This window comes from Rhodopseudomonas pentothenatexigens (genome assembly GCF_900218015.1).
GTDB lineage: Bacteria > Pseudomonadota > Alphaproteobacteria > Rhizobiales > Xanthobacteraceae > Rhodopseudomonas > Rhodopseudomonas pentothenatexigens.
Map to the genome: position 1 here is coordinate 1 of NZ_UFQQ01000035.1, position 43,698 is coordinate 43,698.

General features: G+C 66.5%; 38 protein-coding genes, 1 tRNA gene and 2 pseudogenes. 25 read left to right on the forward strand and 16 right to left on the reverse strand.

What is annotated here, in order from left to right; translation table 11 throughout:
• Nucleotides 1-328 precede the first annotated feature (328 nt).
• Together DWA33_RS22305 and DWA33_RS22310 are read right to left on the reverse strand one after the other, a co-directional pair.
• A complete protein-coding gene (locus tag DWA33_RS22305) occupies nt 329-949 on the reverse strand; it encodes a CinA family protein (protein WP_114360704.1) in 621 nt (206 codons plus the stop codon).
• 2 nt (nt 950-951) lie between these two features.
• Nucleotides 952-2,148 carry a bifunctional 2-C-methyl-D-erythritol 4-phosphate cytidylyltransferase/2-C-methyl-D-erythritol 2,4-cyclodiphosphate synthase gene (locus DWA33_RS22310; RefSeq protein ID WP_114360705.1) on the reverse strand — a complete coding sequence of 399 codons (1,197 nt, stop codon included), beginning with the start codon at nt 2,146-2,148 and terminating at the stop codon, nt 952-954.
• A 274-nt stretch (nt 2,149-2,422) separates the two neighbouring features.
• Here DWA33_RS22310 and dusB point away from each other — a divergent pair, with 274 nt between their 5' ends.
• From dusB to gyrA, 9 genes are all read left to right on the forward strand, one after another.
• Entirely contained in the window at nt 2,423-3,424 is a 1,002-nt protein-coding gene (dusB, locus tag DWA33_RS22315; protein ID WP_114360706.1) for a tRNA dihydrouridine synthase DusB, read from the forward strand.
• Nucleotides 3,421-4,593 (forward strand): two-component system sensor histidine kinase NtrB, encoded by a 1,173-nt coding sequence (locus DWA33_RS22320; protein WP_114360707.1) that lies wholly within the window; start codon nt 3,421-3,423, stop codon nt 4,591-4,593. The genes dusB and DWA33_RS22320 overlap by 4 nt, the downstream gene beginning before the upstream one ends.
• Nucleotides 4,594-4,602: 9 nt before the next feature.
• Complete coding sequence (ntrC, locus tag DWA33_RS22325; RefSeq protein WP_107344569.1) at nt 4,603-6,045, forward strand: nitrogen regulation protein NR(I); 1,443 nt, start codon at nt 4,603-4,605, stop codon at nt 6,043-6,045.
• Between the two features lie 159 nt (nt 6,046-6,204).
• Nucleotides 6,205-8,496, forward strand: a complete 2,292-nt coding sequence (locus DWA33_RS22330) for a sensor histidine kinase NtrY-like (RefSeq protein WP_114360708.1) — start codon at nt 6,205-6,207, stop codon at nt 8,494-8,496.
• 16 nt (nt 8,497-8,512) lie between these two features.
• Complete coding sequence (gene ntrX / locus DWA33_RS22335; protein WP_114360709.1) at nt 8,513-9,880, forward strand: nitrogen assimilation response regulator NtrX; 1,368 nt, start codon at nt 8,513-8,515, stop codon at nt 9,878-9,880.
• A 39-nt stretch (nt 9,881-9,919) separates the two neighbouring features.
• Nucleotides 9,920-10,777: a D-amino-acid transaminase gene (locus DWA33_RS22340; protein ID WP_114360710.1), complete on the forward strand. Its 858-nt coding sequence runs from the start codon at nt 9,920-9,922 to the stop codon at nt 10,775-10,777.
• A 181-nt stretch (nt 10,778-10,958) separates the two neighbouring features.
• On the forward strand, nt 10,959-11,207 hold the full coding sequence (gene hfq / locus DWA33_RS22345; protein WP_011158147.1) for an RNA chaperone Hfq: 249 nt from the start codon (nt 10,959-10,961) through the stop codon (nt 11,205-11,207).
• An 11-nt stretch (nt 11,208-11,218) separates the two neighbouring features.
• Nucleotides 11,219-12,589 (forward strand): GTPase HflX, encoded by a 1,371-nt coding sequence (gene hflX, locus DWA33_RS22350; protein WP_114360711.1) that lies wholly within the window; start codon nt 11,219-11,221, stop codon nt 12,587-12,589.
• Nucleotides 12,590-12,791: 202 nt separating this feature from the next.
• Complete coding sequence (gene gyrA / locus DWA33_RS22355) at nt 12,792-15,533, forward strand: DNA gyrase subunit A (RefSeq protein ID WP_114360712.1); 2,742 nt, start codon at nt 12,792-12,794, stop codon at nt 15,531-15,533.
• 18 nt (nt 15,534-15,551) lie between these two features.
• Here the strand turns inward: gyrA and DWA33_RS22360 are convergent, their stop codons facing one another.
• Nucleotides 15,552-16,418 carry an alpha/beta fold hydrolase gene (locus DWA33_RS22360; protein WP_114360713.1) on the reverse strand — a complete coding sequence of 289 codons (867 nt, stop codon included), beginning with the start codon at nt 16,416-16,418 and terminating at the stop codon, nt 15,552-15,554.
• A 164-nt stretch (nt 16,419-16,582) separates the two neighbouring features.
• A complete protein-coding gene (locus DWA33_RS22365; RefSeq protein WP_114360714.1) occupies nt 16,583-16,840 on the reverse strand; it encodes a hypothetical protein in 258 nt (85 codons plus the stop codon).
• On the opposite strand from DWA33_RS22365, the gene DWA33_RS22370 reads away from it, so the two are divergent.
• The 7 genes from DWA33_RS22370 to tgt all read left to right on the forward strand — a co-directional run bounded on the left by DWA33_RS22370 (nt 16,839) and on the right by tgt (nt 21,543).
• Nucleotides 16,839-17,018: a hypothetical protein gene (locus DWA33_RS22370; protein ID WP_114360715.1), complete on the forward strand. Its 180-nt coding sequence runs from the start codon at nt 16,839-16,841 to the stop codon at nt 17,016-17,018. The genes DWA33_RS22365 and DWA33_RS22370 overlap by 2 nt on opposite strands.
• A 160-nt stretch (nt 17,019-17,178) precedes the next feature.
• Entirely contained in the window at nt 17,179-17,688 is a 510-nt protein-coding gene (gene coaD, locus DWA33_RS22375) for a pantetheine-phosphate adenylyltransferase (protein ID WP_114360716.1), read from the forward strand.
• A gap of 16 nt (nt 17,689-17,704) precedes the next feature.
• Nucleotides 17,705-18,268, forward strand: coding sequence for a peptidylprolyl isomerase (locus DWA33_RS22380; RefSeq protein WP_011158152.1), 564 nt, complete (start codon nt 17,705-17,707; stop codon nt 18,266-18,268).
• 9 nt (nt 18,269-18,277) lie between these two features.
• Entirely contained in the window at nt 18,278-18,721 is a 444-nt protein-coding gene (locus DWA33_RS22385) for an energy transducer TonB (protein ID WP_114360717.1), read from the forward strand.
• Nucleotides 18,697-19,161 carry a peptidylprolyl isomerase gene (locus tag DWA33_RS22390; RefSeq protein ID WP_114360731.1) on the forward strand — a complete coding sequence of 155 codons (465 nt, stop codon included), beginning with the start codon at nt 18,697-18,699 and terminating at the stop codon, nt 19,159-19,161. Before DWA33_RS22385 ends, DWA33_RS22390 begins: the two co-directional genes overlap by 25 nt.
• A 169-nt stretch (nt 19,162-19,330) precedes the next feature.
• On the forward strand, nt 19,331-20,413 hold the full coding sequence (gene queA, locus DWA33_RS22395) for a tRNA preQ1(34) S-adenosylmethionine ribosyltransferase-isomerase QueA (RefSeq protein ID WP_114360732.1): 1,083 nt from the start codon (nt 19,331-19,333) through the stop codon (nt 20,411-20,413).
• Nucleotides 20,410-21,543 (forward strand): tRNA guanosine(34) transglycosylase Tgt, encoded by a 1,134-nt coding sequence (tgt, locus tag DWA33_RS22400; RefSeq protein ID WP_114360718.1) that lies wholly within the window; start codon nt 20,410-20,412, stop codon nt 21,541-21,543. The genes queA and tgt overlap by 4 nt, the downstream gene beginning before the upstream one ends.
• Nucleotides 21,544-21,609: 66 nt before the next feature.
• Here the strand turns inward: tgt and DWA33_RS22405 are convergent, their stop codons facing one another.
• On the reverse strand, nt 21,610-21,825 hold the full coding sequence (locus DWA33_RS22405; RefSeq protein ID WP_013502561.1) for a hypothetical protein: 216 nt from the start codon (nt 21,823-21,825) through the stop codon (nt 21,610-21,612).
• A 462-nt stretch (nt 21,826-22,287) separates the two neighbouring features.
• Between DWA33_RS22405 and DWA33_RS22410 the strand changes: the two genes are divergently transcribed.
• On the forward strand, nt 22,288-22,530 hold the full coding sequence (locus tag DWA33_RS22410; protein ID WP_114360733.1) for a BrnA antitoxin family protein: 243 nt from the start codon (nt 22,288-22,290) through the stop codon (nt 22,528-22,530).
• On the opposite strand, the gene DWA33_RS22415 is transcribed toward DWA33_RS22410, so the two are convergent.
• Nucleotides 22,527-23,414 (reverse strand): DMT family transporter, encoded by an 888-nt coding sequence (locus DWA33_RS22415; RefSeq protein WP_114360734.1) that lies wholly within the window; start codon nt 23,412-23,414, stop codon nt 22,527-22,529. The two genes, DWA33_RS22410 and DWA33_RS22415, sit on opposite strands and share 4 nt — an antisense overlap.
• Before the next feature lie 251 nt (nt 23,415-23,665).
• Here DWA33_RS22415 and DWA33_RS22420 point away from each other — a divergent pair, with 251 nt between their 5' ends.
• Both DWA33_RS22420 and DWA33_RS22425 read left to right on the forward strand, forming a co-directional pair.
• Nucleotides 23,666-24,067, forward strand: a complete 402-nt coding sequence (locus DWA33_RS22420) for a RidA family protein (RefSeq protein ID WP_114360719.1) — start codon at nt 23,666-23,668, stop codon at nt 24,065-24,067.
• Nucleotides 24,068-24,167: 100 nt separating this feature from the next.
• On the forward strand, nt 24,168-24,371 hold the full coding sequence (locus DWA33_RS22425) for a hypothetical protein (protein WP_114360720.1): 204 nt from the start codon (nt 24,168-24,170) through the stop codon (nt 24,369-24,371).
• A gap of 139 nt (nt 24,372-24,510) precedes the next feature.
• Here DWA33_RS22425 and DWA33_RS22430 read toward each other — a convergent pair whose 3' ends face one another.
• The 5 genes from DWA33_RS22430 to DWA33_RS22450 all read right to left on the reverse strand — a co-directional run bounded on the left by DWA33_RS22430 (nt 24,511) and on the right by DWA33_RS22450 (nt 28,972).
• On the reverse strand, nt 24,511-24,690 hold the full coding sequence (locus DWA33_RS22430) for a light-harvesting protein (protein ID WP_114360721.1): 180 nt from the start codon (nt 24,688-24,690) through the stop codon (nt 24,511-24,513).
• A 25-nt stretch (nt 24,691-24,715) separates the two neighbouring features.
• Nucleotides 24,716-24,859, reverse strand: a complete 144-nt coding sequence (gene pufB, locus DWA33_RS22435; protein WP_011158204.1) for a light-harvesting antenna LH1, beta subunit — start codon at nt 24,857-24,859, stop codon at nt 24,716-24,718.
• A gap of 280 nt (nt 24,860-25,139) precedes the next feature.
• A tRNA-Lys gene (locus DWA33_RS22440) sits at nt 25,140-25,215 on the reverse strand.
• Nucleotides 25,216-25,370: 155 nt separating this feature from the next.
• Entirely contained in the window at nt 25,371-28,205 is a 2,835-nt protein-coding gene (locus tag DWA33_RS22445) for a glycosyltransferase (RefSeq protein ID WP_114360722.1), read from the reverse strand.
• A 185-nt stretch (nt 28,206-28,390) separates the two neighbouring features.
• Complete coding sequence (locus DWA33_RS22450; protein ID WP_114360735.1) at nt 28,391-28,972, reverse strand: beta-1-3, beta-1-6-glucan biosynthesis protein; 582 nt, start codon at nt 28,970-28,972, stop codon at nt 28,391-28,393.
• Nucleotides 28,973-29,259: 287 nt separating this feature from the next.
• On the opposite strand from DWA33_RS22450, the gene DWA33_RS22455 reads away from it, so the two are divergent.
• Nucleotides 29,260-30,870 carry a glycoside hydrolase family 17 protein gene (locus DWA33_RS22455; RefSeq protein ID WP_114360723.1) on the forward strand — a complete coding sequence of 537 codons (1,611 nt, stop codon included), beginning with the start codon at nt 29,260-29,262 and terminating at the stop codon, nt 30,868-30,870.
• Here the strand turns inward: DWA33_RS22455 and DWA33_RS22460 are convergent.
• A complete protein-coding gene (locus tag DWA33_RS22460; RefSeq protein ID WP_114360724.1) occupies nt 30,830-31,210 on the reverse strand; it encodes a hypothetical protein in 381 nt (126 codons plus the stop codon). The genes DWA33_RS22455 and DWA33_RS22460 overlap by 41 nt on opposite strands.
• A gap of 68 nt (nt 31,211-31,278) precedes the next feature.
• The gene (locus DWA33_RS22465; RefSeq protein WP_114360725.1) at nt 31,279-32,661 is read right to left on the reverse strand and encodes an SPOR domain-containing protein; all 1,383 of its coding nucleotides are present in this window, start codon (nt 32,659-32,661) and stop codon (nt 31,279-31,281) included.
• Nucleotides 32,662-32,827: 166 nt separating this feature from the next.
• On the opposite strand from DWA33_RS22465, the gene glmU reads away from it, so the two are divergent.
• From glmU to DWA33_RS22480, 3 genes are all read left to right on the forward strand, one after another.
• The gene (gene glmU, locus DWA33_RS22470; protein WP_114360726.1) at nt 32,828-34,186 is read left to right on the forward strand and encodes a bifunctional UDP-N-acetylglucosamine diphosphorylase/glucosamine-1-phosphate N-acetyltransferase GlmU; all 1,359 of its coding nucleotides are present in this window, start codon (nt 32,828-32,830) and stop codon (nt 34,184-34,186) included.
• Nucleotides 34,187-34,307: 121 nt separating this feature from the next.
• On the forward strand, nt 34,308-36,134 hold the full coding sequence (gene glmS / locus DWA33_RS22475) for a glutamine--fructose-6-phosphate transaminase (isomerizing) (RefSeq protein WP_114360736.1): 1,827 nt from the start codon (nt 34,308-34,310) through the stop codon (nt 36,132-36,134).
• A 209-nt stretch (nt 36,135-36,343) separates the two neighbouring features.
• On the forward strand, nt 36,344-37,147 hold the full coding sequence (locus tag DWA33_RS22480) for a DUF502 domain-containing protein (protein ID WP_114360727.1): 804 nt from the start codon (nt 36,344-36,346) through the stop codon (nt 37,145-37,147).
• A gap of 150 nt (nt 37,148-37,297) precedes the next feature.
• Here DWA33_RS22480 and recG read toward each other — a convergent pair whose 3' ends face one another.
• Nucleotides 37,298-39,400 carry an ATP-dependent DNA helicase RecG gene (gene recG, locus DWA33_RS22485; protein ID WP_114360728.1) on the reverse strand — a complete coding sequence of 701 codons (2,103 nt, stop codon included), beginning with the start codon at nt 39,398-39,400 and terminating at the stop codon, nt 37,298-37,300.
• Between the two features lie 154 nt (nt 39,401-39,554).
• Between recG and DWA33_RS22490 the strand changes: the two genes are divergently transcribed.
• Nucleotides 39,555-39,845 (forward strand): FAD assembly factor SdhE, encoded by a 291-nt coding sequence (locus tag DWA33_RS22490; RefSeq protein ID WP_110784290.1) that lies wholly within the window; start codon nt 39,555-39,557, stop codon nt 39,843-39,845.
• Nucleotides 39,842-43,360 (forward strand): transcription-repair coupling factor, encoded by a 3,519-nt coding sequence (mfd, locus tag DWA33_RS22495; RefSeq protein ID WP_114360729.1) that lies wholly within the window; start codon nt 39,842-39,844, stop codon nt 43,358-43,360. The genes DWA33_RS22490 and mfd overlap by 4 nt, the downstream gene beginning before the upstream one ends.
• 12 nt (nt 43,361-43,372) lie before the next feature.
• Here the strand turns inward: mfd and DWA33_RS22500 are convergent.
• Nucleotides 43,373-43,609, reverse strand: a pseudogene (locus tag DWA33_RS22500) (integrase core domain-containing protein); the annotation flags it as partial.
• Nucleotides 43,597-43,698, reverse strand: a pseudogene (locus DWA33_RS25790) (integrase core domain-containing protein); the annotation flags it as partial. The pseudogenes DWA33_RS22500 and DWA33_RS25790, both read right to left, overlap by 13 nt.

Sequence of the window (43,698 nt, forward strand, 5' to 3'; positions counted from 1 at the left end):
TCGTACTCGGCCATCAGAAACCGCCATTTCTGGATGTAATTCCGCTCGATCGTCCGGTCGAAACTGTTGTCGCGCATCGAAGCCTCCCTGATGGGTGGATTCGATCACCGAATTATTGAACTTGCACAGCAATGACGGAGAGGTTGAATATTTGAATATCCCCACACTCCGCGGTCATCGCCCGGCTTGTCCGGGCGACCCAGTATCCCAGAGCGCTTCCTAAGACTACGAGCGCTCTGGGATACTGGGCCCTCCGCTTTCGCGGAGGGTGACGGCGGTGGTGGGGCGATGCCGTGCGCCTCAAGTCGCCCGATCAGCTGCTTCGTCGTTAAGTCTTCTTCGGCTTGACCGGACGCTTCGGCTGCGGGCGTTTGGTGGCGACGCGGCGGGGGGAGCGGGCGACGCGCTTGTGGACGCCGGCGGCGGGAGCAGGCTTGACCTTGGCGGGAGGCTTCGGGCCGCGCGCCAATTCGACCAGCATGCGCAGCGCTTCCACCACCGAACGCTGGCGGACGTTGCTGCGGCCGATCGCGCCGAAACGCTGCTCGCGATGCGAGATCCGCCCGTCGCGCGCCGCCACCGCGAAATGAACCAGGCCGACCGGCTTGCCGGGCGTGGCTCCGCCCGGTCCGGCGATCCCGGTGATCGAGACGGCGAGATCGACGTCAGCGTTCTCCAGCGCGCCGACCGCCATCGCGATCGCAGTTTCCTTGCTGACGGCGCCGAAGTTGTTGAGCGTGGCGTTCTCGACGCCGAGCAGGTCGTGCTTGGCGGCGTTGGAATAGGTGACGAAGCCGCGGTCGATGACGTCGGACGAGCCGGGGATATCGGTCAGCGCGCCGGCGACCAGACCGCCGGTACACGACTCGGCGGTCGCAATCATCAGCTTGCGCGAGCGGCAGAGGTCGAGCAACGAGCGGGCGAGGGCGCGGGCATCGTTGCCGCTCATCGTCAGCCGGCCAGTCCGTCGGCGCCCCAGGGCAGCCGGATGGTGGCGGACGCGGTCGCCGCGATGCCTTCCTCACGGCCGGTGAAGCCGAGCTTCTCGCTGGTGGTGGCCTTCACCGCGACGCGCGACACCGGCACGCCGGTGATCTCGGCGATGCGCTGACGCATCGCGTCGCGCAGCGGGCCGATCTTCGGCCGCTCGCAGATCATCGTCACTTCGAGATTGGCGATGCGGCCGCCGCGCGCGGTGACGCGGTCGATCGCGTATCTGAGGAACTTGTCGGAGGCCGCGCCCTTCCACTGCGGATCGGTCGGCGGGAAGTGCGAGCCGATGTCGCCGTCCGCCAGCGCGCCGAGAATCGCGTCGACCAGCGCATGCAGGCCGACGTCGCCGTCGGAATGCGCCAGGAAGCCGCGGGTGTGCGGGACCTTCAGGCCGCACAGCCAGACGTGATCGCCGTCGCCGAAGGCGTGGACATCGTAGCCGGTGCCGGTGCGGATGTCGCCGAGCGCGGCCATCAGCCGGCTTTCCTCGCGCGCGAAATCTTCCGGGGTGGTCATCTTCATGTTGTTAGCATCGCCTTCGAAGGTCGACACCGTCAATCCCGCCCATTCGGCGATTGCGGCATCGTCGGTGAATTCGTCGCGGCCGTCCTGGGCAGCGCGGCGGTGGGCATCGAGGATGACGTCGAAGCGGAACGCCTGCGGGGTCTGGGCGATTCGCAAGGTCGCGCGGTCCGGCGTCGCGTCGACCGCGCCCTCGGCGTCGACCTGCTTGATGGTGTCGGTCACCGCAACCACCGGCAGCGCCGCGCCGGTGGCGCCGGCGGCGGTAATCGCGCGCGAGATCAGCTCCGGGGTGACGAAGCAGCGCGCGGCGTCGTGGATCAGCACGATGTCCGGCTTCAGCTCGGCCAGCGCCTCCAGCCCGGCGCGCACCGAACCCTGCCGGGTCGCACCTCCCCCTACCGCCGGCCGGAACTTCAGGCCGGCGACAGCCGCGTTGAACATCTCGGTGTCGTCCGGATTGGTCACCGGCTGCACCGCCATCACCCCCGGATGGGTGCAGAACGGTTCCATCGCGCGGGCGATCACCGGCCGTCCGGCGAGAGTGCGGTATTGCTTGGGGCCGCCCGCGCCGGCGCGCAGGCCGCGACCGGCGGCGACGATGATGGCAGCAGTACGGGGCGAGTTCGGCATCGGATCAATTGATACGGATTCGGAATGTCCGACGCTGGTCGCGCCGGTGCACAGCCCTTACCATGCCGAGCCGGGAAAGCAGCATGATTCCATCGCCGCAGGCGCAGGCGTCCAGGGGACAAATGCTGCAACGCACTTGCATGTCTGATATGATTGGCTAAACTGTAGGCAATGATCTACAATGCTCAAACATTGAGCGAAGCCGAGTGTGCAACCGCGCTGACTACAGAATGAGCAACCCGTGACTGGATCCACTGTAACAGGTTCGCCGCCTTTGAGGATCGGCAATATTGCGGTGGCCTGTCCGGTAGTTCTGGCGCCGATGACAGGCATTACTGACGCGCCGTTCCGCCGCCAGGTGGCGGAGTTCGGGGCTGGTCTGGTGGTGTCGGAAATGACCGCCAGCGAGGATCTGGTGGCCGGCCGCCGGATGTCGGTGCGTCGCTGCGACAAGGTCGGGCAGGGGCCGCACGTCGTGCAGCTCGCCGGTTGCGAGGCGCGCTGGATGGCGGAGGGCGCCCGGATTGCGGAAGCCGGCGGTGCCGATGTCATCGACATCAACATGGGCTGCCCGGCTCGGCACGTCACCGGCGGACTGTCCGGTTCGGCCTTGATGCGCGATCTCGACCATGCGCTGACGCTGATCGAAGCAACGATCAGCGCGGTACGGGTGCCGGTGACGCTGAAGATGCGGCTCGGTTGGGACGATCGCTCGCGCAACGCGCCGGAGCTGGCGCGGCGTGCGCAGGACGCAGGGGTGCAGCTCGTCACGGTGCATGGCCGCACGCGGCAGCAGTTCTACAAGGGCGAAGCCGATTGGGACGCGGTGCGTGCCGTGAGAGACGCGATCTCGATCCCGCTGGTGGTCAATGGCGACATCACCTGCCACGGCAGCGCGATCGAGGCGCTGAAACGATCTGGCGCCGACGCGGTGATGATCGGGCGCGGCGCCCAGGGGCGGCCGTGGCTGCCCGGGCAGGTCGGCCGCCAGCTCACCACCGGGAAGGCCGAGGCCGAGCCTCCGCTCGCCGCGCAGCGCGATGACTTGCGCCGGCTCTACGACGACATTCTGGCGCTGTACGGCGTCAAGATCGGGCTTCGCCATGCGCGCAAGCATCTCGGCTGGTCGCTCGAGGTGGCGGCCGCCGGCGCCGGCGCGCCCGCGGCGGTCCTGAAGCACTGGCGCGCCGCGATTCTGACCGAGGAGAGCCCGGCCCGCGTCCAACGCGCGCTCGCCGACGCCTACGATGATTTCGCCTGGAGGGCCGCCGCATGAACGCCATCGTCGAACCGCGCCGGGCTCAGCCGACCGACAGCGACGCGATCCTCAACGCATTGCCCAATCCGGTGCTGCTGATCGGCCCCGACGGCAAGATCGCCGATGCCAATATGGCGGCGGAATCGTTCTTCGAGATCTCCGCGCAATTGCTGCGGCGGCAGTCGCTGACCGATCTGGTGCCGTTCGGCAGCCCGCTGCTGGCGCTGATCGAGCAGGTCCGGGTCGGGCATTCGCCGGTCAACGAATACAAGGTCGATCTCGGCACGCCGCGGATCGGCGCCGACCGCCAGGTCGATCTGCACGTCGCGCCGCTCAACGAACGGCCCGGCCATATCGTGGTGATGCTGCAGGAACGCACCATCGCCGACAAGATGGACCGCCAGCTCACGCATCGCAGCGCGGCGCGCTCGGTGATCGCGCTCGCCGCCATGCTGGCGCACGAGATCAAGAACCCGCTGTCCGGCATTCGCGGCGCCGCGCAACTGCTGGAGCAGCAGGCTTCCGCAGAGGACCGGATGCTGACTCGGCTGATCTGCGACGAAGCCGACCGCATCGTCACGCTGGTCGACCGCATGGAAGTGTTCGGCGACGATCGCCCGGTGGCGCGCGGGCCGGTCAACATTCATTCGGTGCTCGATCACGTCAAGCGGCTGGCGCAGTCCGGCTTCGCGCGCAACATCAAGTTCATCGAGGACTACGACCCGTCGCTGCCGCCGGTGCTCGCCAATCAGGATCAACTGATTCAGGTGTTCCTCAATCTGGTGAAGAACGCCGCCGAGGCCGTGGTCGATCTCGGCTCCGACGGCGAGATCCAACTCACCACGGCGTTCCGCCCTGGCGTCCGGCTGTCGGTGCCGGGCAAGAAGACGCGGGTGTCGCTGCCGCTGGAGTTCTGCGTGCGGGACAATGGGCCCGGCGTCCCCGAAGATCTGCTGCCGAACCTGTTCGATCCGTTCGTCACCACCAAGCCGTCGGGCTCCGGCCTCGGTCTGGCGCTGGTCGCCAAGATCGTCGGCGATCACGGCGGCATCATCGAATGTGAATCGCAGCCGCGCAAAACCACCTTCCGGGTGCTGATGCCGATGTTCAACACCGCCAAGGCCCTTCAATCCCCGAACGGCGAGGACGCGCCGGCGTCGTCCGATGCCTCGCAGACTTCAAGATGAGGACACCCAATGCCTGCAGGTAGTATTCTCGTCGCGGACGACGACACCGCGATCCGCACGGTGCTCAACCAAGCGCTGTCGCGCGCCGGCTACGAAGTGCGGCTGACCGGCAACGCGGCGACGCTGTGGCGTTGGGTGAGCCAGGGCGAGGGCGATCTGGTGATCACCGACGTGGTGATGCCGGACGAGAACGCGTTCGATCTGCTGCCGCGGATCAAGAAGCTGCGGCCGAACCTGCCGGTCATCGTGATGAGCGCGCAGAACACCTTCATGACCGCGATCCGTGCGTCGGAGAAGGGCGCCTACGAATATCTGCCGAAGCCGTTCGATCTCAAGGAACTGATCGCGATCGTCGGCCGCGCGCTGGCGGAGCCGAAGGAGCGCATCTCCAGCGCCAACGACGAGGGCGAATTCGACTCGATCCCGCTGGTCGGCCGCTCGCCGGCGATGCAAGAAATCTACCGGGTGCTGGCGCGGCTGATGCAGACCGACCTCACGGTGATGATCACTGGCGAGTCCGGCACCGGCAAGGAACTGGTGTCGCGGGCGCTGCACGACTACGGCAAGCGCCGCAACGGTCCGTTCGTCGCCGTCAACATGGCGGCGATCCCGCGCGATCTGATCGAGTCCGAACTGTTCGGTCACGAGCGCGGCGCCTTCACCGGCGCCAACACCCGCGCCTCCGGCCGGTTCGAGCAGGCCGAAGGCGGCACGCTGTTTCTCGATGAAATCGGCGACATGCCGATGGAGGCCCAGACCCGGCTGCTGCGGGTGCTGCAGCAGGGCGAATACACCACGGTCGGCGGCCGTACCCCGATCAAGACCGACGTCCGGATCGTTGCGGCGTCGAACAAGGACCTGCGGGTCCTGATCCAGCAGGGGCTGTTCCGCGAAGATCTGTTCTTCCGCCTCAACGTGGTCCCGCTGCGGCTGCCGCCGCTGCGCGAGCACATCGAGGATCTGCCGGATCTGGTCCGGCACTTCTTCGCGCTGGCCGAAAAAGACGGCCTTCCCGCCAAGAAGCTCGATGCCGCGGCGCTCGAGCGAATGAAACAGCATCGCTGGCCGGGCAACGTTCGCGAATTGGAAAATCTCGCCCGGCGCCTGGCGGCGCTGTATCCGCAGGAGGTGATCACCGCCTCGGTGATCGACGGCGAACTGGCGCCGCCGCCGGTCGTGGCGGGCGGCAACGCTCCCCACACCGTCGACAATCTCGGCGGCGCGGTGGAGATGTATTTGTCGTCGCACTTTTCGGGCTTCCCGAACGGCGTGCCGCCGCCCGGCCTCTACCACCGGGTGCTGCGCGAGATCGAAGTGCCGCTGCTCACCGCCGCGCTGGCGGCGACCCGCGGCAACCAGATCCGGGCCGCCGACCTGCTCGGCCTCAACCGCAACACCCTGCGGAAGAAGATCCGCGACCTCGACATTCAGGTTTACCGCACCGGCGGCTGAGACGCCGGAGCAAGGTTTTCGGCTGTGGACTGCGTGCTCGCCCGAGGTGGCTCGGGCGAAGCGCCGCGATATTGTCGCAATTGAGCAACATTGTTGTACGAATGCATCACACGGCTCGCCGGCGGCGCGGGCCGAACGCATTCAATGATTATTGCCGGAATGACCAGCGCAGAGACGTCGGCCCAACCCGTTGACGACCCCTCGATTGCCGAGCCGCGGCTGCGCACCTGGCGCAAGCTGCTGGCGCCGATGGCAGTCGGCGTCGCGCTGTTTTCGGCGTTTCTGACCTTCATCGTCCTGACCGGCCTGACCCCGATCTCGCCGAGCCGGGAGGTCGTCGTCAGCTTCCTGCTGATCAACGGCGCGACCATCCTGCTGTTGGTCGCGATCATCGCCCGCGAAGTCTGGAAGGTGGTCCAGGCCCGCCGGCGCGGGCGGGCGGCGTCACGGCTGCACATCCAGATCGTCAGCCTGTTTTCGGTGATCGCGGTGCTGCCGGCGGTGCTGGTGTCGATCGTCGCCAACGTCACGCTCGACCGCGGTCTCGACCGGCTGTTCTCCGGGCCGACCCGGGCGGTGATCGAGAATTCGCTGATCGTCGCCAATGCCTACCTGCACGAGCATGGCCAGTTGATCCGCGGCGACATTCTCGGCATGGCCAACGACATCTCGCACGCCCGGGCGCTGTTCGATCTCGACCGAAAATCCTTCCGCGAATTCCTGACCAACGACGCCGCCACCCGCAACCTGCCGGGCGCGATGCTGATCGACAAGGATCGCAACATCCTGGAGGCGGCGCAGAACGGCATCCGCCGCGACTTCGACGTGCCGGCGCCGGAGTTTCTGAAGAACGTCGACGACACCGAACCGCAGATCGCGGTGTTCATCGAAGCCAATTACGTCGCCGCGGTGATCCGGCTGAAGGGGTTCGAGGACACCTTCCTCTACGTCGCGCGTTTCCTGGACCCGCGCGTGGTCGCGCAGCTTCGCCAGACTCAGGCCAGCGTCGCCGAATACTCCGAACTCGAGGCACGGCGGCTCGGCGTTCAGGTCGCCTTCGCGCTGATGTTCACGGTGATCGCGCTCACGGTGCTGATGTCGGCGGTGCTGCTCGGCCTCAACTTCGCCAACTGGCTGGTGGCGCCGATCCGGCGGCTGATGGGGGCGGCGCAGCTGGTGTCGACCGGCGATCTGCACGTCCAGGTGCCGGTGTCGAAATCGGAAGGCGACCTGTCGCAGCTCGGCATGACCTTCAACAAGATGACGCAGGAATTGCGCACCCAGCGCGACGAGTTGGTCAACGCCAGCGAACTGATCGACAGCCGTCGCCGGTTCATCGAGGCGGTGCTGTCGTCGGCCAGCGCCGGCATCATCGGCGTCGACGGCTCGCTCAGCATCGGCATCCTCAACCGCTCCGCTGAAAAGCTGATCGGCCACTCCGAAGCCGAAGCGCTCGGCCATCCGCTGTCCGAGGTCATTCCCGAGCTCGACGAGATGATGGCGAGCGCGCGCGAAGGCGCGCAGCGGCTGGTGCAAGGCCAGATCACCATCACCCGCGACGGCCGCGAGCGCATCCTCAACGTTCGTGTCACCGCCGAACAGACCGGTCACACCAGCGACAGCTACATCATCACCCTCGACGACATCACCGAACTGGTGTCGGCGCAGCGCACCTCGGCGTGGGGCGACGTGGCCCGTCGCATCGCGCACGAGATCAAGAACCCGCTGACGCCGATTCAACTCTCGGCGGAACGGATCAAGCGCAAGTTCGGCAAGGTGATCGTCGACGACAAGAACATCTTCGAGCAGTGCACCGACACCATCGTCCGCCAGGTCGACGACATCCGGCGCATGGTCGACGAATTCTCGCGCTTCGCGCGGATGCCGAAGCCGGTGATCGAAGGCGAGGACGTCGGCGACACCGTGCGGCAGGTGGTGTTCTTGATGCGGGTCGGCCATCCCGACGTCGAAATCGAGGCGGAGATCAAGGATGAACCGTTGCACGCAAGGTTCGACCGCAGGCTGATCTCGCAGGCGTTGACCAACATCATCAAGAACGCCACCGAAGCGATCGAAGTGGTACCCGAACAGGAGCTCGGCAAGGGCAAGATCGAAGTCGTGGCGGCGCGCGACGGCGACGATGTCGTCATCGACGTGATCGACAACGGCATCGGGCTGCCCAAAGAAAGCCGTTCGCGGCTGCTCGAACCCTACGTCACCACCCGTGAGAAAGGCACCGGCCTCGGTCTTGCGATCGTCGGTCGCGTGCTGGTCGATCACGGCGGCGGTATCGAACTCAACGACGCATCCCACGTTCGTCCTGGCCAGCGCGGTGCATGGATGCGCCTTCGATTCGCGATGTCCGGTCAACCGGCGTCACCTCCCGGATCGGGTGAACCAAAACAGCAGGCCGAGAACGAACCAAGGATAGCGGCTGCCGGCGGCAGCTAAAGCGACAGGCGCGACCATGGCGAATGACATTCTGATCGTCGACGACGAAGCGGATATCCGCGATCTCGTCGCCGGTATTCTCGAGGACGAAGGCTTTTCCACCCGGACGGCGCGGGACAGCGATTCGGCGCTGGCCGAGATCGCCAACCGGCGGCCCAATCTGATCTTCCTCGACATCTGGCTGCAGGGCAGCAAGCTCGATGGTCTGCAACTCCTGGAGCAGATCAAGAAGGATCATGCCGACATGCCGGTGGTGATGATCTCCGGCCACGGCAACATCGAAACCGCGGTCGCGGCGATCAAGCGCGGCGCCTACGACTTCATCGAGAAGCCGTTCAAATCCGATCGGCTGATCCTGGTGGCGACGCGCGCGCTGGAAACGTCGCGGCTGAAGCGCGAGGTGCGCGAGCTGAAGCAGCTCGCGCCGTCCGCCTCGTCGCTGGTCGGGCGCTCCGCCTGCATCAACCAGTTGCGCCAGACCATCGAACGCGCCGCCAAGGCCAACAGCCGCATTCTGATCGTCGGCCCGTCGGGGTCCGGCAAGGAACTTGCGGCCCGAACGCTGCACAATTCGTCCTCGCGGGCCGAGGGGCCGTTCGTGGTGATCAACGCCGCGGCGATCACGCCCGAGAAGATGGAGACCGAGCTGTTCGGCATCGAGGCCAATGGCGAGCACGCGCGAAAGTCCGGCGCGTTGGAAGAAGCGCACGGCGGCACGCTGTTCATCGACGAGATCGCCGATATGCCGCGCGAGACCCAGAACAAGATCCTGCGCGTTCTGGTCGAGCAGACGTTCCAGCGCTGCGGCGGCACCACCAAGGTCAATGTCGACGTCCGCATCATCTCCTCGACCGCGCGCAACCTCGAAGAGGAGATCGCGGGCGGGCGGTTCCGAGAGGATCTGTATCACCGGCTGTCGGTGGTGCCGATCCGGGTGCCGCCGCTGTCGGAGCGTCGCGACGACATTCCGGAATTGATCGAATACTTCATGGAGCAGATCTCGGCCACGACCGGTCTGCCGCGTCGGCAGATCGGCCAGGATGCGATGGCGGTGCTGCAGTCGCACGTCTGGCCCGGCAACGTCCGCCAGCTCCGCAACAACGTCGAGCGGCTGATGATCCTCGCCGGCGGCGGGCCGGATGCGGTGATCACCGCCGATATGCTGCCGCAGGACGTCGGCTCGATGGTGCCGACGATGCCGACCGGCAACAACGGCGAGCACATCATGGGCTTGCCGCTGCGCGAGGCGCGTGAAGCGTTCGAGCGCGACTACCTGATCGCGCAGATCAGCCGGTTCTCCGGCAACATCTCGCGCACTGCCGAGTTCGTCGGCATGGAGCGCTCGGCGCTGCATCGCAAGCTCAAGGCGCTCGGCGTCGGCTGACTTTTCCTTCAACTCTCACCTCTGATCCGGATCTCCTCGATGTCGCGCATCGCCTATGTCAACGGCCGCTATCTCGACATGCGCCATGCCAGCGTGAACATCGAGGATCGCGGTTATCAGTTCGCCGATGGCGTCTATGAGGTCTGCGAAGTGCGCGGCGGCAGGCTGGTCGACATGCCGCGGCATTTGGCGCGGCTGCAGCGTTCGCTCGGTGAGTTGCGGATCAAGGAGCCGATGCCGCTGGCGGCGTTGTCGGTCGTGATGCACGAAGTGGTGCGGCGCAACCGGGTGAACGACGGCATCGTCTATCTGCAGGTCAGCCGCGGCGTGGCGCGGCGCGATCACGGCTTTCCGGCCGAGTCGGTGAAGCCGGCCGTGGTGGTGACGGCGCGCAGCATCGATCCCGCCAAGGGGCAGGCCAACGCGGCGCGTGGCATCAAGGTGATCACGCTGCCGGAGAACCGCTGGCCGAGGGTCGACATCAAATCGACGGCGCTGCTGCCGAACGTGCTCGCCAAGCAGGCGGCGCGCGAGGCCGGCGCCTATGAGGCGTGGTACGTCGACCGCGACGGCTACGTCACCGAAGGCTCCTCCAGCAACGCCTGGATCGTCACCAAAGAGGGCCGGGTGGTGACCCGTTCGGCCGACGCCGGCATCCTCGCCGGCGTCACCCGTGCGGTGCTGATCGATGCCTGCGAAGCGCTGCAGGTGCGGGTCGAGGAGCGGCCGTTCACGCCGGCCGAGGCGGCGAGCGCCGCCGAAGCGTTCGTCACGGCTTCGAGCCAGCTCGTGATGCCGGTGGTGTCGATCGACGGCCAGCCGATCGGCGACGGCAAGCCGGGCGCATTGGCCAAACGTCTAAGAGAGCAGTTTCACCGATTTGCGGTGTTTTCTTAAGCTTTGCGGCGCGGGGAGCATCCGCTCGGGGTTTTAGTTGCTTGCTTAAAAGCCATGCCTACCCTCTAATCGGACCGTCGGCTTCCGGAGGGGGATCTCGGAGGAGTCGGCAACCGGGGTGAAGCTCCGACAGAGAGACGCGCACCGGCAAGAAAAGACAAAACCAATTGCGGGATAAAAAATGGCGGCAGACCGCGCACAAAACCTTCAAGACACTTTCCTCAACCACGTACGCAAGACGAAGACTCCTCTGACGATCTTCCTGGTCAACGGGGTGAAGTTGCAGGGCATTGTGACTTGGTTCGATAATTTCTGCCTTTTGTTGCGGCGCGACGGTCATTCGCAGCTCGTCTACAAGCACGCGATCTCCACCATCATGCCGGGGGCGCCGATCCAGCTGTTCGAAAGCGGCGAGGACTCGCCAGCTTGAGGCGGGCCTGATTGGAACCGCGCAGCATCGACGAGGGCGCCGATCGTCCGCGATCGGGGAACGGCGGAGAGACCGGACGCGTGATCGTCGTCGGTCCGTATTTGCGCACGCGCCGGGGCGATCCCGACGCGGCGGATACGGCCGTCCGCGACAATGACGCGCGGCTCGACGAAGCCGCCGGTCTGGCGCGCGCGATCGATCTCGACGTCGTCGAGGCGGTGCTCACTCCGATCAGCCAGATCCGTCCCGCGACCTATCTCGGCAAGGGCAAGGTCGAGGACATCGTCGGGCTGATCGCGGCGCACGGCGCCGACTTGGTGGTGATGGATTGCGCGCTGTCGCCGATCCAGCAGCGCAACCTGGAGAAAGCCTGGAACGCCAAGGTGCTCGATCGCACCGGCCTGATCCTGGAAATCTTCGGGCGCCGCGCCAAGACCCGCGAAGGCACCCTGCAGGTCGAGCTGGCGCATCTCAACTATCAGCGCTCGCGGCTGGTGCGGTCCTGGACCCATCTCGAGCGCCAGCGCGGCGGCTTCGGCTTCATGGGTGGCCCCGGCGAGACCCAGATCGAGGCCGACCGCCGGCTGATCGGCGAGCGCATCACCAAGCTCGAAGCCGAGCTGAAGAAAGTGCAGGCGACACGGCGGTTGCATCGCGCCGGGCGGCAGCGTGTGCCGTATCGCGTGGTGGCGCTGGTTGGCTACACCAATGCCGGCAAGTCGACGCTGTTCAACCGGCTGACGCGCGCCGACGTGCAGGCGGCCGACATGCTGTTCGCGACGCTCGACCCGACGCTGCGCGCGATCCAGTTGCCGCACGGCGGCAAGGCGATGCTGTCCGACACCGTCGGCTTCATCTCCAATCTCCCGACCCAGCTCGTCGCCGCCTTCCGCGCGACGCTGGAAGAGGTGCTGGAAGCCGATCTGATCCTGCACGTCCGCGACATCAGCCACGAAGACGCCGAGGCGCAGCAGAGCGACGTCGACAACGTGCTGCGCCAGCTCGGCGTCGATGCCGCGAGCGGACGGATTCTCGAAGTCTGGAATAAGATCGACCGTTTCGAGCCGGAGCAGCGCGACGAGCTGAGAAACATCGCAGGCCGCCGGCCCGACGATCATCCGTGCCTGCTGGTGTCGGCGGTGAGCGGCGAGGGCGTCGACGAGCTGCTGTTGGCGATCGAGCAGCGCCTGGCGGCGACCCGCACCGTGCTCGATCTGTCGATCGACGCCGCCGACGGCGCCGGCGTGAGCTGGCTGCATCGCAATGCCGAGGTGCTGGCGAAGGATCTGGTCGATGGCCGGTACGTCATGACGGTGCGGGTCGAAGACAATAAACGCGACGTCGTGATCGACCGCTTCGGCGCAGTGCCGCGGCCGGATTAAGGGCGCGAATCAGCGCCTCCCAGGGGCGCCGCCGGCGCCGATCCCGATGCCTTGCCGAACGGCTTTTCGAGCACGTCGAAAATATCGCGTAAGATATTGAAAAGACGGGCCGAAAAACCTTCGAAAACAAGCCGCGAAAGGGTGGTTTGCAACACCCCGATACGCTATACGAATCCGATCAGATTCTGACCGGAATTCACCCTTGTCCGACAAAGACGACGAGAAGCCCGGGGAGCCGCAGGCGCCCTCGGATATTCGCCCCGTATCCATTCTCGACGAGATGAAGCGCAGCTATCTCGATTACGCGATGAGCGTGATCGTGGCGCGGGCGCTGCCGGATGCGCGCGACGGGTTGAAGCCGGTGCATCGCCGTATCCTCTACGGCATGTACGAGAACGGCTTCGAGTGGAACAAGCCGTATCGCAAGTCGGCCCGCACCGTCGGCGACGTCATCGGTAAGTATCACCCGCACGGCGACCAGTCGGTGTACGACGCGCTGGTCCGCATGGCGCAGGACTTCTCGATGCGGGTGCCGCTGATCGACGGTCAGGGCAATTTCGGTTCGGTCGACGGCGATATGCCGGCGGCGATGCGATATACCGAATCGCGTCTGACCAAGATCGCGCAGACGCTGCTCGACGACATCGACAAGGACACCGTCGACTTCCAGCCGAACTACGACAATTCGGAACGGGAGCCGCAGGTTCTTCCTGCCAAATTCCCGAACCTCCTGGTGAACGGCGCCGGCGGCATCGCGGTCGGCATGGCCACCAACATCCCGCCGCACAATCTCGGTGAGGTGATCGACGCCTGCGTCGCTCTGATCGACGATCCGGCGCTGACGATCGACGATCTCAACAAGATCATCCCGGGGCCGGACTTTCCGACCGGCGGCATCATCCTCGGCCGCGCCGGCATTCGCGGCGCCTATCAGACCGGCCGCGGCTCGATCGTGATGCGCGGCAAGGTCGAGATCGAGACCGTCCGCAAGGACCGGGAGGCGATCATCGTCTCCGAGATTCCTTATCAGGTGAACAAGGCGACGATGGTCGAGCGCATCGCCGAACTGGTGCGCGAGAAGAAGATCGAAGGCATCTCCGACCTGCGCGACGAGTCGGACCGCGACGGCTTCCGCGTCGTGATCGAGCTGCGCCGCGATGCGGTGCCGGAGGTGGTGCTCAACCAGCTCTACAAATTCACGCCGCTGCAGACCAATTTCGGCGCCAACATGGTGGCGCTCGACGGCGGCCGGCCGCAACTGATGAACCTGAAGGATCTGCTGCAGGTCTTCGTCGCGTTCCGCGAGCAGGTCGTCACCAGGCGCACCAAATTCCTGCTCAACAAGGCGCGCGACCGCGCCCACATCCTGGTCGGCCTCGCGATCGCGGTGGCGAATATCGACGAGATCATTCGGGTGATCCGTAATTCGCCCGATCCGAACACGGCGCGCGAGACCCTGATGTCGCGCGACTGGCCGGCGGCCGATGTCGCGGCGATGATCACGCTGATCGACGATCCGCGCCACAAGCTCAACCCGGACGGCACCGCGCGGCTGTCGTTCGAGCAGGCGAAAGCCATCCTCGATCTGCGGCTGCAGCGCCTCACCGCGCTGGGACGCGAGGAGATTTCCGACGAGCTCGACAAGCTGGCGGTCGAAATCGCCGACTATCTGGAAATCCTGCGCTCGCGCGCACGGGTTCAGACGATCGTCAAGACCGAGCTCGGCGAGGTCAGGGCCGAGTTCGCAACGCCGCGCCGGACCGAGATCGTCGAACAGGAAGGCGAGGTCGAAGACGAGGACCTGATCCAGCGCGAGGACATGGTGGTGACCGTGTCGCACGCCGGCTACGTCAAGCGGGTGCCGCTGTCGACCTATCGGGCGCAGCGTCGCGGCGGCAAGGGCCGCTCCGGCATGGCGACCCGCGAGGAGGATTTCGTCTCGCGGCTGTTCGTCGCGTCGACGCACACGCCGGTGCTGTTCTTCTCGTCGCGCGGACAGGTCTACAAGGAGAAGGTGTGGCGGTTGCCGCTGGCGCCGCCGAACGGCCGCGGCAAGGCGCTGATCAACATTCTGCCGCTGGAGCAGGGCGAGCGCATCACCACCATCATGCCGCTGCCGGAGGACGAAGCGTCCTGGGCGGCGCTCGACGTGATGTTCGCCACCACCGGCGGCAACGTCCGCCGCAACAAGCTGTCCGACTTCGTCGACGTCCGCCGCTCCGGCATCATCGCGATGAAGCTCGACGACGGCGAGGCGATCGTCGACGTCCAGATCTGCACCGAGCGCGACGACGTGCTGCTGACGGCGGCCGGCGGCCAGTGCATCCGCTTCCCGGTGCCGGACGTGCGGGTGTTCAGCGGCCGCACCTCGATGGGCGTGCGCGGCATCGCGCTGTCGTCCGGCGACAAGGTGATCTCGCTCAGCATCCTGCGGCACTTCGAGGCGACGCCGGCCGAACGCTCGACCTATCTGAAGCAATCCGGAGCCAGCCGCCGTGCCGCGACCGGCGAGGAGGCCGAAATCGTCGACGCGCCCGAGGTCGAAGCCGAGGAGAGCGATGCGGTGACGTCGCTCAGCGTCGAGCGCTATGCCGAGATGTCGGCGTCCGAGCAGTTCGTGCTGACGATCTCGGAGAACGGCTACGGCAAGCGGACCTCGTCGTTCGAGTACCGCACCACCGGACGCGGCGGCAAAGGCATCGTGGCGATGTCGGTCAACGGCCGCAACGGCAAGCTGGTGGCGTCGTTCCCGGTCGAGGACTCCGACCAGATCATGCTGGTGACCGACAACGGCCAGCTGATCCGCTGCCCGGTCGAAGGCATCCGAGTCGCCGGCCGCTCCACCCAGGGCGTGATCGTGTTCAACACCGCCGACGACGAGAAGGTGGTGTCGGTCGAGCGGATTCCGGAGACCGAAGAGGGCGAGGGCGGCAACGGCGGCTGAGCCGCCGCGGCGTTCAGGCTAGGCGAGGGCGCTCAGCAGCGCCGTCGCGGTGTCGTCGGGACATTCCTCGTAGAACGACAGCTTGCCCCGCGGCAGCACGGTGGCGCTGACATTGTCCAGCGCCGCGAGGGCGGCCATCTCCGCCTTGGATTTGCGCGGCGTGGCCTCGCCATACAGCAGCACAATGTTTCCCGGCACGCGACGTGCGGCGGCGAGATAATCGTCGCGCGTCGTGAACAGGTCGAGCTCGCCGGTGACGAAGCGGAACGACGCGTAGCGCGCGCCGCGCGCCTCGGTGACGCGGCGCTTGTTCGCCATCCGGGCGTCGGTCAGCCAGGCGGGGTCGGCATAGACATGGCCACGCGCCATCATGCCGATCACCGCCCGGTTGACGTTGAGCCGATAGAACGCCGCGCCCGCGACCGGCAGATCGACGGCCCTTGCCAGCGTGCCGAACAGCGGCATGCGTTTGCCCGCCATGGTCGGCAGTGGTCCGCGCCATGTCGGCGCCAGCAGGCAGAGCCGGCCGAGCGAGCCGGGATGATCCGCGGCTTGCGCCAGCGCGTAGCCGGCCGCGTGCCCTGCCGCCACCGTGACGTCCGGACGCGTCACCGAGTTCAGGATGAACTCGAGAAACTCCCTGTACAGTGCGGGGCGCCAGTCGGTTTTCGGGCGCGGCAGATCGCCGAATCCGGGCCAGTCGATCGACGTCGTGGAATAGTGCGCGCCGAGCCGTTGCTGAAGCTCGCGCATCTCGCCGCGGGTCGAGATCGAACTGAGCGCGGGCAGCAGCAGCAAGTTCGGCCCGGAGCCGAACCGGGTCAGGCCGAGCTGCAGCGGACGGCCGTCAGCCGTCCATTCGAGAACGTGTTCGGACCATTGCATCGCTTCATCATGTTACCGGTTCCGAGACCATGGTCCAGCGAACGTCGCGACGGCAGGGGCTGGAATCGAAAGACCCCCGAGGGGGCAACTCGGGGGTCTTCGGTACAGAGCGCCCTTGGAGGGAAGCGCTTTGCGGAAACTAGCTGTCGGATAACGCCAAAACCTTAATGGCGTTCCGCGGTCACCAGCCGAGCCTGACCGATCGGCGCGTGGCTGGCATGGGCATTGCGGAGGCAGGACGGTTCGAAATTCGGCCAGGCCTGCTCGGAGCAGGCGGTGCCGAGGGGACGGATGTCGAGCCGGTCGCCCTTGGCCAGAGCCTGCGGAACGCTGGCTTCGACCTGCGGGGCAAAGCCCGGAAGAATGGTGACTGCCGCGGCAGCAAAGGCGGCGATCGCGATCACGGAAAGAGCCTTGATCATGACGGTGTCCCCTGTGGTCTCGAAGTCCGGCCGTTTCGGCCTGGATTGCTTTGTCGCTTCCCGATGCGGCTGGTTTACCCAGCGCTGGTTTCAGAACGTCTTCATCGCCGGGCAATTCAGGTTTCGCCGCGGCGGCGAATTGTTTCTTGGCTTTCGGGCGCGTGAAACAAACCGGTAAAAACGCCAGTGTTTTCAGGCGCCTCCCGTTACCACACAGAAGACGCGCGAAGGCGCGATCCGGTTCGGTTCGCAGCGCGAAATAAATCCGCCCCTCGGCTGCAGTTTTGAAGGAACCGGGGCCGCTTGCTCCTGCAGGCGCGCCGCGCTAGAGGGGCCGGATGTCACGCATCGCGCTTTATCCGGGCTCCTTCGATCCCGTCACCAACGGCCATCTCGACGTCGTCCGCCACGCCGTGGCGCTGTGCGACAAGCTCGTGCTGGCGATCGGCATCCACCCCGGCAAGACGCCGCTGTTCACCACCGAGGAGCGCCTCGCGATGGCCGAGCGGGTGTTCGGCCCGATCGCCAAGGCGGCCGGTTGCGAGTACGCTGCCATCACCTTCGACAATCTGACGGTCACTGCGGCGCAGCAGATCGGCGCCACGCTGATGATCCGCGGCCTGCGCGACGGCACCGACCTCGACTACGAAATGCAGCTCGCCGGCATGAACGAGACCATGGCGCCGGCAATCCATACGGTGTTCTTGCCGGCCTCGGTCGGGGTGCGCCCGATCACCGCCACACTGGTGCGGCAGATCGCCAAGATGGGCGGCGATGTTTCGGCCTTCGTTCCGGCCGAGGTGGCGTCCGCTCTGACATCCAAGTTTGCCGCCGGCTCGCCGGCCTAACCGACCCGGAGTTTTCATGATCCGTCTGATCGGCATCTTCGCGGCGCTGCTGTTCGCGCTGCCGGCGCTGGCGCAGCCGCTGCCCGCCAATCTCGACAAGCAGAACGCGCTCGTCATCGACACCACCAAGGGCCGCATCGTCATCGCGCTGCGCGCCGACATCGCGCCCAAGCACGCCGAGCGGCTGAAGCAGCTTGCCCGCGAAGGCTTCTACAACAACGTGCCGTTCCACCGCGTGATGGGTGGCTTCATGGCGCAGACCGGCGACGGCCAGAACTTCAACGGCACCGGCGGTTCGAAATATCCGAACCTGAAGCAGGAATTCTCCAACGTGCCGTTTACCCGCGGGGTGGTCGGCATGGCCCGGCGCGGCGACAGCGTCGACAGCGCCAATTCGCAGTTCTTCATCATGTTCGCCGACGGCCCGAGCCTGAACGGCCAGTACACCGTGATCGGCAATGTGGTGTCCGGCATGGATGTGGTCGACAAGCTGAAGAAGGCTTCGCCGACCTCGCCCGGCGGCGCCGTGACCGATCCGGACAAGATGGTGAAGGTCCAGGTCGCCTCCGACGTGAAATAGGCGATCACAATGCTGCCGCGTCGACAAAGTGCAGTCGCGGTAGCCTTGATCGCCGGGGCGATCGGTCTCAGCGTTTGCCCCGCGTCGGCGCAGGACGCGCCGATCGACAATCTCAACGGATTGTTTTCGGCGCTGAAACAATGCTGGCGTCCGCCGCGTCTGCCGGCCGGTGATCCGGGAATGCAGATCACCGTGCTGGTCAGCTTCAAGCGCAACGGCGAGATCCTCGGCAAGCCGCGGATCACCTTTGAAAGCCCGGAGGCCGGCCGGGACGACAGCCTGGCCTATCGCGTCGCGGTGATGGAGGCGCTGCAGCGGTGCACGCCGCTGCCGTTCACGCCCTCGATGGGGGGTGCCGTCGCCGGACGTCCGTTCACGCTGCGATTCGACGATCGCAGACAAAGTCCCAAACCAACAGAGAAGAGAGCATGGCTGACAACGACAACATCCTGATCCTGGAAACCACCCAGGGCACCGTGAAGATCGAGATGCGCCCGGATCTGGCGCCGAACCACGTCGCCCGGATCAAGGAGCTGGTGCGCGAGGGCTTCTACGACGGCATCGTGTTCCACCGCGTGATCGAGGGCTTCATGGCGCAGACCGGCTGCCCGCAGGGCACCGGCATGGGCGGCTCCGGCACCAAGCTGAAGGCCGAATTCAACGCCGAGCCGCACGTCCGCGGCACCGCGTCGATGGCCCGCGCCGCCAATCCGGACTCCGGCGACAGCCAGTTCTTCATCTGCTTCGACGACGCCCGCTTCCTGGACAAGCAGTACACCGTCTGGGGCAAGGTGACCGAAGGCATGGAGAACGTCGACAAGATCAAGCGCGGCGAGCCGGTCAAGGATCCGGACAAGATCGTCAAGGCGAGCATCGCGGCCGACGCTGCCTAAGCGTCGCTCGCGTCAGCCAACTAAGGCTGACATCACTACAATGAAGGTGTCATGCCCGGGCTTGACCCGCCTGCGGGGCCGTAGCCCTCTTCGGCGCGGCGGAGGCCCGGGCATCCATCTTTCGAAGAGGATGGATCGCCGGATCAAGTCCGGCGATGACGGGTACCGTATGCGCACCGATCTGTTCGATTTCGATCTGCCTGCCGAGAACATCGCGCTGCGGCCGGTGAGCCCGCGCGATGCCGCGCGGATGCTGGTGGTGCGCCCCGGCGCGCCGCTCGAGGATCGGATCGTGCGCGATCTGCCGTCGCTGCTGGCGCCCGGCGATCAACTCGTGGTCAATGATACAAGGGTGATCGCGGCGCAGCTCACCGGTCGCCGCATCGGCCGCGGCCCTGAGCCGAAGATCGAAGCGACGCTGATCAAGCGGCTCGACGGCGCGCGCTGGCAGGCGCTGGTCAAACCCGCCAAGAAGCTGCTGCCGGGCGATGTCGTTCGCTTCGGTCATGACGGCCGGGTCTGTCTGCTCGGTCATCTCGACGCGACCGTCGAAGCCAAGGGCGAAGCCGGCGAGGTGACGCTGGCGTTCTCGTTCCATGGCCCGGTGCTCGACCAGGCGATCGCGGAGATCGGCGCCACCCCTCTGCCGCCCTATATCGCGTCCAAGCGCCCGCCCGACGCGCAGGACGTCGCCGATTATCAGACCATGTTCGCCGCCAATGAGGGCGCGGTCGCGGCGCCGACCGCGGGGCTGCATTTCACCGCCGAACTCGAAGCCGCGCTGGCCGCGCGGGGCGTCGGGCTGCACCGGATCACGCTGCATGTCGGGGCAGGCACGTTCCTGCCCGTGAAGGCCGAGGACACCAGCGAGCATCGCATGCACGCCGAATGGGGCACGATCAGCTCCGGCACCGCGGATGCGCTGAACGCGGCGCGTGCGGCGGGAGGCCGGATCGTTGCGGTGGGGACCACCTCGCTCCGCTTGTTGGAAAGTGCGGCGCGCGATGACGGCCGCATCGCGCCGTTCGCCGACGAGACCTCGATCTTCATCACGCCGGGCTATCGCTTCCGTGCCGTCGACGTGCTGATGACCAATTTCCACCTGCCGCGGTCGACGCTGTTCATGCTGGTGTCGGCATTCTGCGGTCTCGACACCATGCAGGCGGCCTACGCCCACGCCATTCGAACGGGCTATCGGTTCTACTCTTACGGCGACGCCAGCCTGCTGTTCCGGAACGACATCACCCCATGACCGTGCCCAATCACTTCGAACTGCTCGGGACCGACGGCGCCGCGCGCACCGGTCGGCTCACCACGCCGCACGGCGTGGTGCGCACGCCGGCCTTCATGCCGGTCGGTACCGCGGGCGCGATGAAGGGTCTGCACTGGCGCGAGGTGCGCGACGCCGGCGCCGATATCGTGCTCGGCAACACCTATCACCTGATGCTGCGGCCGGGCGCCGAACGGATCGCCGCGCTCGGCGGGCTGCAGCGTTTCACCACCTGGAACGGGCCGATGCTGACCGACTCCGGCGGCTTCCAGGTGATGTCGCTGGCACAGCTGCGCAAGGTCAACGAGCAGGCGGTGACGTTCCGCTCGCATATCGACGGCGCCGCGCTCGAATTGTCGCCGGAGCGCGCGATCGAAGTGCAGCGGCTGCTCGGCTCGGACATCGCCATGCAGCTCGACGAATGCGTCCGGCTGCCGGCCGATCACGCCGATATCGAACGGGCGATGCAATTGTCGCTGCGCTGGGCCGAGCGCTGCAAGCGCGCCTTCGAAACCGCGCCGGACGGCTACATGCTGTTCGGCATCGTTCAGGGCGGCGACGTGCCGGAGCTGCGCCACGACTCGGCGCGCGGGCTGATCGACATCGGCTTCCACGGCTATGCGATCGGCGGCCTCGCGGTCGGCGAACCGCAGGAGGTGATGCTGGCGATGATCGAGGAGGCGGCGCCGATCCTGCCCGCGGACCGGCCGCGCTATCTGATGGGCGTCGGCACGCCCGAGGACATACTGGAAGCGGTGGCGCGCGGGATCGATATGTTCGACTGCGTGATGCCGACCCGCAACGGTCGCCACGGCCTGGCGTTCACGCAATACGGCCCGATCAACCTGCGCAACGCCAAGCATGCCGACGACCCGCGACCTCTCGACGAAGAGAGCGACTGGCCGTCGACCCGCAACTACTCGCGGGCCTATCTGCACCATCTGGTGAAGTCGAGCGAGACGCTCGGCGCGATGCTGCTGTCGGAGATCAACACCGCTTATTATCAACGGTTGATGCGCGACATCCGTGCCGCGATCGCCGCCGGCCGGTTCGAGGAATTCAGGCTGCGTACCCGCGAGGCGTGGGAGCGCGGCGATCTGCCGCCGCGCTGATCCGCCGCGGGCGCGACGATCGACCTTCCACCGCGGACCTTGCCGGCGGCTGATGGACCGATCGGGTTAGTTGCAGGAGAAGCGTTTCACCGAATGCTTGGTGACGAAGCCATAGCCGCAGGTGTCGCAGGTCCACAGGTAGCTCACGACGCTTTCGGTGAGATACGCCGAAGCTTCGGCTGCGACCATCGAGTCGGCGCAGACCGGGCAGGTGGGCAGATCGCTGCCGCGCGGCGCGGGACGAGGAACGTTGGTCGACAGGACTTCAGCAATCGCCGGCATCGTGACCTCCTCATCTTCCAAAGCGTTGAACCTGGTTGCTGACGTAGACGCGCTGATTCAGACGAACTGATTCAGATGAGCTGATTCAGGCGACTGATCCAAATGAACTCAGCGCTCAGGCACGTGTTCGACCGAAGTGATCACCACCTCAGTTGCACGAACTATACACCAGGAACTCTGACGATGTCGCAACACAAATGCGTTCGTTTTGAGAAATTCGATTCTGCACTGCACGCCTCGCGCGAGCAGCCCTGCCGACGTTTCGATTGTGAACGCTGTCGTTAGCGATTCAATTACTATTGCGACCCGAAAGGCGGCGTGATCAACCAGTCACGAAGTCTGTCATCACTGAGTCTTGTGCATCGCGAAGCTATGGCTTTCGTTGAGCTGTCGCGCAGCCTTGCCGCCCGTCATCAGTCGCGTCAACGCCTCAACTCCGCCCAACCTGCCGAGAAAACCGCCATGTCGCAGCCACCCCGCCGTCCCCGCACGCTGAACGACGCCCGCACCGAGGCGGAAGCTGCCTTCAAGAAGGTCACCGCCAAGCCGGTGGAAGCGCCGCCGAAGCGTCAGGCCTTGCCCGGCGTGAAGGAGATGGTGTCGCTGCGGATCGATCAGGCGGTGCTGGAACATTTCCAGGAGGGCGGCCCGGGTTGGCAGGATCGGATCAACGCCGCGCTGCGCAAGGCCGCCGGGCTGGATTAGCGCGAGCGCCGGATCGGCTCGCGCGCCGGCCTCGGCGCGCCGCGCAGATTGAGCAGATTGCCGGTGAGGATCAGCGCGGCGCCGATCACCGTGTAGGCGTCGAGCCGCTCGCCATAGATAAGCCAGCCGGCGGTGGCGGACAGCGGCACCCGCAGGAAGTCCATCGGCACCACGATGGTGGCGTCGGCATGGGACAGCGCCCGCGCCATGCAGTAGTGCGAGAAGGTGCCGCAGAACGCCAGGATCACGATCCAGACCCAGACGTAGGCCGACGGCCACTGCCACGTCCACAGCGCCGGTCCGAGACCGGCGGCGCTCTGGATGATCAGCATCCAGAAGATGATCGCGAGCGTGCTCTCGGTGCGGGTCAGCGACTTCATCAGCGTGACCGAGATGCCGAAGCCGACCGCGGCGCCGAGGGCGATCAACTGACCGGGATCGACCGAGGAGGTGGCCGGGCGGACGATCACCACGACGCCGATCAGCCCGAGCACGATCGCGGTGATCTTCCAGACGTTCATGTGTTCGCCGAGGAAGGTCGCGGCCAGGATCGCGATCCAGATCGGCATGGTGAACTCTATCGACACCACCTGGGCGATCGAGATCAGCGTCAGCGCGTAGAACCAGCCGAGCTGCGCGGCGTAGTGCACCAGGTTGCGGCCGAGATGCGCCAGCGGCCGCGACGTCGCCATCGCGGTCAGCCCGCCGGCCTTGTGGATCAGCGGGTACAGCATCGCGAAGCCGATCAGCGAGCGCAGTTCCATCACCTGAAACACGCTCAGTTCGCGCAGCGTCTCGCGGCCGGCGACGGCGACGATCACCATCAGCGCCAGCCACCCCGCCATCCACAGCGCGGCCTTCAGGATCGAGGGAGAGCGGGTCATCGCGGCGGTTCGGCTCGTTGATGGCGTCGGCGTTTCCTTGAAGCGCTCTATCTTCGACAACGGCAGGCTTGGCAACCGTCGCCCGGCGGAGATCGGCTTGCGGTCGTCGCGGTTGATTTCCGCCGGCTGATGTGCGCGCAATCGCGCTCGACGCCGTCCCCGGCGAAGCGAACGCCGGTTCGCGGAGGGCGGCGCGTCGACACAGAGCTTCAGAGCGGCGGTCAAGCCGACGATGCAGGGGAGGATAATCGATGCGGGTGTTGCAACCTGAGGGATGGGCCAAGCCGCGGGGCTTTTCGCACGGCGTGGCGTTCAACGGTCCGGGGCAGTGGCTGGTGCTGGCCGGCCAGACCGGCACCAACGATCAGGGCGAATACGAATCGGACGATCTGGCGGCGCAAGTCGGCGCCGCGTTGCGGCGCGTGACGCGGCTGCTGGCGGAGGCCGGGGCGGGTCCTGAGCACATCGTCCGGCTGACCTGGTATCTCACCAGCCGAGCCGATTACGAAGCCGCCGGCGCCGGCATCGCGGCGGCGTGGAAGGACACCCTCGGGCGGCATTTTCCGCCGTCGACGCTGCTCTATATCGGCGGCCTGGTCGATCCCCGCGCCAACGTGGAGCTCGAGGTGACGGCCTTCGTGCCGGCGCGGTGACGGGGCTGCGGCGTCGTCCGGGTCATCAGCCTTGCGGATGCTTGCCAGGGCGGCCGGTTTCGGCCAATGAGCCGCCAGCTTTTGCAAGGAGTTTCGTTCGATGACCCAGCGCTCGACCTCGGCCGATTTCGTCACCGCCTTCGCGACCGGATGGCCGGAGAATCAGCCCGACGTGATGATTCTTTCGCTGACCACGCAGAAGGGCGTGCAGGATTTCGCCCTGACCAAGGAGCAGGCCCTGCTGGTGGCGAAGACGATGAAGCGCACCGCCACCGCGCTGGCGGCGCCGAAGCAGCGGGCGTGACGGCTCGCGCGGTGGGGAAGCCAAGGGCGGCGCCGGGGTGCCGCCCTGACACGCGAATCCGAGACGCCAGCCTGAAACGCAAAAACCGGGCTCCTTGCGGAGCCCGGTTCTGCAATACGGCTCAGACGAGCAGTATCGATTAACCGACGTTGACCGACGACTCGATCGCGGCGGTCTTGCCGTTCCAGTACTTCGGGAACCAGGTGGTGTTGCTCAGGAGAGCGAAGTGCACCAGGATCGCGATCACGGTGACGCTGCCGAGCAGGAGCGGAAGGCCGACGGTCGGCTTCACAACGGTCCAGATACGAGCTTGATTCATATTTGATACTCCTTAGGGCAGCTAATTAGTGCAGCCAGGGCGAGTAAACGTAGGCGAGGAAGTGCGCGACGATCGCGATCGCACCGAAGATGCGGGTGCCGTCGATCACGTGCTTGTGGAGCTCTTCCGACTCCTCGACCGTCAGGCCGGTCAGCGTCTTGTCAGCCATTTTGAGACCTCATAATGGGTTTTCTGCCATCGCCGAGCCGCGGTGCGGCCCTCGATGGCGCGCATATTGACCGGCCCGCCTGGTCCGGACATTGAGCAGGAACAAATTTTCGTGAGCGCCGCGTGATCCGTTGGTCGCAGAGCGGTATCAGGATCACGCTTGCTCTCGGGGGCGGCCAGTGGGAATCGGCGGTCCGTGGAGCGGTGTCGCGAGAAGCGGCGGACGCCTGCGATGGCGCCGGGTGGGCGTGCTGGGTGCCGGAGTTGAATGTCTCGGGGGTTGGTGAGCGCGGAGGGACTCGAACCCTCGACCCCATGATTAAAAGTCACGTGCTCTACCGGCTGAGCTACGCGCTCACGTGAGGCGCTGTGTAGGGGGCGGGGCCGGCGGGGTCAATACCCGCGGTGGCCGCAGTCGCCTCCGTGTAAGCCGAATTGGCTCAAGCCCACAGCTATTTATCGTGTCTTCCTCGCGCAACCATTCAGCTTGCGAGGGGCGTCGCGCCGCGCGGTTACGCGTCGCGGTGCAGCTCCGACGCGACCTTCTGCTGCGCCGGGATCGCGGTCGGCAGTGCGACGGGGCGCAGGCCGATCAATTCGGCGGTCCGCACCGCGGTCGCGGTCCACCAGCCGAACTGGTTGATTCGCGAGTTCTCCAGAATCGCGATCGCGACCGCCGCCAGGAACGGCAGGCTCTGCAGCACCAGCACGCCGGCGAAGATGTAGATCTCGGTGATCTGGATGTTGCTGTTGGAGACCACCAGAATCGCGGCGCCGATCAGCAGCAGCACGCCGATCACGGCTTCCCAGAACGCTTGGAATTCGACCGACATCATCGTCAGCCCGCCCTTGGAGGTGCGGGCGAAGGCGAGATGCTCGGTGATCAGGCCCTGGGCGACGGCGCGGGACACCGTCCATTGCACCGACATCGCCGCGATCATCGCGCCGAACATCTGCGGCACCCCGACCTTGACCCGCAGCCGGTACAGCACCAGGAAGTGCGCCAGCGTCACGATGAAGGAGGCGATGATCGGCAGGGTCAGGATCTTGTCGGGAATCGCGATGTCGGCGAAGGCGACGATCGGCACCCAGATCAGGTTGAGAATCGCCACCACCACGCCGAGGCTCTCGGCGCCGAGCCAGTTCAGCCAGCCTACGCCGAATTCACGGCGCTGGTCGCGGCTGAGGCGGCTGTTGCCGGGCATGAAGCGGCGCCAGTGCTTCTTGATGATCTGGAAGCCGCCATAGGCCCAGCGATGGCGCTGCTTCTTGAACGCCTCGTAGGTGTCCGGCAGCAGGCCGAAGCCGTAGCGGGTGTTGGTGTAGTGCGTGAGCCAGCCGTGCTCCATGATCTCGAGGCCGAGATCGGAGTCCTCGCAGATGGTGTCGCTCGACCAGCCGCCGGCCATGTCCATCGCGGCGCGCCGGATCAGGCACATCGTGCCGTGCACGATGATGCCGTTGTATTCGTTGCGCTGCACCATGCCGATGTCGAAGAACCCGGCATATTCGCCGTTCATGATGTAGTGCATCAGCGAGCGGTCGCCGTCGCGATGCTCCTGCGGCGCCTGCACCAGGCCGACCCGCGGATCATCGAACGCCGGGACGAGGTCCTTCAGCCAGTCCGGCGTCACCACATAGTCGGCGTCGATGATGCCGATGATCTCGGCGTCCGCCGCGGTTCGCTCCATCGCGATCCGCAGTGCGCCGGCCTTGAAGCCTTTGACCTTCTGGGCGTTGATGAACTTGAAGCGTTCGCCGAGTTCGCGGCAGTGATCCCGGATCGGATCGGTGAAGGCGGCGTCGGGCGTGTTGTTGATGATCACCACGACTTCAAAGTTCGGGTAGTCGAGCCGCGCCAGCGCATCGAGCGTCTGCTTCAGCATCTCCGGCGGTTCGAAATAGGCCGGGACGTGGATCGACACCTTCGGGGCCTTGATCGGTTCGCCGCTGGCCAGCGCGGCCGCACGCTTGGCTTCCTGCGCGTCGGTGAGGGCGCGGGTGATCAGCCGGCGCGGCTTGCGGCCGAACGCGACGGCCGCGATCTCCTCGACCCGGGCGAGTGCGATCGCCACCAGCGGCACCAGCAGGATCATGCCCAGCGTCAGCGCGAAAGCCGAGCCGAACAGGAAGTAGTGTCCGTTCCAATAGGCGAACACCGTCGCGGCCCAGGCGCCGGCGCCGTGGGCGGCGGCCGACAGCAGCAGCGTCTGCATCGCCGTCGGGGCGGCGAGCTGCAGAATCGGCAGCGACAGCAGGATGCCGACCAGCAGCGCGATGCCGGCCAGCTTCCAGTAGTTCGGATCGACCACCGGGCCGGTCCAGGCGAATTTCGGCTGGCGTGAGGCGTCGAGGAAGCCCCAATACGGACCGACGCCGCCCTCGAAGAACTTCCAGGGCTGATCGATCGCTTCGACGATGTTGTACTCCATGCCGACGGCGTCGGCGCGGCTGACGAAGTTGCGCAGCGTCACCGCCTGTTCGAACTGGCCGGGCACCGCGGCCTTGCGATTGTAGCCGGCGCTCGGCCAGCCGAATTCGGCGATCACGATGCGCTTGCCGGGGAAGGCGTCGCGCAGCTTCTGATAGATGATCATCGCCTGGTCGACCGCCTGCTTGGCGGAAAAGCCTTCCCAGTAGGGCAGGATGTGCGCGGCGATGAAGTCGACCGACGAGGCGAGCTCGGGATGCTCGAGCCAGATGTTCCAGATTTCGCCAGACGTAACCGGCGCTTTGACCTGAGACTTCACGCGCTGGATCAGCCGGGTCAGCCGCCGGACGTTGTTCTCGGCGGTCGCCCACCGCACCGCTTCGTCGCGCTTGTCGGCCGGCTGCGCTTCGGCGTCGCGCATCCGCTGGTTTTCTTCGGCCACCAGCCGGTAGCGCTCTTCGTCGCTGAGCCCGAGGTTTTCGAGCGGGATCTGGTCGCCGCGGTACACCGTCTCGTTGCCGACCACGATGCCGCTGACATTGGCATTGTGCTTGGCAAGGTCGATCGCCGCCTGGATCTCGCGCTCGTTGCGGGTGACGTCCTTGTCGATCCAGGCGCCGACATTGACCTTGAGGCCGAACTCGTTGGCGATCGGCGGCACCATCTCCGGGCCGCCGGTCGACGAATACAGACGGACGGCGCGGGTTTGCGGCGCCAGCTTCTTGAGGTCGGAGCGGATCCGCTCGGCGGTCGGGAAATTGTCGACGTCCGGATGACCGGAGCCGTCGAACGGCGCGTAGGACACGCTCGGCAGGATGCCGGTGAAATCGGCGGCTTGTTGTTTCTCCCGAAGGAGGCCCCAGAGCCCGGCGTGTGCGGCAGTGACGAGAAACAGAACGGCGACGACGACGCGCATCGCGACTAAACCATAAGGGGCCAGGTTGGCAGGTGGACTAACCCGTCCCCGAGGTCCGTCCACAGCGTCGGCGCATCACGGTTGCGATGCGTCCGGTGTCCAAGCAACTCGGCCGACCCCATGGCGAATTGAGGGCGTCCGGCGACCAAACCCGATAAATTCCCGATCGTTCCCGCGCGGTGGCGCTATTTCGCGGGAGCGGGCGCCGGAGTCGCCGGTTGCTGAGCGGGCGCCTGCGCCGGCTTGGCGGCCGGTCCCGGCGGCGTCGCGGCGGCTGCCGCGGGCTGCTGCTGGGCGGTCGGATTGATCCAGCATGCGTGTACGCGTCCGCTCAGGCTGTCCGGAGATTTCGGATCGATGGGACCGGATCGCACGACGCACCTGAACGCCGCCTGAATGTGGCCGGTCGGGCAGCCGAAACGGTCGTACATGTCGAGGTGGCGGAACGCGGTGTCGAGGTCGTCGCGCCACATCAGCACCACGACGCGGCGGCCGAGCCAGACGCATTCCGGATTGCCGGCGGGACCATTGATCGCCTGCGCGGCCTCGGCGAATTCGTCGGTCTTGCGCTGGCTTTCCTTGAGGGCGTCGGCGGTGGACTGAGTCGCCTGGTTGTTAGTGGTCGCCGGAGGCTTGGCGGTCTGGTCCTGGGCGCGCAGATCGCCGCTCTGGGCGATCGCGCCGCCGATCCCGATCGACAAGGCAAGGCCGGTCAAGGCCAGGCAACGCAGCATCGCGTTCCGGAACTCAAGGAAAACTCGTCGCATCGTGTCCCCGATCTCGTTGCCGGGCCATCGCGGCACCGGTCCCATCCACCTGATGCCGCTCGAATTCGTCGCCGATAGGGCGTGGCCCTCGGCAGAATCCCATGACGGACATTTTGGATTTTGTCCAGCAATGGCAGTTGGTCATTCGGTGCATGGCGACCAATTGATGGCGGACGATCGACGGTCGCAGCGGTGCCGGGAGCGGGCGGTGCGTAAGGCGGCCTTGGCAGATCGATCGCGAGCGGCTAATCGACGGGACCCTTTTGCAACGGACGGAATTAAAATCCTTGCGCACGCCGCTGCTGTTGATCCCGATTTCGTTGGCCGTGATCTTCGGCGTGTGGTGGTGGATCGCCACGCCGATCACACTCGAACGCGCGCCGCTCGAGGCCGACTCGAAATTGGAATGCGTGTCCTACGCGCCGTTTCGCGGCACGCAGACGCCGCTCGATCCGACCACGCATATCGATGCCGAGCAGATCGCCCAGGACATGGCGCAGCTCGCCAAGATCTCGAATTGCGTCCGGACCTATTCGATCGATAACGGCCTCGACCAGCTGCCGCCGCTCGCCGCCAAGGTCGGGCTGAAGGTGCTGCAGGGCATCTGGCTGTCCAACGACCGCTCGAAGAACTTGGCGCAGATCGCCACCGCGGTCGGCCTCACCAAGGCCTATCCGGACGTGATCACCGGTCTGGTCGTCGGCAACGAGGTGTTGCTGCGCGGCGAGATGACCGCAGCAGATCTCGCCGCCACCATCCGCCTGGTGAAAGCGCAGGCCAAGGTGCCGGTGACTTACGCCGACGTCTGGGAGTACTGGCTGCGCAACCGCGAGATCTACGACGCGGTGGATTTCGTCACCATTCACATCCTGCCGTACTGGGAGGACATGCCGGTCCGCGCCCGCTACGCCGCCAACCACGTCGATGCGATCCGCAAGCAGGTCGCGGTGGCGTTTCCGGGCAAGGAGATCCTGATCGGCGAGACCGGCTGGCCGAGCGCCGGCCGGATGCGCGAGGGCGCGCTGCCGTCGCTCACCAATCAGGCGCGGGTGGTGTCCGAGATCCTCACCCTCGCCAAGCGCGAGCATTTCCGCGTCAACCTGATCGAAGCCTACGACCAGCCGTGGAAGCGCAATCTCGAAGGCACCGTCGGCGGCTATTGGGGGCTGATCGACGCCGACAACCGCGCCTTGAAGTACCCGGCCGGCGAGCCGATCAGCAACTTCCCGCAGTGGAAGCTGGCGATGGCGGCGGGCATGGCGCTCAGCCTGGCGGTGTTCGTCACCGCGATGCTGACGCTGCGCCGGCGGCCGTGGTCGCCGCGTCTGGTGTCGTGGCTGGCGGTTGGCACCTCTGCCACCGTGGCGGGAATTCTTCTCGGCGTGGCGGTCGACAAGCTGTTGGTCGAAAGCTACGGCGCTGGGCGCTGGGCGCAATGGGGCCTGCTGCTCGCCAGCGGCATTTTGACGCCGATCCTCGCCGCGCGCGCACTGATGTCCGGCCGGTCGATCCCGACCTTTCTCGACCTGTTCGGGCCAAAGGAAGATCGTTCGCGTTCGCTGACGACCTGGGCGCTCGGCCTGTCGGTCGCGGTGACCGTGCTGATCGCCGCCCAGACCGCGCTCGGCTTCACCTTCGATCCGCGCTACCGGGATTTCCCGTTCGCGTCGCTGACCATGGCGGTGATGCCGCTGTTCCTGCTGATGCTGCTGAACCGGCCGCAACAGGGGCCGCGGCCGATCGCCGAGGCCTCGTTCGCCGGGCTGTTCGTCGCCTGTGCGCTGTACACGGTGTTCAACGAGGGGCCGAAGAACTGGCAGTCGCTGTGGACCTGCGCGGTCTATGCGATGCTGGCGCTCACGCTGTGGCGGGCGCGGGTCGCGCAAACCCCAAAATGAGCAGGCCGATCGCGATCCCCGACAGCGCGATGTTGTAGAGCACGATGCCGAATCCGGCGCAGATCAGTCCGCCGGTCAGCAGCACGATCGACGGCCGGATGAAGTGCAGCGTGGCGATCACCAGCGCGGCGATGCCGAAGACCGAATTCTGAAACAGATAGGTCATCAGCATCCGGGACTTGCACAGCATCGAGCGCAGCCCGGCGTCGCACGCCAGGGCCACGGTCGACAGTTCGATGGCGAGGTAGCGCAGATACAGCGCATAGCCGACGGTCGAGAACCCGACGATCAGCAGGAACTGCACCTGGTACGGCGTGAGGCGGAACGGTTTCTTCTTCATGGCGTGACTATGCTGCGCTTCGGGATGTCGGACAAGCTGATGCGACCGGGCGACGGCCGCCGGGGCTTTTAGCGGATCCCGAGGATCGACGACAGGGTGGACTGCCGCTGCGGTGGCGGCTCTTGGGGCGGCGCCGGAGGCGGCGGCGGTTCGGGCGTCTGCAGAGTGACGCGTTCGCGAGTCCGCCGCACCGGACGCTGGGGCGCCTGCTGCGGCGCCGCCGCGGGCGCGATCATCGGCAGTCGCTGGCCGTCATACACCGAGGCTTCGCAGCCGCGGTCGGCGGCGCCGAGCGCCGCACAGACTTTGGCGGCGGCCGCAGCATCCGCGATCGGGCCCGCCACCAAGCGCAACTGCGTGGCGTTGCCGTTCTCTTTGATCATGATGATCGGCTGTAGGCCCTTCAGTGCCTTCTGGGTTTTCGACAGCTTGCGCCACAGCCCGCGCAGGCCCTCGACCGTATTGGCGGTGCCGAGATCGACGCCGAATTCGGTGCGCGGCGCCGGGGTCTCCTCGACAGCCTCCGGTTCCTCGGCGGGCTCCTGCGTCGCCGCTTTGGCCTCCTGCAGTCTGGCTGCGCCCGGATCGGGGGGCGCCAGGATCGAACGCGACGGCATCAGCGGCGTGCTCGAGATCATCGCCGCGCTGGCGTTCTGAACCGTCGGCTTCTCCGCCGGGGCTGGCTCGAGCCGGACCCTGTCGTGGCGAGGTTTGTCCTGAGATTTCTCGGCCACCGCCTTGTCTTCCGTCGGCTTTTTGGCCTCGGCGGTGGGGGGCGGAGAGCCATGGGCAGGCGCAGCAGGCGCCTCGTCTGGCTTGGCCTGCGGCAGCGGCACCGCCTCGGACTGCACCGCGACCGTGACCGGCGTGATCGCGGATGCAGGCGGTTCGATCGCCCCGAGCTTCCGGGGCGGCGGCGAGGCGACATTCGGTTTCGCTTCGACCGCGGCGACCGTCGGGGCGATCGGCGCCGGCTCCTTGGGCGGAATCTCCGGCAGCGGCGCAGCCGCGGCGCGGTCGGCCGGCTTGTCCGAGCCGGCGTGAGGTCTGGTCGCGCCCGCCTGCACCCGCGCGATCGACCCGGTGACCGAATCCAGACCCTGTTCGAGACTGCCGACCCGCGCGAACAACCGGTCGCGGTCGCTGTTGAGCGACTCGATCGCCGCCGTCAGCCGGCTGGTCGCGGTCTGGGTGTCCTTGGCGAGCCGCTGGACCATCTGCGACTGCTGGGCGACGTCGGCCGCAACCGTCTGATCGCGGCGGCGATCCGTGACGTTCTGGACTGCCATGATGGCGATCACCACCGCCCCGAGTGATGCCGCCGCCCACGACCCCAGCCGCCATTTTTCCTGGCTGTCGAGCGGGTCCTCGTCCGCCAGCAGACGCGTCAGCCAGCCGCCCGACTCCTCGGTCGCGAAGCTGTCTGCCAGATCGTCGGTCTTTCTGGCCATCGGAAGGTCTCAAAGCCCAAGGCGCTAGGCGCGAATCACCTCGCCAAGAGTATCAGGGAATTGTCGTTTTCAGGTGGGCCGCGCCGGCTGCGGCGACCGGAAAGCGATTTCCACTTCGCCGCAAAACGCTCTATGACGGCCGCATCAGCAAATCACGGATGTTGGAATGACTGCCAGAACCAGCCTGACGATCGTGCTTGCCGCGGGCGAGGGCACGCGGATGCGATCTTCGCTGCCGAAGGTGTTGAACCCGGTCGCCGGCCGTTCGCTGCTCGCGCATGTGCTGAGCGCGGCGCCGCACGGTGGTCAAGACCGGCTGGCGGTGGTGATCGGCCCGGATCATCAGGCGGTCGGCGCCGAGGCGAAGCGGGTTCGTCCCGACGCGGCGACCTTCGTGCAGGCCGAGCGGCTCGGCACCGCGCACGCGGTCCTGGCGGCGCGCGAGGCGATCGCCGCCGGCGCCGACGATGTGCTGATCGCGTTCGGCGACACGCCGCTGATCTCGGCCGAGACCTTCGGCCGGCTGCGCGAGCCGCTCCGCAACGGGGCCGCGCTGGTGGTGCTCGGTTTCCGCGCGGCCGATCCGACCGGCTATGGCCGGCTGGTGGTCGAGAACGGCGATCTGGTCGCGATCCGCGAGCAGGCCGACGCCAGCGAGGCCGAGCGCGCGATCACGCTGTGCAACGCCGGCGTGATGGCGATCGACGGCAAGGTCGCGCTCGACGTGCTCGGCAAGATCGGCAACGCCAACGCCAAGGGCGAGTACTATCTGACCGACGCGGTCGGAATCGTTCGCGACCTCGGCCTGAGCGCCAGCGTGATCGAGACCGGCGAGGACGAGGTCCGCGGCATCAACACCAAGGCGCAGCTCGCCGAGGCCGAGACCGTGATGCAGACTCGCCTTCGTCAGGCGGCGATGGCGGCGGGCGTGACGCTGATCGCGCCGGAGACCGTGTATCTTGCGGTGGATACGACGTTCGGCAGGGACGTGGTGATCGAGCCGTTCGTGGTGATCGGTCCCGGCGTGTCGATCGGCGACGGCGCGGTGATCCATTCGTTCTCGCACCTTGCCGAGGCCAAGATCGGCAGCAAGGCGCAGGTCGGGCCCTATGCGCGGTTGCGGCCGGGCACCTCGCTCGGCGACGGCGCCAAGATCGGCAATTTCGTCGAGACCAAAGCGGCGCAGATCGATGCCGGCGCCAAGGTCAATCATCTCACCTATATCGGCGACGCCCATATCGGACCGTCCGCTAATATCGGGGCAGGGACCATCACCTGCAATTACGACGGCTTCGGCAAGCACAAGACCGAGATCGGCGCCGGGGCCTTCGTGGGCTCGAACTCGTCGCTGGTCGCGCCGGTGAAGATCGGCGCCGGCGCCTATATCGGGTCCGGCTCGGTGATCACCAAGGACGTGCCGGACGACGCGCTGGCGGTCGAACGCAACGAGCAACGCACCCGCGACGGCTGGGCCAAGCGTTTCCGCGACGCCAAATCGCGCGACCGCAAGCCGAAGGCGCACTGATGCCGAGGTTGGCTTAACCTTGTCTCAAATCGCAATAATTGTTGACTACCAAGGCCTTCGCAGAAGCCGCTAAGACAGCATGGGCGCCGTGATCGAGCGGCGCGAGGGGGATTCCAACCGCATGTGCGGCATCATCGGCATTTTGGGACGTGGACCGGTCGCCGAGCAACTGGTCGATTCGTTGAAGCGGCTCGAATACCGCGGCTATGACTCGGCAGGTGTCGCGACGCTGGAAGGCGCCGAGCTGGTGCGCCGCCGCGCCGAAGGCAAATTGAAGAATCTGGAGGCGGTGCTGAAGAAGCAGCCGCTCGCCGGTCATGCCGGTATCGGCCACACCCGGTGGGCGACGCACGGCAAGCCGAACGAGGCCAACGCCCATCCGCATGCTGCCGGCAGCGTCGCGGTGGTCCACAACGGCATCATCGAGAACTTCCGCGAACTGCGTGACGAGCTCGAAGCGCACGGTGCGAAATTCACAAGCGAAACCGATACCGAGGTGGTGGCCCATCTGGTCGACTCGCAGCTGAAGAAAGGCGCCACGCCGGCCGGGGCGGTGAAGGCGGCGCTGCCGAAACTGCGCGGCGCGTTCGCGCTGGCGTTCCTGTTCAAGGGCCACGACGACCTGATGATCGGCGCCCGCAAGGGCTCGCCGCTGGCGATCGGCTATGGCGACGGCGAGATGTATCTCGGCTCGGATGCGATCGCGCTGGCGCCGCTCACCGACGACATCAGCTATCTGGACGACGGTGACTGGGTGGTTCTGCACCGCTCCGGGGCGGAAGTCCGCGACGCCAAGGGCGATGTGGTTCAGCGCGACGTGATGAAGTCGGGCGCGTCGTCGTTCGTGGTCGACAAGGCGAACTACCGCCACTTCATGGCCAAGGAGATCCACGAGCAGCCCGAGGTCGTCGGCCATACGCTGGCGCGCTATCTCGACATGGCGAGCGAGCGGATCGCGCTGCCGATGAAGCTGCCGTTCGACTTCAAGGACGTGCAGCATCTGTCGATCTCGGCCTGCGGCACCGCCAATTACGCCGGCTATGTCGCGAAATACTGGTTCGAGCGGTTCGCGCGGCTGCCGGTCGAAATCGATATCGCCTCCGAGTTCCGCTACCGCGAGGCACCGCTGCATCGCGGCGACCTGGCGATCTTCATCTCGCAGTCCGGCGAGACCGCCGACACGCTGGCAGCGCTGCGTTACGCCAAGGAGCAGGGACTGCACACCTTGTCCGTGGTCAACGTCCCGACCTCGACCATCGCCCGCGAAAGCGAGGTGGTGATGCCGACCCTGGCCGGGCCCGAGATCGGCGTCGCCTCCACCAAGGCGTTCACCTGCCAGCTCACGGCGCTCGCAGCACTCGCGGTCGCCGCCGGACGGGCGCGCGGTACCTTGAGCGATGCCGACGAGGCCAAGCTGGTGCACGGCCTGATCGAATTGCCGCGGCTGATGGCGGCGGCGCTGACCCACGAGCCGCAGATCGAGCGGCTGGCCCGCCACATCGCCAAAGCCCAGGACGTGCTGTATCTCGGCCGCGGCACGTCCTATCCGCTGGCGCTGGAAGGCGCGCTGAAGCTGAAGGAGATCTCCTACATCCATGCCGAAGGCTATGCGGCCGGCGAACTGAAGCACGGACCGATCGCGCTGATCGACGAGAAGATGCCGGTCGTGGTGATCGCGCCATACGACCGCGTGTTCGAGAAGACCGTCTCCAACATGCAGGAGGTGGCGGCCCGCGGCGGCCGGATCATCCTGATGACCGACGCCAAGGGCGCGGAGGAGGCCACCGTCGAATCGCTGGTGACGATCGTGATGCCGGACATGGCGGCGGCGTTCACGCCGATGGTCTATGCCGTTCCGGTGCAACTGCTGGCCTACCATACTGCCGTGGTGATGGGCACCGACGTCGATCAGCCGCGCAATCTGGCGAAGTCGGTGACCGTCGAATAGGCAATTTGACGCGTCGCGGCTGTCTGTCCACACCGCCGGTTGTTGCCCGGCCGCCGACCCCCTATATCTGGCTCCGAGGCAGGGCGCCGACGTGCCGCGATCGACACTGGCCGGGTCGTTTCGATCGCACACTCCATTGGAGCTCTGTTACATTGCAAGTCGCGTCGGGCCGCTGGCCGCGACGCCGGTAGCACCGACCTGGACTCCTGATGAACGACAAGCTGTCGCCCCCACCCGGTGAGACCCCGCAGGACCCGCCGCGCGGCGTGATGGCGCGGGTCCGGAACTATTTCCTGACCGGGCTGATCGTAGCCGGGCCGGTGCTGATCACCTTCTACCTGACCTGGTGGTTCGTGAACTGGGTCGACGGCTTCGTTCGGCCGCTGATTCCGCCGGACTATCGCCCCGAAACCTATCTGCCGTTTGCGCTGCCTGGATCGGGCCTGGTGATCGCCTTCGTGGCGCTGACGTTGCTCGGCTTCCTGACCGCCAATCTGATCGGCCGCACCCTGGTCGACCTCGGCGAGCGGCTGCTCGGCCGGATGCCGGTGGTGCGCGCGATCTATCGCGGCCTGAAGCAGGTGTTCGAGACGCTGTTTTCCGGCAGCGGCAACAGCCTGCGCAAGGTCGGGCTGGTCGAATTCCCGTCGCCGGGGATGTGGTCGATTGTGCTGATCTCGCTGCCGCCGAACAAGGAAGTGGCGACCAAGATTCCGAGCCAGGACGAGCACATCTCGGTGTTCCTGCCGTGCGCGCCCAACCCGACCACCGGGTTCTTCTTCTACGTGCCGCGGCACAAGGTGATCCCGGTCGACATGAGCGCCGAGGAAGCCGCGACGCTGATCATGTCGGCGGGCGTGGTGCAGCCGGGGTCCGATCCGCAGAAGAAGATCGCCGCACTGGCCGCGACCGCGCTGGCCGCCAAGAAGGCCCGCGATCCCGGCGAGCCGGAATCGGCGTTCTCGCGCCGACGGGTCAAGCCGCCGGAAAAGGCGCCCGACAAGGTCGAGTAGTTAGACTTCATCTCCACATTCGTCATTCCGTGGCGCTCACGCAGTGAACGAACCCGGAATCTCGACATGTTCTGCGTGCGACTACGTTCCACTAACTTCGGGATTCCGGGTTCGCGAGCTGCGCTCGCGCCCCGGAATGACGCTCGGTAACTAACCAGCTCCCAGCAGCGGGATCGCTTCGTCGCGCTCGTAGAGATACAGCAGGCAGCGCAGCGCTTCGCCGGAGGTGCCGTCGAGCTTCGGATTGTCCTTGAGGATCCGCAGCGCCTCGTCGCGCGCCTGGGTGATGAGCTGGGCGTGGACTTCGGAGCGCGCGATGCGGTAGCCGGGCAGGCCGCTCTGCCTTGTGCCGAGCACGTCGCCTTCGCCGCGCAGCTTGAGGTCTTCCTCGGCGATCCGGAAACCGTCGGTGGTGTCGCGGATCACCCGCAGCCGCGCCGCGGAGAGCTCGCCCAGCGGCTCGCGAAACAGCAGCAGACAGGTCGAGGCTTCGCTGCCGCGACCGACCCGGCCGCGGAGCTGATGCAATTGCGCCAGGCCGAAGCGTTCGGCGTTCTCGATCACCATGATGCTGGCTTCGGGCACGTCGACGCCGACCTCGACCACCGTGGTGGCGACCAGCACGCTGATCTCGCCGCGCGCGAACTGGCCCATGACATGGTCCTTGTCGCTGCCGCGCATCCGTCCGTGCACCAGCCCGACTTGGTGGTCGCCGAAGCGCTGTCGCAACGACTCGAAACGCTGTTCGGCATCGGTCAGTTTGACGTTCTCGGATTCCTCGACCAGCGGGCAGATCCAGTAAACCCGCTTGCCGGCGGCGATGGCGCGGCCGATGCCGTCGATGACTTCGGGCAGCCGGGTATCGGACAGCGTGCGGGTGTCGATCGGCTGGCGGCCGGCGGGCTTCTCGCGCAGTTCCGAGACGTCCATGTCGCCGAAATAGGTCAGCACCAGCGTGCGCGGGATCGGCGTCGCGCTGAGCACCAGCACATCGACATCGGCGCCCTTGCTGGTCAGTGCCAATCGTTCGCGGACGCCGAAGCGATGCTGTTCGTCGACCACCGCGAGCGCCAGCGATTTGTAGATGACGTCGTCCTGGATCAGCGCGTGGGTGCCGACCAGAAAGTCGATCTCGCCGGCGGCAAGCCGCTCCAGGATCTCGCGGCGCTCTTTGCCCTTCTCGCGGCCGGTGAGGATCGCGACCTGCATGCCGGCGCGTTCGGCCAGCGGCGCGATGGTTTTGATGTGCTGGCGGGCGAGGATTTCGGTCGGTGCCATCAGCGCCGCCTGCTTGCCGGCCTCGGCCACCGCCGCAGCGGCCAGCAGCGCCACCACGGTCTTGCCGCTTCCGACGTCGCCCTGCAGCAGCCGCAGCATCCGCACCGGCTGCAGCAGATCCTCGGCGATCGCCGCGGCGGCCTGCTGCTGCGAATTGGTCAGCGCGTAGGGCAGCGCGTCGATGATCTTGTGGCGCAGCCGATCGTCGCCGGCGTTGCGACTGCCGGCGGGGCGACGGAGCTGCGCCCGCACCAATGCCAGCGCCAGCTGCCCGGCGAGCAGTTCGTCATAGGCCAGCCGCGACCAATAAGGCCCCTCGGGCAGAATGTCGGTCGGTTGATCCGGGATGTGGACATGCTTCAGAGCATCGGCGAACGACGGAAACCGGCAGCGCCGCAGCACCTCGGGGCTGATCCATTCCGGCAGCGCCGGCAGCTTAGTCAGCGCCTGCGCCACCGCGCGGCGCAGCGAGCCGATCGCCAGCCCCTCGGTCAGCGGATACACCGGATCGATCTGCGGCAGCTTGGCGAAGCCTTCCTCGTCGACGACGCGGTCGGGATGCACGATCTGCAGCGTGCCGTCGTAGAGCTGGCCGGTGCCGGAGACGTAGCGCTTGGCGCCGACCGGCAGCAGCTTCTGCACATAGTCCGGCTTGGCGCGGAAAAACGTCAGCACCACGTCGCCGGTGTCGTCGCTGGCATAGACCAGATACGGCGCGCGTGAACGGCCCGGCGGCGGCGCGCGGTGGCGGTCGACCGTGACCTCCAGCGTCACCACCGTCCCCGGCACCGCGTCGCGAATCTTCGGCCGGGCGCGGCGGTCGATCACGCTGGTCGGCAGATGCAGCAGCAGATCGGCCAGCCGCGGGGTGTCGTCGCGATCCAGCAGATAGCGGAACAGCTTGTCCTGTTTCGGTCCGACCCCGGTCAGGCTGGTGACGGGGGCGAACAGCGGATTGAGCAGAGCAGGGCGCATCGAACCAAGGCGGGTGGATGGCGGTTGGCCCGCAGCGTTGGCCGCATTTGCGGCCGATTGCAATGCGTCCGTGCAGGCTGACAGCGGCGTTTGCGACCGCTATATGAACCGCGCCCGGCACGTCCGGGCTTTCGGCGTTGAGGTGGATTTCGACATGACGGGGACGACACGGTCGAGCGGCGGGCTCGACGACCGCCGCAAGCGGCTTCTGTTCCGCTGCTGGCATCGCGGCACGCGCGAGATGGATCTGATTCTCGGCCAGTTCGCCGACGCCGAGATCGGCACGCTCTCGGAGGCCGAACTCGACGAGCTGGAGCGGCTGATCGAGGTCAACGACCACGATCTCTACGCCGCCGTCGCCGGCGGCGACACGCTGCCGGCCGAGTTCAAGGGCGGGCTGTTCGAGCGAATCAAGACCTACGGCCATCAGGACGGCGCCGCATGAAGACTCCAAGCAGGTCGCCTGCGGACCAGCTTGCCCCCGGCAAGGCGCTGACCTTCGCCAACGTCGCCGAGGGCGCCGAGGGGCTGATCATCGCCGATCTGGCCCGCGCGGTCGCGGCCAAGCCGAAGGCGCCGGCGGTCAGTCTGGCGGTGATCTGCCGCGACGGCCCGCGGATGCAGCAGCTTGCGCGCAGCCTGGAGTTCTTCGCGCCCGACCTCGAGGTGCTGCAGTTCCCGGCGTGGGACTGCCAGCCCTACGACCGCGTCTCGCCGCACGCCGGGATCCTGGCGCAGCGCGTCACCACGCTGGCGAAGCTGTCGCGGCTGACCGGCAGCGACAAGCCGCTGATCGTGCTGACCACGGTCAACGCCGCCGTGCAGCGGGTGCCGGTGCGCGAGATCGTCGCCGCGCAGGCGCTGTCGGTCGCCCCCGGCAACGTCGTGCCGATGGATTCGATCGTCGCCTGGCTCGAACACAACGGCTACAGCCGCGCCTCGACGGTGCGCGAGGCCGGCGAATACGCTGTGCGCGGCGGCATCCTCGATCTGTTTCCGGCCGGCCTCGACCAGCCGGTGCGGTTCGACTTCTTCGGCGACCAGCTCGAATCGATCCGCACCTTCGACGCCGAGACCCAGCGCACGCTGCACACCATGCGCGGCCTGGATCTGGTCCCGGTGTCGGAATTCCAGCTCGTCACCGAAACCATCCGCCGGTTCCGGATGGGCTATGTCGCCACCTTCGGCGCGCCGAGCCCGGACGACCAGCTCTACGCCGCGGTCAGCGAAGGCCGCCGCCATCCCGGCATGGAGCACTGGCTGCCGCTGTTCCAGGAGCGGATGGAGACGCTGTTCGACTACCTGAAAGCGACGCCGGTCGCGATCGAGCCGCAGAGCGAAGACGCCGCGCGCGAGCGCTTCAAGCAGATCGCCGACTACTACGATGCCCGCCGCGAGGCGATGGATCAGCCCGGCTCCGGCGCGATCTACAAGCCGCTGCCGCCGGACCAGCTCTATCTCACCGACAGCGAGTGGACCGCGCGGCTGGAAGGCGTGCCGCTGGCGCGGCTGACGCCGTTCGCGCTGCCGGAGGACACCAGCGATGTGATCGATGCCGGCGCACGGGCCGGGCGCAACTTCGCGCCGGAGCGGACGGACGCCAACGTCAACGTGTTCGAGACCTTGGTGGCGCACGTCTACGCGCTGCAGGCCGCGCGCAAGAAGGTGGTGATCGCGCTGTGGAGCGAAGGCTCGCGCGACCGCATGGCGAGCATGCTGAAGGACCACAAGCTGGTCGCGCTCACCAGCGTCAACTCCTGGCGCACCGTGCAGGCGACGCCGCGCAACGAGACCATGCTGGCGGTGGTCGGGCTGGAGGCCGGGTTCGAGACCGCCGCCTTCGCGGTGATCACCGAGCAGGACGTGCTCGGCGATCGCCTGGTGCGCCAGCGCAAGGCCAGCAAGAAGCTCGACAACTTCATCTCCGAAGTCACCAGCCTATCGAGCGGCGACATCGTGGTGCATGTCGAGCACGGCATCGGCCGCTTCGTCGGGCTGCAGACGCTCGAGGTCGGCGGTGCGCCGCACGACTGCGTCGAGCTGCACTACGCCAACGAAACCAAGCTGTTCCTGCCGGTCGAGAACATCGAGCTGCTGTCGCGCTACGGCTCGGACGGCACCACGGTCGAGCTCGACAAGCTCGGCGGCTCGGGCTGGCAGGCGCGCAAGGCCAAGCTGAAGAACCGCATCCGGCAGATCGCCGGCGAACTGATTAAGGTCGCGGCCGAACGCCATCTGCGCGAGGCGCCGAAGCTGCCGATTCAGCCGCAGCTCTACGACGAGTTCTGCGCGCGCTTTCCCTATGACGAGACCGAGGATCAGCTCGCCGCGATCAACGCTGCGCTCGGCGATCTGGAGAAGGGCACGCCGATGGACCGCCTGGTCTGCGGCGACGTCGGCTTCGGCAAGACCGAAGTGGCGCTGCGTGCGGCGTTTGCGGTCGCGCTCGACGGCAAGCAGGTGGCGGTGGTGGTGCCGACCACGCTGCTGGCGCGGCAGCACGCCAAGACCTTTGCCGAGCGGTTTCGCGGCTTCCCGGTCAATGTCGGCCAAGCGTCGCGGCTGGTCTCGGCCAAGGAGCTGTCGCAGGTCAAGAAGGGCATCGCCGACGGCACGCTCGACATCGTCGTCGGCACCCACGCGCTGCTCGGCAAGTCGATCAAGTTCAAGGACCTCGGCCTCGTCATCGTCGACGAGGAGCAGCATTTCGGCGTCACCCACAAGGAGAAGCTGAAGCAGCTCCGCTCCGAGGTCCACGTGCTGACGCTGAGCGCGACCCCGATCCCGCGCACGCTGCAACTGGCGATGACCGGGGTGCGCGATCTGTCGATCATCGCGTCGCCGCCGGTCGACCGGCTCGCGGTGCGGACCTTCGTCGCGCCGCACGATCCGTTGATGATCCGCGAGGCGCTGCTGCGCGAGCGCTATCGCGGCGGTCAGGCGTTCTACGTCGTGCCGCGGATCGACGATCTCGCCGAGGTGAAGGACTTCCTCGACAAGCACGTGCCGGAGATGAAGGTCGCGGTCGCGCACGGCCAGATGCCGCCGGCGGTGATCGAGGACATCATGTCGGCATTCTACGACGGCAAGTTCGACATCCTGCTGTCGACCACGATCGTCGAATCCGGCCTCGACATTCCCAACGCCAACACACTGATCGTGCATCGCGCCGACATGTTCGGCCTGGCGCAATTGTATCAGCTCCGCGGCCGCGTCGGCCGCTCCAAGCTGCGCGCCTACGCGCTGTTCACGCTGCCGCAGCACAACATCACCGCGCAGGCCGAGCGACGGCTGAAAGTGCTGCAATCGCTGGAAACGCTGGGCGCCGGCTTCCAGCTCGCCTCGCACGACCTCGACATCCGCGGCGCCGGCAATCTGCTCGGCGAGGAGCAGTCCGGCCACATCAAGGAAGTCGGCTTCGAGCTGTATCAGCAGATGCTGGAGGAGGCGATCACCAACCTCAAGGCCGGCATCGTCGACGAGCCGGTCGCCGATCGCTGGTCGCCGCAGATCACCATCGGCATGCCGGTGCTGATCCCGGAGGAGTTCGTCGCCGATCTTGCGGTGCGGCTGTCGCTGTATCGCCGGCTCGCCGATCTCGACACCGACGAGGAGATCGAGAACTTCGCCGCCGAGCTGCGCGACCGTTTCGGTCCGCTGCCGGACGAGGTGCGCTATCTGTTCAAGATCGCGGCGATCAAGGCGTATTGCCGCCGTGCCAATGTCGAGAAGGTCGATGCCGGTCCGAAGGGCGTCGTCATCAGCTTCCGCGACAACGCCTTCGCGCAGCCGGACAAGCTGGTGTTCTTCATCAAGCGCCACGGCGAAGCCGCCAAAGTGCGGCCCGACATGAAGGTGGTGTTCTTCCAGGTCTGGAAGACGCCGGAAGAGCGGCTGATGGGGACGACCGACATCCTCAAGCAACTCGCCGACCTCGCCGAATCCAAGAAGGCGGCGTGATTTTGCCGCCGACTAATCCAGAGACCTTGTATGGAGCTTCTGGATTGCTTCGCCATCGGCTCGCAATTGTGCGAGTTCACTAATTCGTTGATCGGTTTTTTTGTCGGCGGCGAAGTCCTTCGGGGTTTTGCCGCCGAGGGCCTGGTGGGGCCTGAAGTTGTTGTAATAGACCATGTATTCGAACAACTCGTTGGCGAAGTGGTCGAGGTTGTCGAAGGTGGCTCCGTCGATCACGTCGTCGTCCAGGGTCCGCCAGAAGCGCTCGATCTTGCCGTTGGTCTGGGGGCGGTAAGGCCGAGTGTAACGGTGCACATGCCGAGCTCGCGCAGCATTGCCTC

Bases quoted from the DNA above. Each gene is read 5' to 3' on its own strand.
- DWA33_RS22340 (WP_114360710.1), top strand. From the start codon at position 9,920: ATGTCGCGCATCGCCTATGTCAACGGCCGCTATCTCGACATGCGCCAT.
- DWA33_RS22390 (WP_114360731.1), top strand. From the start codon at position 18,697: ATGGCTGACAACGACAACATCCTGATCCTGGAAACCACCCAGGGCACC.
- DWA33_RS22420 (WP_114360719.1), top strand. From the start codon at position 23,666: ATGCGGGTGTTGCAACCTGAGGGATGGGCCAAGCCGCGGGGCTTTTCG.
- pufB (WP_011158204.1), bottom strand. From the start codon at position 24,859: ATGGCTGACAAGACGCTGACCGGCCTGACGGTCGAGGAGTCGGAAGAG.
- DWA33_RS22410 (WP_114360733.1), top strand. From the start codon at position 22,288: ATGTCGCAGCCACCCCGCCGTCCCCGCACGCTGAACGACGCCCGCACC.
- DWA33_RS22480 (WP_114360727.1), top strand. From the start codon at position 36,344: ATGAACGACAAGCTGTCGCCCCCACCCGGTGAGACCCCGCAGGACCCG.
- DWA33_RS22445 (WP_114360722.1), bottom strand. From the start codon at position 28,205: ATGCGCGTCGTCGTCGCCGTTCTGTTTCTCGTCACTGCCGCACACGCC.
- DWA33_RS22405 (WP_013502561.1), bottom strand. From the start codon at position 21,825: ATGCCGGCGATTGCTGAAGTCCTGTCGACCAACGTTCCTCGTCCCGCG.
- tgt (WP_114360718.1), top strand. From the start codon at position 20,410: ATGACCGTGCCCAATCACTTCGAACTGCTCGGGACCGACGGCGCCGCG.
- DWA33_RS22460 (WP_114360724.1), bottom strand. From the start codon at position 31,210: ATGAAGAAGAAACCGTTCCGCCTCACGCCGTACCAGGTGCAGTTCCTG.
- glmS (WP_114360736.1), top strand. From the start codon at position 34,308: ATGTGCGGCATCATCGGCATTTTGGGACGTGGACCGGTCGCCGAGCAA.
- mfd (WP_114360729.1), top strand. From the start codon at position 39,842: ATGAAGACTCCAAGCAGGTCGCCTGCGGACCAGCTTGCCCCCGGCAAG.
- DWA33_RS22425 (WP_114360720.1), top strand. From the start codon at position 24,168: ATGACCCAGCGCTCGACCTCGGCCGATTTCGTCACCGCCTTCGCGACC.
- DWA33_RS22330 (WP_114360708.1), top strand. From the start codon at position 6,205: ATGACCAGCGCAGAGACGTCGGCCCAACCCGTTGACGACCCCTCGATT.
- DWA33_RS22310 (WP_114360705.1), bottom strand. From the start codon at position 2,148: ATGCCGAACTCGCCCCGTACTGCTGCCATCATCGTCGCCGCCGGTCGC.
- glmU (WP_114360726.1), top strand. From the start codon at position 32,828: ATGACTGCCAGAACCAGCCTGACGATCGTGCTTGCCGCGGGCGAGGGC.
- DWA33_RS22305 (WP_114360704.1), bottom strand. From the start codon at position 949: ATGAGCGGCAACGATGCCCGCGCCCTCGCCCGCTCGTTGCTCGACCTC.
- DWA33_RS22430 (WP_114360721.1), bottom strand. From the start codon at position 24,690: ATGAATCAAGCTCGTATCTGGACCGTTGTGAAGCCGACCGTCGGCCTT.
- recG (WP_114360728.1), bottom strand. From the start codon at position 39,400: ATGCGCCCTGCTCTGCTCAATCCGCTGTTCGCCCCCGTCACCAGCCTG.
- DWA33_RS22385 (WP_114360717.1), top strand. From the start codon at position 18,278: ATGCTGCCGCGTCGACAAAGTGCAGTCGCGGTAGCCTTGATCGCCGGG.
- queA (WP_114360732.1), top strand. From the start codon at position 19,331: ATGCGCACCGATCTGTTCGATTTCGATCTGCCTGCCGAGAACATCGCG.
- DWA33_RS22490 (WP_110784290.1), top strand. From the start codon at position 39,555: ATGACGGGGACGACACGGTCGAGCGGCGGGCTCGACGACCGCCGCAAG.
- DWA33_RS22450 (WP_114360735.1), bottom strand. From the start codon at position 28,972: ATGCGACGAGTTTTCCTTGAGTTCCGGAACGCGATGCTGCGTTGCCTG.
- coaD (WP_114360716.1), top strand. From the start codon at position 17,179: ATGTCACGCATCGCGCTTTATCCGGGCTCCTTCGATCCCGTCACCAAC.
- ntrX (WP_114360709.1), top strand. From the start codon at position 8,513: ATGGCGAATGACATTCTGATCGTCGACGACGAAGCGGATATCCGCGAT.
- DWA33_RS22415 (WP_114360734.1), bottom strand. From the start codon at position 23,414: ATGACCCGCTCTCCCTCGATCCTGAAGGCCGCGCTGTGGATGGCGGGG.
- hfq (WP_011158147.1), top strand. From the start codon at position 10,959: ATGGCGGCAGACCGCGCACAAAACCTTCAAGACACTTTCCTCAACCAC.
- DWA33_RS22365 (WP_114360714.1), bottom strand. From the start codon at position 16,840: ATGATCAAGGCTCTTTCCGTGATCGCGATCGCCGCCTTTGCTGCCGCG.
- DWA33_RS22380 (WP_011158152.1), top strand. From the start codon at position 17,705: ATGATCCGTCTGATCGGCATCTTCGCGGCGCTGCTGTTCGCGCTGCCG.
- DWA33_RS22360 (WP_114360713.1), bottom strand. From the start codon at position 16,418: ATGCAATGGTCCGAACACGTTCTCGAATGGACGGCTGACGGCCGTCCG.
- ntrC (WP_107344569.1), top strand. From the start codon at position 4,603: ATGCCTGCAGGTAGTATTCTCGTCGCGGACGACGACACCGCGATCCGC.
- DWA33_RS22465 (WP_114360725.1), bottom strand. From the start codon at position 32,661: ATGGCCAGAAAGACCGACGATCTGGCAGACAGCTTCGCGACCGAGGAG.
- DWA33_RS22370 (WP_114360715.1), top strand. From the start codon at position 16,839: ATGACGGTGTCCCCTGTGGTCTCGAAGTCCGGCCGTTTCGGCCTGGAT.
- DWA33_RS22320 (WP_114360707.1), top strand. From the start codon at position 3,421: ATGAACGCCATCGTCGAACCGCGCCGGGCTCAGCCGACCGACAGCGAC.